52 protein-coding genes, 2 tRNA genes, 1 rRNA gene and 1 pseudogene (1 of these 56 cut by a window edge) are annotated in these 56,896 nt (G+C 68.5%); 13 read left to right on the top strand and 43 right to left on the bottom strand.

Annotation, left to right across the window (positions count from 1 at the left end):
• From QQZ11_RS10050 to QQZ11_RS10025, 6 genes are all read right to left on the bottom strand, one after another.
• Positions 1–141, bottom strand: the 5' portion of a protein-coding gene (locus QQZ11_RS10050; RefSeq protein ID WP_284550283.1) for an alpha-L-rhamnosidase. 2,181 nt of this gene lie to the left of the window's left edge; the window shows 141 of its 2,322 coding nt (coding positions 1–141); its start codon is at positions 139–141; its stop codon lies off the left edge, out of view.
• An 87-nt stretch (positions 142–228) separates the two neighbouring features.
• A tRNA-Glu gene (locus QQZ11_RS10045) sits at positions 229–301 on the bottom strand.
• A gap of 74 nt (positions 302–375) precedes the next feature.
• Positions 376–447, bottom strand: a tRNA-Gln gene (locus QQZ11_RS10040).
• A gap of 69 nt (positions 448–516) precedes the next feature.
• On the bottom strand, positions 517–1,470 hold the full coding sequence (locus QQZ11_RS10035) for a CPBP family intramembrane glutamic endopeptidase (protein WP_284550281.1): 954 nt from the start codon (positions 1,468–1,470) through the stop codon (positions 517–519).
• 4 nt (positions 1,471–1,474) lie between these two features.
• Positions 1,475–2,278 carry a fumarylacetoacetate hydrolase family protein gene (locus QQZ11_RS10030; protein WP_284550279.1) on the bottom strand — a complete coding sequence of 268 codons (804 nt, stop codon included), beginning with the start codon at positions 2,276–2,278 and terminating at the stop codon, positions 1,475–1,477.
• Positions 2,279–2,382: 104 nt separating this feature from the next.
• Positions 2,383–2,757: a VOC family protein gene (locus QQZ11_RS10025; RefSeq protein WP_284550277.1), complete on the bottom strand. Its 375-nt coding sequence runs from the start codon at positions 2,755–2,757 to the stop codon at positions 2,383–2,385.
• A gap of 59 nt (positions 2,758–2,816) precedes the next feature.
• Here QQZ11_RS10025 and QQZ11_RS10020 point away from each other — a divergent pair, with 59 nt between their 5' ends.
• Positions 2,817–4,097, top strand: coding sequence for a thymidine phosphorylase (locus QQZ11_RS10020; protein ID WP_284550276.1), 1,281 nt, complete (start codon positions 2,817–2,819; stop codon positions 4,095–4,097).
• Between the two features lie 214 nt (positions 4,098–4,311).
• Here the strand turns inward: QQZ11_RS10020 and cimA are convergent, their stop codons facing one another.
• Positions 4,312–5,895 (bottom strand): citramalate synthase, encoded by a 1,584-nt coding sequence (gene cimA / locus QQZ11_RS10015; RefSeq protein ID WP_284550274.1) that lies wholly within the window; start codon positions 5,893–5,895, stop codon positions 4,312–4,314.
• A 108-nt stretch (positions 5,896–6,003) separates the two neighbouring features.
• Entirely contained in the window at positions 6,004–7,149 is a 1,146-nt protein-coding gene (gene ilvE, locus QQZ11_RS10010; protein WP_284550273.1) for a branched-chain-amino-acid transaminase, read from the bottom strand.
• Positions 7,150–7,219: 70 nt separating this feature from the next.
• On the opposite strand from ilvE, the gene QQZ11_RS10005 reads away from it, so the two are divergent.
• From QQZ11_RS10005 to QQZ11_RS09985, 5 genes are all read left to right on the top strand, one after another.
• Positions 7,220–8,290 carry a 3-isopropylmalate dehydrogenase gene (locus tag QQZ11_RS10005; RefSeq protein ID WP_026377892.1) on the top strand — a complete coding sequence of 357 codons (1,071 nt, stop codon included), beginning with the start codon at positions 7,220–7,222 and terminating at the stop codon, positions 8,288–8,290.
• Between the two features lie 66 nt (positions 8,291–8,356).
• The gene (locus QQZ11_RS10000) at positions 8,357–8,986 is read left to right on the top strand and encodes a hypothetical protein (protein ID WP_284550271.1); all 630 of its coding nucleotides are present in this window, start codon (positions 8,357–8,359) and stop codon (positions 8,984–8,986) included.
• 134 nt (positions 8,987–9,120) lie between these two features.
• Complete coding sequence (locus tag QQZ11_RS09995; RefSeq protein WP_284550270.1) at positions 9,121–9,681, top strand: hypothetical protein; 561 nt, start codon at positions 9,121–9,123, stop codon at positions 9,679–9,681.
• A 19-nt stretch (positions 9,682–9,700) separates the two neighbouring features.
• Positions 9,701–10,666: an alpha/beta hydrolase gene (locus tag QQZ11_RS09990; RefSeq protein WP_022909968.1), complete on the top strand. Its 966-nt coding sequence runs from the start codon at positions 9,701–9,703 to the stop codon at positions 10,664–10,666.
• Positions 10,667–10,806: 140 nt separating this feature from the next.
• Positions 10,807–12,132, top strand: coding sequence for a S1C family serine protease (locus QQZ11_RS09985; RefSeq protein ID WP_284550269.1), 1,326 nt, complete (start codon positions 10,807–10,809; stop codon positions 12,130–12,132).
• Positions 12,133–12,219: 87 nt separating this feature from the next.
• Here the strand turns inward: QQZ11_RS09985 and QQZ11_RS09980 are convergent, their stop codons facing one another.
• The 6 genes from QQZ11_RS09980 to QQZ11_RS09955 form a co-directional block, all read right to left on the bottom strand.
• Complete coding sequence (locus tag QQZ11_RS09980) at positions 12,220–13,737, bottom strand: flotillin family protein (RefSeq protein ID WP_022909966.1); 1,518 nt, start codon at positions 13,735–13,737, stop codon at positions 12,220–12,222.
• A gap of 81 nt (positions 13,738–13,818) precedes the next feature.
• The gene (locus QQZ11_RS09975; protein ID WP_284550268.1) at positions 13,819–14,349 is read right to left on the bottom strand and encodes an NfeD family protein; all 531 of its coding nucleotides are present in this window, start codon (positions 14,347–14,349) and stop codon (positions 13,819–13,821) included.
• A gap of 44 nt (positions 14,350–14,393) precedes the next feature.
• Positions 14,394–15,230: a serine/threonine-protein kinase gene (locus QQZ11_RS09970; RefSeq protein WP_284550267.1), complete on the bottom strand. Its 837-nt coding sequence runs from the start codon at positions 15,228–15,230 to the stop codon at positions 14,394–14,396.
• A 130-nt stretch (positions 15,231–15,360) separates the two neighbouring features.
• Complete coding sequence (ilvC, locus tag QQZ11_RS09965; RefSeq protein ID WP_026377890.1) at positions 15,361–16,392, bottom strand: ketol-acid reductoisomerase; 1,032 nt, start codon at positions 16,390–16,392, stop codon at positions 15,361–15,363.
• A 168-nt stretch (positions 16,393–16,560) separates the two neighbouring features.
• A complete protein-coding gene (gene ilvN, locus QQZ11_RS09960) occupies positions 16,561–17,097 on the bottom strand; it encodes an acetolactate synthase small subunit (protein WP_284550266.1) in 537 nt (178 codons plus the stop codon).
• Positions 17,094–18,812, bottom strand: a complete 1,719-nt coding sequence (locus tag QQZ11_RS09955; RefSeq protein WP_284550265.1) for an acetolactate synthase large subunit — start codon at positions 18,810–18,812, stop codon at positions 17,094–17,096. The genes ilvN and QQZ11_RS09955 overlap by 4 nt, the downstream gene beginning before the upstream one ends.
• Before the next feature lie 500 nt (positions 18,813–19,312).
• On the opposite strand from QQZ11_RS09955, the gene QQZ11_RS09950 reads away from it, so the two are divergent.
• From QQZ11_RS09950 to QQZ11_RS09940, 3 genes are all read left to right on the top strand, one after another.
• On the top strand, positions 19,313–19,876 hold the full coding sequence (locus tag QQZ11_RS09950; protein ID WP_022909960.1) for a hypothetical protein: 564 nt from the start codon (positions 19,313–19,315) through the stop codon (positions 19,874–19,876).
• Between the two features lie 206 nt (positions 19,877–20,082).
• Positions 20,083–21,927 (top strand): dihydroxy-acid dehydratase, encoded by a 1,845-nt coding sequence (gene ilvD / locus QQZ11_RS09945; protein WP_022909959.1) that lies wholly within the window; start codon positions 20,083–20,085, stop codon positions 21,925–21,927.
• A 354-nt stretch (positions 21,928–22,281) separates the two neighbouring features.
• Positions 22,282–23,346: a TerC/Alx family metal homeostasis membrane protein gene (locus tag QQZ11_RS09940; RefSeq protein ID WP_284550263.1), complete on the top strand. Its 1,065-nt coding sequence runs from the start codon at positions 22,282–22,284 to the stop codon at positions 23,344–23,346.
• A 15-nt stretch (positions 23,347–23,361) separates the two neighbouring features.
• Here the strand turns inward: QQZ11_RS09940 and QQZ11_RS09935 are convergent, their stop codons facing one another.
• Genes QQZ11_RS09935 through hisH form a run of 4 tightly spaced genes read right to left on the bottom strand, consistent with a single transcriptional unit; the run spans position 23,362 to position 26,091 of the window.
• Positions 23,362–23,745 (bottom strand): HIT family protein, encoded by a 384-nt coding sequence (locus QQZ11_RS09935; protein ID WP_284550261.1) that lies wholly within the window; start codon positions 23,743–23,745, stop codon positions 23,362–23,364.
• A complete protein-coding gene (locus tag QQZ11_RS09930; RefSeq protein ID WP_284550259.1) occupies positions 23,742–24,662 on the bottom strand; it encodes a 2-hydroxyacid dehydrogenase in 921 nt (306 codons plus the stop codon). Before QQZ11_RS09930 ends, QQZ11_RS09935 begins: the two co-directional genes overlap by 4 nt.
• On the bottom strand, positions 24,659–25,459 hold the full coding sequence (gene hisF / locus QQZ11_RS09925; RefSeq protein ID WP_284550258.1) for an imidazole glycerol phosphate synthase subunit HisF: 801 nt from the start codon (positions 25,457–25,459) through the stop codon (positions 24,659–24,661). Before hisF ends, QQZ11_RS09930 begins: the two co-directional genes overlap by 4 nt.
• Positions 25,456–26,091, bottom strand: a complete 636-nt coding sequence (gene hisH / locus QQZ11_RS09920) for an imidazole glycerol phosphate synthase subunit HisH (RefSeq protein ID WP_284550256.1) — start codon at positions 26,089–26,091, stop codon at positions 25,456–25,458. Before hisH ends, hisF begins: the two co-directional genes overlap by 4 nt.
• A 134-nt stretch (positions 26,092–26,225) precedes the next feature.
• On the opposite strand from hisH, the gene QQZ11_RS09915 reads away from it, so the two are divergent.
• Both QQZ11_RS09915 and QQZ11_RS09910 read left to right on the top strand, forming a co-directional pair.
• The gene (locus tag QQZ11_RS09915) at positions 26,226–27,725 is read left to right on the top strand and encodes a TldD/PmbA family protein (protein WP_284550254.1); all 1,500 of its coding nucleotides are present in this window, start codon (positions 26,226–26,228) and stop codon (positions 27,723–27,725) included.
• The gene (locus QQZ11_RS09910) at positions 27,725–29,218 is read left to right on the top strand and encodes a metallopeptidase TldD-related protein (RefSeq protein ID WP_284550252.1); all 1,494 of its coding nucleotides are present in this window, start codon (positions 27,725–27,727) and stop codon (positions 29,216–29,218) included. The genes QQZ11_RS09915 and QQZ11_RS09910 overlap by 1 nt, the downstream gene beginning before the upstream one ends.
• A 519-nt stretch (positions 29,219–29,737) precedes the next feature.
• Here the strand turns inward: QQZ11_RS09910 and QQZ11_RS09905 are convergent.
• The 8 genes and pseudogenes from QQZ11_RS09905 to QQZ11_RS09870 form a co-directional block, all read right to left on the bottom strand.
• Positions 29,738–30,424 (bottom strand): annotated as a pseudogene (locus QQZ11_RS09905) (MFS transporter); the annotation flags it as partial.
• Complete coding sequence (locus QQZ11_RS09900; RefSeq protein ID WP_284550250.1) at positions 30,421–31,104, bottom strand: GntR family transcriptional regulator; 684 nt, start codon at positions 31,102–31,104, stop codon at positions 30,421–30,423. The gene QQZ11_RS09900 and the pseudogene QQZ11_RS09905, both read right to left, overlap by 4 nt.
• A gap of 76 nt (positions 31,105–31,180) precedes the next feature.
• Complete coding sequence (locus QQZ11_RS09895; RefSeq protein WP_284550751.1) at positions 31,181–33,946, bottom strand: DEAD/DEAH box helicase; 2,766 nt, start codon at positions 33,944–33,946, stop codon at positions 31,181–31,183.
• 34 nt (positions 33,947–33,980) lie between these two features.
• Positions 33,981–34,973, bottom strand: a complete 993-nt coding sequence (locus tag QQZ11_RS09890) for a diacylglycerol/lipid kinase family protein (protein WP_284550249.1) — start codon at positions 34,971–34,973, stop codon at positions 33,981–33,983.
• Between the two features lie 49 nt (positions 34,974–35,022).
• On the bottom strand, positions 35,023–35,895 hold the full coding sequence (gene tatC, locus QQZ11_RS09885; protein WP_284550247.1) for a twin-arginine translocase subunit TatC: 873 nt from the start codon (positions 35,893–35,895) through the stop codon (positions 35,023–35,025).
• A gap of 45 nt (positions 35,896–35,940) precedes the next feature.
• Positions 35,941–36,225 (bottom strand): Sec-independent protein translocase subunit TatA/TatB, encoded by a 285-nt coding sequence (locus tag QQZ11_RS13665; RefSeq protein ID WP_284550246.1) that lies wholly within the window; start codon positions 36,223–36,225, stop codon positions 35,941–35,943.
• A 151-nt stretch (positions 36,226–36,376) separates the two neighbouring features.
• Positions 36,377–37,321, bottom strand: coding sequence for a helix-turn-helix transcriptional regulator (locus QQZ11_RS09875; RefSeq protein WP_284550245.1), 945 nt, complete (start codon positions 37,319–37,321; stop codon positions 36,377–36,379).
• Complete coding sequence (locus tag QQZ11_RS09870) at positions 37,318–38,304, bottom strand: helix-turn-helix transcriptional regulator (protein WP_284550243.1); 987 nt, start codon at positions 38,302–38,304, stop codon at positions 37,318–37,320. The genes QQZ11_RS09875 and QQZ11_RS09870 overlap by 4 nt, the downstream gene beginning before the upstream one ends.
• 49 nt (positions 38,305–38,353) lie before the next feature.
• On the opposite strand from QQZ11_RS09870, the gene gluQRS reads away from it, so the two are divergent.
• Positions 38,354–39,205, top strand: coding sequence for a tRNA glutamyl-Q(34) synthetase GluQRS (gene gluQRS, locus QQZ11_RS09865; protein WP_284550241.1), 852 nt, complete (start codon positions 38,354–38,356; stop codon positions 39,203–39,205).
• Between the two features lie 3 nt (positions 39,206–39,208).
• Here the strand turns inward: gluQRS and QQZ11_RS09860 are convergent, their stop codons facing one another.
• From QQZ11_RS09860 to QQZ11_RS09815, 10 genes are read right to left on the bottom strand one after another with little or no spacing between them, the layout of a single operon-like run.
• The gene (locus QQZ11_RS09860; RefSeq protein WP_284550239.1) at positions 39,209–40,261 is read right to left on the bottom strand and encodes an FKBP-type peptidyl-prolyl cis-trans isomerase; all 1,053 of its coding nucleotides are present in this window, start codon (positions 40,259–40,261) and stop codon (positions 39,209–39,211) included.
• A gap of 22 nt (positions 40,262–40,283) precedes the next feature.
• The gene (locus tag QQZ11_RS09855) at positions 40,284–41,690 is read right to left on the bottom strand and encodes a proteasome accessory factor PafA2 family protein (protein WP_284550237.1); all 1,407 of its coding nucleotides are present in this window, start codon (positions 41,688–41,690) and stop codon (positions 40,284–40,286) included.
• Between the two features lie 46 nt (positions 41,691–41,736).
• Positions 41,737–42,531, bottom strand: coding sequence for a pseudouridine synthase (locus tag QQZ11_RS09850; RefSeq protein ID WP_284550236.1), 795 nt, complete (start codon positions 42,529–42,531; stop codon positions 41,737–41,739).
• Positions 42,528–43,151 (bottom strand): SMC-Scp complex subunit ScpB, encoded by a 624-nt coding sequence (gene scpB, locus QQZ11_RS09845; RefSeq protein ID WP_284550235.1) that lies wholly within the window; start codon positions 43,149–43,151, stop codon positions 42,528–42,530. The genes QQZ11_RS09850 and scpB overlap by 4 nt, the downstream gene beginning before the upstream one ends.
• Positions 43,148–43,993, bottom strand: a complete 846-nt coding sequence (locus QQZ11_RS09840) for a segregation and condensation protein A (protein ID WP_284550234.1) — start codon at positions 43,991–43,993, stop codon at positions 43,148–43,150. The genes scpB and QQZ11_RS09840 overlap by 4 nt, the downstream gene beginning before the upstream one ends.
• Complete coding sequence (locus tag QQZ11_RS09835) at positions 43,990–44,343, bottom strand: hypothetical protein (RefSeq protein ID WP_284550233.1); 354 nt, start codon at positions 44,341–44,343, stop codon at positions 43,990–43,992. The genes QQZ11_RS09840 and QQZ11_RS09835 overlap by 4 nt, the downstream gene beginning before the upstream one ends.
• Positions 44,328–45,239, bottom strand: a complete 912-nt coding sequence (locus QQZ11_RS09830; protein WP_284550750.1) for a ParA family protein — start codon at positions 45,237–45,239, stop codon at positions 44,328–44,330. Before QQZ11_RS09830 ends, QQZ11_RS09835 begins: the two co-directional genes overlap by 16 nt.
• Positions 45,240–45,284: 45 nt before the next feature.
• On the bottom strand, positions 45,285–46,226 hold the full coding sequence (locus QQZ11_RS09825) for a site-specific tyrosine recombinase XerD (protein WP_284550231.1): 942 nt from the start codon (positions 46,224–46,226) through the stop codon (positions 45,285–45,287).
• Positions 46,213–46,863: an NUDIX domain-containing protein gene (locus QQZ11_RS09820; protein WP_284550230.1), complete on the bottom strand. Its 651-nt coding sequence runs from the start codon at positions 46,861–46,863 to the stop codon at positions 46,213–46,215. The genes QQZ11_RS09825 and QQZ11_RS09820 overlap by 14 nt, the downstream gene beginning before the upstream one ends.
• Positions 46,860–48,554 carry a CTP synthase gene (locus QQZ11_RS09815; protein WP_284550228.1) on the bottom strand — a complete coding sequence of 565 codons (1,695 nt, stop codon included), beginning with the start codon at positions 48,552–48,554 and terminating at the stop codon, positions 46,860–46,862. The genes QQZ11_RS09820 and QQZ11_RS09815 overlap by 4 nt, the downstream gene beginning before the upstream one ends.
• 166 nt (positions 48,555–48,720) lie before the next feature.
• Here QQZ11_RS09815 and QQZ11_RS09810 point away from each other — a divergent pair, with 166 nt between their 5' ends.
• The gene (locus tag QQZ11_RS09810; RefSeq protein ID WP_022909932.1) at positions 48,721–49,782 is read left to right on the top strand and encodes an ATP-dependent DNA ligase; all 1,062 of its coding nucleotides are present in this window, start codon (positions 48,721–48,723) and stop codon (positions 49,780–49,782) included.
• 52 nt (positions 49,783–49,834) lie between these two features.
• On the opposite strand, the gene recN is transcribed toward QQZ11_RS09810, so the two are convergent.
• From recN to rrf, 7 genes are all read right to left on the bottom strand, one after another.
• Positions 49,835–51,520 carry a DNA repair protein RecN gene (gene recN / locus QQZ11_RS09805; RefSeq protein WP_284550226.1) on the bottom strand — a complete coding sequence of 562 codons (1,686 nt, stop codon included), beginning with the start codon at positions 51,518–51,520 and terminating at the stop codon, positions 49,835–49,837.
• Positions 51,520–52,467 carry an NAD kinase gene (locus QQZ11_RS09800; RefSeq protein WP_284550225.1) on the bottom strand — a complete coding sequence of 316 codons (948 nt, stop codon included), beginning with the start codon at positions 52,465–52,467 and terminating at the stop codon, positions 51,520–51,522. The genes recN and QQZ11_RS09800 overlap by 1 nt, the downstream gene beginning before the upstream one ends.
• Entirely contained in the window at positions 52,464–53,243 is a 780-nt protein-coding gene (locus tag QQZ11_RS09795; RefSeq protein WP_284550224.1) for a TlyA family RNA methyltransferase, read from the bottom strand. Before QQZ11_RS09795 ends, QQZ11_RS09800 begins: the two co-directional genes overlap by 4 nt.
• A gap of 11 nt (positions 53,244–53,254) precedes the next feature.
• On the bottom strand, positions 53,255–53,476 hold the full coding sequence (locus tag QQZ11_RS09790) for a hypothetical protein (RefSeq protein ID WP_284550223.1): 222 nt from the start codon (positions 53,474–53,476) through the stop codon (positions 53,255–53,257).
• Positions 53,473–54,462 carry an HAD-IIA family hydrolase gene (locus QQZ11_RS09785; RefSeq protein WP_284550222.1) on the bottom strand — a complete coding sequence of 330 codons (990 nt, stop codon included), beginning with the start codon at positions 54,460–54,462 and terminating at the stop codon, positions 53,473–53,475. Before QQZ11_RS09785 ends, QQZ11_RS09790 begins: the two co-directional genes overlap by 4 nt.
• Positions 54,459–56,543, bottom strand: coding sequence for a hypothetical protein (locus QQZ11_RS09780; RefSeq protein WP_284550220.1), 2,085 nt, complete (start codon positions 56,541–56,543; stop codon positions 54,459–54,461). The genes QQZ11_RS09785 and QQZ11_RS09780 overlap by 4 nt, the downstream gene beginning before the upstream one ends.
• Positions 56,544–56,765: 222 nt before the next feature.
• Positions 56,766–56,882, bottom strand: a 5S ribosomal RNA gene (gene rrf, locus QQZ11_RS09775).
• Between the last annotated feature and the right edge of the window lie 14 nt (positions 56,883–56,896).

Raw genomic sequence — 56,896 nt, 5'->3', positions numbered from 1 at the left:
CCGGACGATCGCGCCGTGCGTGTGGTCGACGGTGAACTCCCGACGGAATCGAGGTGCCGAGTCGCCACCGGTCGAGGCGGCAATGAGGCGTGCCGTCCACTTCGGGCTCGGTTCGGCGAGGGCGGGTGTCGACTGCGGCATGAAACGATTCAAGCACGGGCCGTGGTCCCCAGGCCGAGTGACCGCAAATGCGAGAGGCCCGTCAGTCGCCTGACGGGCCTCGATCTGTACCCCCGACCGGATTTGAACCGGCGCTACCGCCGTGAGAGGGCGGCGTGCTGGGCCGCTACACAACGGGGGCCAGCTGCCGAGTCTGACCTCGGCGCTCGAAGAACTCTACTGGAAACCTTGAGGGCCTGCCAATTCAGTTCTTCGCAGGGGTACTAGGACTCGAACCTAGAATAAAGGAACCAGAAACCTTCGTGTTGCCAATTACACCATACCCCTACGTCGCCGACCGGCTCCTCGGAACCCTCGGCAACGACGACTAACTCTAGAGCACGCCGACCAGATCGCTCAAATCCGTCCCGGGGTGATGGCGGGGGTGGTGTGGGCGACGTTGAGTCGGCGTCCGAACCACCAGCACAGGGCGGCGGTGACCGCGAATCCGGCCACGTCCCAGACCGCAGCGCTCGCGGTGATCTGGGTGACTCCCTTGGCCCGTGCGGCGCCCCCGCTGAAGATGGCGTAGCCGAAGGCGAAGACGTTGTTGGCCACATGCGCGGCGATGCCTGCCTCGATGCCTCCGGTGACGACCACCAGCGCACCTGCCAGCAGGCCGAAGGCGAATCGGTCGATGAACAACCAGATGTTCTGCACACCGTGGAACAGCGCGAAGACCAGCGCCGTCACCACCACGGCGGCCCAGCGGTTGCGGGTGATCCCACCGATGGCCTGCAGCATGTAGCCACGGAAGAAGAACTCCTCCCCCGCCGCTTGCAGGGGCGACAGCACCAGCACGAAGACGACCCAGAGCCAGGCCTGCGCGGGCACCGTCCACTGGGGGAAGTGACCCCAACCCCCCCAGCCGCCCGAGGCCCATTCGCTCACCCACATGACCAGGTTCAAGGCCACCGCAGCGATGGCGAGGCAGCCGAACAGGTAGCGCCACCGCAGCCCCGGCTGCACCGACAGCAGCCAACGGGGGCGCACCCGGTGCCAGCCCCACACGAGCGCGATGCTGAGCGGGATCAGCGTGGCAAGGGCGATGTGGGTCGCGGCCAGGCCCTCGGGCAGGTGGTAGGCCATGGCCCGGCCGTAGTAGGCGGTGAAACCGCCGGTGGGACGTCGCACCAGGTAGCCGAGTCCCAGGACCAGTTGGGCGACCACCGGTACCACCAGCAGGTAGCCCGAGATCCCGATCAACAGGCCGACGACGCAGCGCACCATCACCTGGCGTCCGCCGCCGAGCACGTCGGGGTAGGCGATGGAGGGCTCCGGATCGGCGACCGGTTCGAGCAGTGGCTGCACCGGCTCAGGCCTCGTCCACGACCGGGTTGGTGAGCGTGCCGATGCCGTCGATGGTGACGCTCACCTCCTGACCCGCCTGCATCGACCCGACCCCGGCGGGTGTCCCGGTCAGGATGACGTCGCCGGGGATGAGGGTGGTGAAGCCGGAGATGTAGGTGACCAGTTCGGTGATCGATCGCATCATCAGGTCGGTGTTGCCCCGCTGCCGGGTCTCGCCGTCCAGGGTGGTCTCGAGCGGCAGGTGGCCGGCCTCGTCCACCGAGAGGTGGGTGACGAGCCAGGGCCCGAGCGGGCAGAACGTGTCCCATCCCTTGGCCCGCGCCCACTGGCCCTCGGGTGCCTGCAGGTCCCTGGCGGTCACGTCGTTGGCGATGGTGTACCCGAAGATGACCTCCTGCACGCGTTCGGCGGGTACCTGCTTGGCGATGCGTCCGATCACGACGGCCAGTTCACCCTCGTAGCTCAACTCGTTGACCTCGGCCGGCTTGACGATGGCCTCGCCGGGCCCGATCACCGAGGTGTTGGGCTTGAAGAACAACAACGGGCGTTGGGGCACCTCATTGCCGAGTTCGGCAGCGTGGGCGGCATAGTTGCGGCCCACGCCAATGACCTTGGAGCGGGGGATGACCGGCGAGAGCAGTCGGACGTCGGACAGGTCGTGGCGCTGCCCCGAGTAGTTCACCGGACCGGCCAAGGGATCCCCGGTGATCTGGGAGACGATGTCGGGGTGGTCGCCCCCGTCAGCGGCGAGTTCGACGATGCCGTAGGCGGGGTCCTGACCGGGCAGGGAGTAACGAGCAATGCGCATGCGGTCAGCCTATCGACGCGACCATCCGAAGCTGCGCGGGACGGCCCGGCACCGGAGCGGGCCGGGTTGGGACGGGCCGGGTCGAGGGGGCCGGCGAGCTCTGCTCAGAGGAACAGGCAGAACGGATGGCCTGCCGGGTCGAACATCACCCGTACCGATTCTTGGGGCTGGTGGGGGGCGAGGCGCGCACCGCAGGCCAAGGCGTGGTCGACGGCCGCCGGCAGGTCGTCCACCAAGATGTCCAGGTGTTGACTGGCGAACTGGTGGCCGGGCTCGGCGGGCCACACGGGTGGGGTCCACTGCTCCTCGAACTCGAAGTTCACGGTGAACCGTCCCCCGTCGGACTCGGTGCTCAGCTGAGCCCACCCGGGGTCTGAGGGATTGGGTTCGCCGCCCAGCAGGCGAGCGTAGAAGTTGGCGAGGGCTGCCGCGTCAGGACAGCCGAGGGTGACGGAGGTCAACTGGAGTCGTGGGGCCATTCCCCCACCCTGCCATGGCGGCCGTCGGCACGCTGGGCGCTGCTGACATACTGCGAGGCATGAGTGCTTTCGATGCCGTCGAGTTGATCCGCCGCAAGCGTTCCGGGGCTGAGTTGACCAGTGACCAGATCGACTGGCTGATCCCGGCCTACACCCGAGGTGAGGTGGCCGACGAACAGATGTCGGCGATGGCGATGGCCATCTTCTTCCGCGGCATGGCCGACAGCGAGCTCTCGACCTGGACCACCGCGATGATCAACACCGGCGAGAGGCTCGACTTCTCCGGACTGTCTCGACCCACCGCCGACAAGCACTCCACGGGCGGGGTCGGTGACAAGATCACTCTCCCCCTCGCGCCGTTGGTCGCGGCCTGCGGTGTCGCCGTGCCACAGCTGAGCGGACGAGGCCTCGGCCACACCGGTGGCACCCTGGACAAGCTCGAGTCCATTCCCGGCTGGAGGGCGTCCCTGACGAACGACGAGATGATGCGCCAGTTGGCGGATGTGGGCGCCGTCATCTGCGCTGCCGGTTCGGGGCTGGCTCCGGCAGACAAGAAGCTCTACGCGCTGCGGGACGTCACCGGCACCGTCGAGGCGATCCCGCTGATCGCCAGTTCGATCATGTCGAAGAAGATCGCCGAGGGAACCGACTCGTTGGTGCTCGATGTGAAGGTCGGGGTCGGCGCTTTCATGCAGACCCTCGACCAGGCCCGTGAACTGGCGAGTCGCATGGTGGCCCTCGGCAAGGCAGCGGGCGTCACGACCGTCGCCCTGCTCACCGACATGGACACCCCGCTGGGCCGCGCGGCAGGCAACGCCGTCGAGGTGGCCGAGTCGGTGGAGGTCCTCGCCGGGGGCGGCCCGACCGACGTGGTCGACCTGACGCTGGCCCTGGCGCGCGAGATGGTGCAGTCGGCCGGCGTCGACATCGACCCTGCCGACAAGCTTGCCGACGGCTCTGCGATGGACGTGTGGCGGCGGATGATCCGCGCCCAGGGTGGCGACCCGGAGGCGGCCCTCCCCCAGGCCCGACATCAGGAGGTCGTCCTCGCGGACCAGTCGGGGGTGCTCACCCGGCTCGATGCCATGGCCGTCGGTCTGGCGGCGTGGCGACTCGGTGCGGGGCGCGCCCGCAAGGAGGACCCGGTGCAGACGGGGGCCGGTGTGATGATGCATGCCAAGCCCGGTGACGCCGTCACCGCGGGTCAGCCGCTGTTCACCCTGCTCACCGACACCCCGGAGACGTTCGACCGGGCCAAGCAGGCACTGGAGGGCGGCTGGACGATCGAGGCGTCCGGCTCGTTCGAAGGACGACCGCTGGTGATCGAGCGCATCAGCTGACTGACGCCCCGCCCATGGACGCGACCACGACGGGCGAGCGAAGCGAGACCTCCGGGCGGTGAGCGTCGCAGCTTGCTGCGAGCCGCCCCATGGACACGTGGCGAGCGCCGCAGCTTGCGCACGGGTGTGCCCCACGGACGCAACCACCACGGGCGAGCGAAGCGAGACCTCCGGGCGGCGAGCGTCGCAGCTTGCTGCGAGCCGCCCCAACAGATCAATAGCCCTTGACGAGTCCGTAGAGGTAACCGTCGGCCAAGGCCTCCCAGGAGGCCTCGATCACGTTGGTGCCCACACCCACCGTGGTCCAGGTGTGGTCGGTGGTGCCCATGTCGATCAGCACCCGCACGACCGCGTCGGTTCCGAAGCCGGCCTCGAGGATGCGCACCCGGTAATCGGAGAGCCGGTAGGGCAGCACTTGCTCGAACCCGTGCGCCACCACCTCGCGGAGTGCCGAGTCGAGCGCGTTGACGGGGCCGTTTCCGTCCGAGGTGACGGTCTTGGTCTCACCGTGGAGGGTGAGGGTGACGGTGGCCTGGGAGTCGCCGGGAACGTTCAAGGCCTGGTGCCGGGTGCTGACCTCCCACGCGCCCACCTCGAAAGGCTTGTCGAGGGTGCCGAGCAGGTCACGCATCAGCAGTTCGAAGCTGGCGTCGGAGGCCTCGTAGGAGTAGCCGTTCGCTTCCCGCTCCTTGACCACGTCGGCCACCATTGCGGCGGTGTCGCGGTCTGGGAGTTCGAATCCCAACTGCTCGGCCTTGATCTGGATGTTGGCGCGACCCGACATGTCTGAGATGAGCATGCGCATGTCGTTGCCCACCAGTGCAGGGTCGATGTGCTGGTAGAGATTGGGGTCGACCCTGATGGCTGAGGCGTGAAGTCCTGCCTTGTGTGCGAAGGACGAGTGACCCACGTACGGCTGGCGCGCGTGCGCCGGCTGGTTGGCGATCTCGGCGATCGCGTGGCTGATGTGGGTGAGTGACTCAAGCCCTCGTCCGCCCAGCGGTTCCCACCCGTACTTGAGCTGCAGGTTGGCCACCACCGTGGTGAGGTCGGCATTGCCGGTCCGCTCGCCGTAGCCGTTGATGGTGCCCTGCACGTGCATGGCGCCGGCCTCGACGGCCGCCATCGAGTTGGCGACAGCGCAGCCCGTGTCGTTGTGGCAGTGGATGCCGAGGTCGACCCCGATGGCCGCTGCGGACGAGACCACGTCGCCCATCCAGCTGGGCAGCATGCCGCCGTTGGTGTCGCACAGCACGACCACCTCGGCGCCGGCCTCGGCCGCGGCCCGTACCACCTCGAGGGAGTATGCCTCGTTGCGGCGGAACCCGTCGAAGAAGTGCTCGCAGTCGACGAAGACCCGCTTGCCCTCGTTGACGAGGTGGCTGACGGTGTCGCGCACCATCGCCAGGTTCTCGTCCAGGGTCGTACGCAGGGCCTGTTCCACGTGGCGGTCGTGGGACTTGGCGACCAGGCAGATGTGACTCGTGCCGGCGTCACGCAGGGCAGCCACCAAGGGGTCGTCCGCCGCCTTCCCGCCGGGACGTCGGGTGGATCCGAAGGCGACCAGAGCGGCGTTGCGCAGGGCGAGGCCTTCGGCGGCCGCCTTGAAGAAGGCGGTGTCGTTCGGATTGGCGCCCGGCCAGCCACCCTCGATGTGGGTGACACCCAGTTCGTCCAACAGTCCCGCGATGCGCAGCTTGTCGGAGACGGTGAGCCTCAAGCCCTCCTGCTGGGCGCCGTCACGAAGAGTGGTGTCGTAGACGTGCAGGTACTCGGGCGCGACGGGGGTGAGCGTCACTGGTCAACTCCTGTGCGGTGCATGGCGTGTCCCCCGATCTGGGGGTTCGTACAATCCTGAGGCACGAACCAACCAGTGGGTGCGGGGTTCCAGTGCGTGGTACGCCGCTCAGGCCAACCGGTACAGCCAACCATGGGTGTCCTCGGCGCGTCCGTACTGGATGTCGACCAGTCGCTCGCGGATGCGCAGCGACACCTCGCCGCTGCCGGGCACCACCAGTTCTCCCCCGTTCGACCTGATGGCGCGGATCGGCGTGATGACGGCGGCCGTGCCGCACGCGAAGATCTCGGTGAAACGGCCCGCCTCGACACCGGCGACCACCTCTGCCCAGGCCACCGGGCGTTCGACCGGGGTGAGGCCGAGGTCGCGTCCGACCTGCAGGACCGAGGAACGTGTCACCCCTTCGAGGATCGTGCCCGAGGTCTCGGGGGTGACCAACTCACCGTCGGCGCTCACCAGCACGATGTTCATGCCACCGAGCTCCTCGAGCCAACGGTGCTCGACGGCGTCGAGGAAGAGCACCTGGGAGCAGCCGTGCTCGGCCGCCTTGGCCTGCGCCTGGAGGGAGGCCGCGTAGTTGCCGCCACACTTGGCGGCCCCGGTGCCGCCGGGGGCTGCTCGGGAGAACTCGTCCTCGAGCCAGATGTCGACCGGTTCGACGCCCCCCGGGAAGTAGGGTCCGACCGGCGATGCGATCACGAGGTGGGTGACGCTTCTCGCGGCCCGAACCCCCAGATAGGCCTCGCGCGCGAACATGAAGGGTCGAAGGTACAGACTCTGTTCACCCTGCCCGCCACCGCTGTGGCCCTGCTCGCACCGCCCGTCATCGACCCCCTCGTCGTCGGAACGCCCGTCCAGTACAGCGGGCACCCAGCGCTCGTCGAGTCGGACGAGGGCCTCAATGCTCGCGAGGAAGTCGGCGGCCGGGAGCACGGGCAACTGCAGTCGGGTCGCCGAGCGGGCGTAGCGGGCTGCATTGGCCTCGGGCCTGAAGGTCCACACGGAGCCGTCGCCGTGCCGGTAGGCCTTCATGCCCTCGAAGATCTCCTGGGCGTAGTGGAGCACCGCGGCCGCCGGGTCGAGCTGGATCGGCCCGTAGGGGACGACGGCCGCGTCGTGCCACCCCTGGTCGGCCGTCCACTCCACCCGCGACATGTGATCGGTGAAGTGCACCCCGAAGCCGGGGTTGGCGTGCACCCGCGCGATCGTGGCCGCATCGGAGAACGTGGGGTCGGTGGGCAGGGTGAACTCCATGCCAGCAACCTACCGCCCGGGTGCTGGAACCTGCACCCGGCTTGCGGCGATGCTGGCTACAGTCACGGCCATGAGCAACGACAGCCAACACACCCCGACCATCGCCGTCATCGGCGGCGACTACATCGGGCCGGAGGTGACCGCCGAAGCCGTCAAGGTGCTCAAGGCCACCGTGGGAGAGAACACCTTCAGCTTCGTCGACCACGACCTCGGGGCCGAGGCCTGGAAGCGAACCGGCGAGGTGCTGCCCGACTCGACCCTTGAGGAGCTCAAGCGGGTTGACGCGATCATCCTCGGCGCCGTGGGGGCACACCCCGGGGACCAGCAGATCCCCTCGGGTCTGCTCGAACGTGGTCTGCTGCTCAAGCTGCGCTTCGCCCTCGACCACGCAGTGAACCTTCGCCCCTCGAAGTTGTACCCCGGGGTGCCCTCGCCGCTGTCCGACCAGGTGGTGGCCCAGGGGCCGATCGACTTCGTCGTCGTGCGTGAGGGCACCGAGGGCCTGTACTGCGGCAATGGTGGCGCCGTGCGGGTGGGAACACCCCAGGAGTTGGCCACCGAGGTCAGCATCAACACGGCCTTCGGTGTGGAGCGGGTCGTCCGTGACGCGTTCGAGCGCGCCACCCAGCGCCGCAACCATGTCACCCTGCTGCACAAGCACAACGTGCTCGTGAATGCCGGCAAGCTGTGGAACCGGGTGTTCACCGAGGTCGCCGCCGAGTACCCGCAAGTGTCGACCGACTACCAGCACATCGACGCGGCCATGATCCACCTGACCACCAACCCCTCGCGGTTCGACGTGATCGTCACCGACAACCTGTTCGGCGACATCGTCACCGACCTCGCCGGAGCCGTCACCGGTGGCATCGGCCTCGCCGCCAGCGCCAACATCAACCCCACCCGCCAGTACCCCTCGATGTTCGAGCCGGTGCACGGCTCGGCACCCGACATCGCCGGCACCGGCAAGGCCGACCCGACCGCCGCCATCTCGTCGATGGCCCTGCTGCTCGAGCACCTGGGACGACCCGAGGACGCGGCCCGCATCGTGGCCGCCGTCGAGTCCGACATCGCGGGCCGGGCCGGCAAGCAGCGGATCACCCAGCAGATCGGTGACGACATCGCCGCCCGGGTGGCTGGCTGAAGACCGATCATCACGATTGGGTGACAACACCGCTTGTCACGGCCTGATCGGGCGCAGGATGGACACATGTCCCTCCGGCGCCCGATCTCATGGGGGCCCACACCTGCGCGGTCGGCACGGGCGTGGTTCGCCGCCGCGGTCGCCGGACTCGTACCGCTGCTTGTCGCCGTGCTGCTGTCCACCTGGTCGGCCACCACCGCCTGGGCGTGCTCGTGTGTCGAGGAGGACCTGAACCATCAGGTGACCAGAGCGGACGCGATCTTCCGCGGCGTGGTCGAGCGAGTCCGGGTGCCCACTGGCAATCAGATGGCCGGAAACGTGCTCACTGTCCGTCCCACCCAGGTCTGGAAGGGCGAAGCTCGCGGGCGTCTGGAGGTGATCGATGGGTATGGCCAAGGAGGTGGCGCCTGCGGCCAGGACTTCGCGGTCGGCGCCGACGTGCTCTTCATGGTGCAGCGCACCGGCGAGGGGTGGCAGGGCGGCCTGTGTTCGGGAACCGCGAGCCACTCCGCCTCACGCGCCTCCGACATCACCGAACTGCTGGGCGCGGGAACCGAGATCTCGATCACACCGCTGCCCCCAGCGGCCAGCGAGACGCTCGTCTGGCCCGGGATCGTGGGCGGCGTGCTCGCCTTCGGGTGCGTGACGGTCGTGATCGCCATCGTCCGTCGTCGACACCGACGCGCGGGAGCCTGACCCTTCAGGGCTGGCACGTCAATCAACTGTGCTGGCGACCTCGCCGGCCACCGAGACCCCAGCCGGTGATGGCTGGGACAACGATTCGGTCACGACGTTGCTTGTCAGGCCCACGACGCGCGCATCATGAGGACATGTCAGCCCCACAGTCGCGACCCCGTTGGCGACTCATCACTGCCGTCGACAGCATGCTGGCGGGCCTCGTCCTGATGACCACCTCGGCCACGCCGGCCTGGGCGTGCTCGTACGTCTCCGTGCCCGTGAAGCAGTCCACCGCCGCCAGCACCGTGGTGCTGCGGGGGGTGGTCGAGTGGAAGCAGCCGACCAAGGACGGCCAGCAGCGCTACATCGTGCGGGTCACCCACGTCTGGAAGGGGGACGTCGCCGACAGCATCGAGGTGGTCGACACCCAAGCCAGCAGTACCTGCGCCATGGCGCTGAATGTGTTCACCGACGAGATCTTCATGCTCCAGCGTGAGGGCGACCGCTTCACGATGCAGCTCGGAACGGGCTCGCGTCCCCATGACGACTCATCCGCAGCCGAGGTGAACGCAGAACTGGGCGCCGGGCGAGCCGTCTCGTCGGTGCCGATGGTGGGAGTCGTCAGCCACGGGAGGACGCCGTGGATCCTCGGCGGCGTCGGCGCAGTGGTGATTGCGTTCGTGGTCTGGCGGATCTTGCGCCGTCGAGCCTGAACCCTCCTAGGCTGGCGGCATGCCGCTGGATGAACTGTTCGCCGCCCGCCTCGCCGAGGCCGCCCAACTGGCCCAGGAACAGGGCCTGGACGCCGAGTCGCCGCAGGTGCAGGCAGTGATGGCGCGCCCCTACGGGGCGGCCGAGTCCGACGAGGTGCTGATCCACCACGACACGATCCCCGGCCCGCACGGCGACATACCGGTGCGCGTCTACCGCGACCCCTCGGCTGCACCGCAGGCCCCGGGACTGGTCTGGTGCCACGGAGGAGCCTTCATGTGGGGCGACCTCGACATGCCCGAGGCGGACGAGGTGAGCCGAGGCATCGCGACCCGAACCCAGGGCGTGGTCATCTCGGTCGACTACCGACTGACCGGGGCCCCGAACCCACCCACCGCCATGCCGCTGCCCGAGTCAGTCAGCAACCAGTACCCGATCGCCCACGACGAGGTGACCACCGCCTACCGCTGGGTGCATGAGCACGCCGCCCAGCTCGGCATCGACCCCGACCGGCTGGCCATCGGGGGAGCCTCCGCCGGCGCCAACCTGATCGCGGGCGCGGTCGTCCGGTTGCGGGACGAGGGCGGCCCGCTCCCCCATGTCTGGCTGCCCATCTACCCCGCCGTCCACGCCCACACGCCGGAGATGTCGGACGAGTTGCGTCGCGACCTCGACCAGTTCGGGTCAGGGTTCGACGAGACAGCGCTGACCTTCATCGGCGCCGCCTATGGGGCCACCGTCGATGACCCGTACGGCTATGTCGGTCACCGAACCGACATGGCGGGTCTGCCCCGCTGCCTGATCGTCAACGACCAGTACGACGAGCTTCGTGCCTCCGGCGAGGCCCTGGCCCGGCACCTGGAGGCCAGTGGTGTCGAGGTCGTCTGCCTGACGGCCCACGGCATGAAGCACGGTCACCTGAACCTGGTCGGACACCCGCGCACGAAGCAGACCTTGGACGACATGGCCGCCGCCATCCTGAGCTGAGGTGGCCGGGAGGTGTGGTCGCAGCGGCGTCCGCACTGACAGGGGACGCGTGGGTGGCTCACAGGAAACACCCAGACTCCCGGAGTTGGTTGGTGGTCGAGGACGCACGGAACGCCCACCCCGATCACCCGGAGGCTCCCATGACCAACGATCGATTCGAACACCAGCCGGTCCAGTACCCGCAGGGCCCCACCCAACAGTGGCCCACCCAACAGTGGCCCGACCAACAGTGGCCCACCCAGCAGTGGCCCGACCAACAGCAGCCCACCCAACAGGCTGCCGCTGCGACCAAGCACTCACGCGGTCGCATCTCCTCGGTGCTGGCGGTCGCAGTACTGGCCGCGGGTGTCGGGGGAGGAGCCGGTGTCATCACCGACCGCTACCTTGCGGACCAGCGCCCGGCTGCCGTCGCCTCGGCGAGCGGATCGGGTGCAGCCTCGTCCACGACGGTCACCAAGGTGGTGCAGGGCGACTCGTCCAACCCTGACTGGTCGAGGACGGCCGCCACGGCTTCGAAGTCGGTCGTCTCCATCACCGTCTCCTCGGCCCGGTCGGAGGCGGCCGGTACGGGAGTCATCTGGGACACGGCCGGTCACATCGTCACCAACAACCACGTCGTGTCGGGACTCGGCACGGGAGCGACGATCACGGTGCAGTTCGGGACCAGCAGCCATCCCGCGACCATCGTCGGCACTGATGCCTCGTCCGACCTGGCCGTGATCAAGGTCGCGGGACTCCCGTCGGGCAGCCAGCCGATCACGGTGGCCGACTCCGACAAGGCGTCCGTCGGGCAGGCGGTGATGGCCATCGGCAATCCGCTCGGTCTGAGCGACACGGTCACCACGGGCATCGTCAGTGCTCTCAACCGTCCGGTGGTCACCACGGGCGAGACCACCACCCCCACGACGCAGGCCGACGCCGTCTACACCAACGCGATCCAGACCTCGGCACCCATCAACCCCGGGAACTCCGGAGGCGCCCTGGTCAACGCAGACGCTGAGCTGCTGGGGATCAACTCCTCGATCGCGACGCTGTCGAGTGGCACGGCCAGCCAGAGCGGCAGCATCGGCATCGGGTTCGCGATCCCGTCGAACGAGGTGAGCTACGTGGTCAAGCAGCTGATTGCCGACGGCACGGCGGACCACGCCTACCTCGGCATCGGCACCACCGACGGCACGGCCACCGTCAACGGGGTCACCATCACCGGCGCCCAGGTGCGCTCGGTCTCGGCCGGGACACCCGCAGCGAGGGCTGGACTGCGGGCGGGCGACCTGATCACCTCCGTCAACGGCACCTCGGTGGCCTCGTCGGACTCCTTGGTCGCGCTCGTGCGGTCGGCGGAGGTGAACGAGAAGGTGACACTGGGGGTCGTCCGCAACGGAACGGCCACCACCCTCACCACGACTCTGGTGGCCGCCCCCAGAAGTGCCGGCTCAGGCAGCTCACCCCGCACCGGCGGACGATGACCTCGGGATCAGGAATTCACAGCGTCACGCGAACGGCGTGGGTACCCCGTTGACCGGGGCACCCACGCCGTCGTCGTCTCCCCCGGATCAGGCGGGGTCGCCCTCGGGCACCTTCTGCGTCGCGACGACGGCCTCATCGGAATAGGCCGACATCAGCCTCGAGAGATCGACCCCGGTGGTGTTCTTGATCAACTCCATGGTCTGCACCACCGTGTTGGTCACCTGCTTGGGGACCGCACCGGCTCCGTCGGTCGAGATCACGGTCAGCTTGTCGATACCCGCCATCGGGGCTGCGACCTTCTCGGCCACCTGCGGCAGCACCTCCACCAACATCTGCAGCACAGCGGCCTCGTTGTAGCGTGCGAAGGCATCGGCCCGCTTGTTCATGGCAGCTGCCTCGGCCTCACCCACCGCGAGCACGCTGGAGGCCTTCGCATCGCCCTCAGCGCGCACGGCATCGGCCTCGGCGATACGACGGGCCTTCTCGGCCTCACCCCGCCGGGCACCCTCGATCGCTTCGGCTTCCGCGAGTGCGGCACGTCGGGACTTGTCGCCCTCTCCGGTCAAGCGGGCCGTCTCTGCCTCTGCCTCGGCATTGGCGATGGCGGCGGCCTTCGCGGCGGCAGCCTGCGAGATCGCAGCAGCCCGCCTCGCCTCCGCCTCCGTCTCGACGCGGTAACGCTCGGCGTCGGCTGGCTTGCGAACCTCGGTGTCGAGTTGGCGTTCCTTGAGGGCCGCCTGCCTCACGGCCACCTTCTCCTGCTCGGTCAGGATGGCCTGGTCACGGTCGGCCTGGGCCAAGGGCCCGGACGCCGCGGCTCGAGCGGATGCCGCGTCGGTCTCGGCCTTGATCTCTGACTGCTTCAGGGCCAGTTCGCGCTGGGCGATGGCGATCTGCTGCTCGGCGGCGATCCTGGCCTGTTCCGCCTGCTGTCGGGCGGCCGATTCGGCGATCGCGGCCACCTGCTGCACCTTCGCTGCCTCGGGTCGTCCGAGGTCGGAGAGGTAGGTGCCGTCATCGGTGATGTCCTGGATCTGGAAGGTGTCGAGAACCAGACCCTGCCCCGTCAGGGACGATTCCGACTCGTCGGCCACCCGCTGCGCGAACGCCGCCCGGTCCCTGATGATCTGCTCGACGGTCAACGGGCCGACGATGGAGCGCAGCGAACCAGCGAGGGTCTCCTGGGTGAAGGTCTCGATCTCGTCCTGCTGGGACAGGAAGCGCTGGGCTGCCGCCCGGATGGAGTCTTCGTTCCCGCCCACCTTGACGATGGCGACGCCGTCGAGGTTGAGCTTGATTCCCTGACCCGAGACCGCCCCCTTGATCTGCACCATGATGCGGCGGCTCGAGAGGTCGAGCGTGTGCAGTCGCTGCACGAACGGCCACACGAACACTCCTCCACCCATCACCACCTTCTGGCCCGACAGGTCGGTCGACAGGATCCCGGTCTCGGGATTGCGCACCTCCTTGCCCTTGCGGCCGGTCACGATGAAGGCCTCGTTGGGACCGGCGACGCGGTAACGGCTGACGATCAGCAGGGCGGCGATGACTGCCACCACCACCGCCGCTGCGATGCCGATCGCCAGGGGAGAGATGTCGGGCATGGTGCTCCTGTCCGGTTTGGGTCCCTGGGTGGCGCCGGTGGGCGCGGGACCTCTGGTTGGTGTCTTGCAGGCTGGGTTGGGTCAGTGCGGGGTGTCATTGGTGGGTGCGTCGCCGGGATCGGTCGTGCGGACCTCGACGGCGGTGGCCGACACGACTCCGGCCACCCACACCTGCGTTCCCCGGGGCAGCGGTCCGTCGGCGCGGGCGTTGAGCTTGAGCGGGTGGCCAGCGGCATTCACGCGAACCTCGCCGAACCCCGAGCTCGGGATGTCGGAGATCACCGTGGCGTTCAGGCCGACCAAGGACGAGGTGTTGAGCGATGCAGTGGGGTCGTTGCGGTCGAGGGCGCGGGTCAGTCGTCCGAGCAGCCAACCGACCATCAAACCGGCGACCACGCCGACGGGAATGGCCAGCCAAGTGCTGCCGGTGGCCGAGCGGACGCCCCAGCCGACGAAACCGAACACTCCCAGGAAGGCAGCGATCGCAGCGCTCGAGACGAGGTCGGAGTCGAGCAGACCACCGAGGTGGTCACCGATCTGCAGGAAGTCCCCCAGGACCAACGAGAGCACGAGGATCGCCGCACCGATCCCGCCGACCACCAGGAACACCATCAGAGACTGCCTTCCGCTGACCTGAAGGCTATCGGTCGTGCGGTTCAGCGCTGAGCCCGCCCCCAGGCGTCCAGAAGTTCGTCGACACTGGCGTACCGATCCTCCCGGGAGGTGCTGCGGGCGCGTTCCGCCACCTCGAACTGGCGTGGACTGGCCTCCCAGGCCGTGAACTGCTTGGTGTCACTGTCGCCGAGCAGGGCGTGCGCCAGACAGCCCAGGGTGAAGACTGTGGTGCTCTCGTCCAGGAGGGCGCCGAGTTGGAACTCCTCGGGCGCCATGAACCGCGTCGATCCCCACATGCGCCCCATGGTGTTGGTCAGGGGTGCGCGTTGGTAGAGGTCGATGTCGCAGACCACCGCCCGACCGGCAGCCGGATCGACCATGACCGATCCTTCGTACAGGTCGACCGGAACCCAACCCTTCTCAGCGACATGGGCGTGGAAGGCGATCAATTGGCTGACGAGGTCCACGCGGACTGGTTGCGGGAGCGCCCGCACCTCGTGCACGCGGTCGTACTGCCTGCCCAGGGGGATCGCGTCCGTCCACTCGAAGACGAGCAGATGCCCGGTCGCGTCGCCGAGGTCGAGGTCACGTCGGTCGCGAAGCCGGACGAGGCTCGGGTGCGCCAACTGCTCGAAGGCCTCCCCCGCATGCCGCAGGCGCTCGACCGCGTCCGGGATCGTTCCCTCGTAGCGCGAGGTTGCGGCGCCGGCCATCTTCAGGAAGAGGCGCTCACCATCATGGGCGCGCACGCCCAGGCACAGGTTGCCGGAGTCCTGGTCTGCCAGCACGGTGAAGACCCGACCCCACGGGGCGACCCAGCCCAGGTCGGTGGGAGCCCGCAGCGGTACCGGAAGACCGTCGATCCAGTGGGTGATCACGCTGTCCCCGCCGTCCCTCGAGCCGGTCGCGCCCGACCCAGAGGCCCGAACACACTCTCGGCCAATGTCCAGACGTCACGCTTGTGGGCGTGAAGTCTGACCATTGGCCGAGGGTGTGGTTCGGGGTGGGTCAGCGAGCGGCCGTGCCCTCGGTGTAGTCGGAGTCGGACGACTTGACCCATGACATCAGCTTGCGCAGTTCGCGACCGGTGGCCTCGATGGGGTGGTTCTCCCCCGCCTCACGGAAGGCCTTGAACTCGGGAGCGCCCGCGTCCTGGTCGTCGATGAAGCGCTTGGCGAAGGCACCGTTCTGCACGTCGGTCAGGACGGCCTTCATGTTCTCCTTCACCCGAGCGTCGATGACGCGGGGGCCCGAGACGTAGTCGCCGAACTCGGCGGTGTCGGAGACCGACCAGCGCTGCTTGGCGATGCCGCCCTCGTACATCAGGTCGACGATCAGCTTCAGTTCGTGCAGGCACTCGAAGTAGGCGACCTCGGGCTGGTACCCGGCCTCCACCAAGGTCTCGAAACCGGCCTGGACGAGCGCAGAGGCGCCGCCACAGAGAACGGCCTGCTCACCGAACAGGTCAGTCTCGGTCTCCTCGGTGAAGGTGGTCTGGATGCCACCGGCACGCAGACCACCGATGGCCCGGGCGTACGAGAGGGCGAGGTCGAGGGCATGGCCCGACTCGTCCTTCTCGACGGCGACGAGCACCGGCACGCCACGACCGTCGGCGTACTCGCGACGCACGAGGTGACCGGGGCCCTTCGGGGCAACCATGCACACGTCGACACCCTCGGGGGCCTGGATGTAGCCGAAACGAATGTTGAAACCGTGCGCGAAGAACAGTGCGTCACCCTTGGCCAGGTTCGGCAGGATCTCGTTGGCGTAGACCGTGCGCTGCACCTGGTCGGGAACCAGGATCATGACCAGGTCGGCTTCCTCGACGGCCTCGGCCACGCTGAGCACGCGGAGACCGGCCGCCTCGGCCTTCTCACGGGACTTCGAGCCCTCGGCCAGGCCGACGCGCACGTCGACACCCGAGTCGCGCAGGTTGAGCGCGTGGGCGTGGCCCTGCGATCCGTAGCCGATCACGGCGACGTGACGGTTCTGGATGATCGACAGATCGGCGTCCTGGTCGTAGTACATCTTTGCTGCCATGGGTGGTTCTCCTTGTGGGATCTTGCTTCGGGGTGGTCGTGGGATGGTCGCCCAGTTGGGTGGTCGTCCAGTTCGGTGGTCGTCCAGGGGATTCTTGCGTGCCCGCTGCGGGAGGGGTGAACCCGTCCGCTTCGTGGCACCGGCGTGAGGCGGGAGAGGGCCCGGCGCTCAGCCCTGGCTCTCCTTGTCGCGGCGGATGTCGGATCGGGTGCGGTCGGTCAGGGCTCTCGCGCCACGGCCCAGAGCCACATGGCCCGAGGTCACCAACTCGAGCACACCGAACGGCTCGAGCATCGACACCAGGGCCTGGATCTTCTCGTGCGAGCCGGTCGCCTCGATGGTGATGGACTCGTGGCTGACGTCGACGGCCTTCCCACGGAAGAGGTTGACCGTGTCGACGATCTTGGAGCGGTTGTCGATGTCGGACCGCACCTTGACCAGCACGAGCTGACGCAGCACGGCGGCCTCGTCCAGCTCGAGCACCTTGTGCACCTCGATCAACTTGTTGAGCTGCTTGACGATCTGCTCGAGCACCAGCGGGTCGTCGACCTCGGCCATGACGGTCATGCGCGAGAGTTCGGGCTTCTCCGTCTGGCCGACCGTGAGCGATTCGATGTTGAAGCCACGGCGCGAGAACAGTCCCGCGATGCGCGCGAGCACGCCCGGCTTGTTGTGAACCAGGACCGAGAGCGTGTGGGTGCTCACAGGACCTCCTCCTCCCAATCAGGCGCGAGGTCTCGCGCGATCTTGATCTCGTCGTTGCCGGTGCCGGCGGCCACCATCGGCCACACCATGGCGTCCTTGTTGACCAGGAACTCGACCACGACCGGACGATCGTTGATGGCCATGGCCTGGTTGATCACGTCGTCGACCTGCTCGACCGTCTCGGCCCTCAACCCGACGCAGCCCATCGCCTCCGCCAGCTTGACGAAGTCAGGGATGCGCTGGCTGTGCAATTCGGTGTTGGAGTACCGACTGTCGTAGAACAGGGTCTGCCACTGGCGCACCATGCCGAGCACCTGGTTGTTGATCACGGCGATCTTGACCGGAATGTCATTCAGGGCGCAGGTGACCAATTCCTGGTTGGTCATCTGGAAACAGCCGTCACCGTCGATTCCCCAGACCACTTGGTCGGGGTTGCCCACCTTGGCGCCCATCGCCGCCGGCACGCAGTAGCCCATCGTGCCCGCACCCCCCGAGTTGAGCCACTTGCCGGGCTTCTCGAAGGGCAGGAAGTGGGCCGACCACATCTGGTGCTGGCCAACGCCGGTGGCCCAGATGGTGTCGGGCCCCGAGATCTCGCCCAGCCGCTTGATGACGTACTGGGGGCTGAGTTCACCGTTGGGTGGCAGGTCGTAACCGGTCGGGTAGCGCCGCTTGAGGCCGGTCACGTAGCCCACCCACTCCGAGATGTCGGCGAGGTCGACCTTGGTGATCTGCTGGTTCAGTTCCCGCAGCACGTTCTTGGCGTCACCGACGATCGGCACGTCCGCAACCCGGTTCTTCGAGATCTCGGCCGGGTCGATGTCGGCGTGGATCACCAGGGCGTCGGGAGCGAACGAGTCGAGCCGGCCGGTGACACGATCATCGAAGCGTGCCCCGATGGTGATCAGCAGGTCGGAGCGCTGCAGTGCCCCGACGGCGGCCACGGTGCCGTGCATACCGGGCATGCCCATCGCCAGTTCGTGGCTGTCGGGGAAGACGCCCCGTGCCATCAGCGTGGTCACCACCGGGATGCCGGTGGCGTCGACGAACTCGCGCAGTTCGGCAGAGGCCTCGGCCCGCACGACACCACCACCGATGTAGAGCACCGGGCGGCTCGCCTTGGCGATCAGCTTGACGGCCTGGCGGATCTGCAACACGTGTGGCTTCACCGTGGGGCGATAGCTGGGCATCTTGATCGAGCCCGGCCACACGAAGGGCGCCGACTTCTGCAGTGCATCCTTGGCGATGTCAACCAGAACGGGCCCCGGACGGCCCGACGAGGCGATGTGGAAGGCCTCCTTGAGGGCCTGCGGGATGTCCTCGGTGCGCGTGACCAGGAAGTTGTGCTTGGTGATCGGCATGGTGATCCCGCGGATGTCGGCCTCCTGGAAGGCGTCCGTGCCGATGGACGCCGAGTTCACCTGACCGGTGATGGCCACGATCGGCACCGAGTCCATGTACGCGTCGGCCAAGGGGGTGACCAGGTTCGTCGCGCCGGGCCCGGAGGTGGCCATGCACACCCCGACCCTGCCCGTCGACGAGGCATAGCCCTCGGCCGCGTGGCCGGCGCCCTGCTCGTGGCGGACGAGGATGTGACGGACCTTGGAGTCGTAGAGGGGGTCGTAGGCCGGGAGGATCGCACCTCCCGGGATGCCGAAGATTACGTCGACATCAAGCTTCTCGAGCGAAGCCACCAGCGCCTGTGCGCCGGTCATCTCAGGTGTCTGGTCACCTGCCATGGTGTCTCCCTTTCCTCGGCGCCCCCCGTGGGGCGATGTGTGTACGTGCGCTGTCCCTGACAACAAAAAACCCCCGCTGCCTCCATGGGCATACGAGGGTGCGCTGGACCGACTGCTGGTCGGCTCAGCGCTGGCGGAGTACGAGGTTCGTGCGCACGGCTTCACCATACCCCGGCGACCATCGGGGACCAATGCGGCGGGCGCATCTCTCGCATCGTGGGACGCCCCCGCGTCGCGGGCTGCCCCACTGGCCTTCGCAGCCATGACCCCAGCATTGATGAGCTGCCGTGAGGACCTGCCCGGACGAACACCTGCCGCGCAGCCATTGTGGGTTGCCTGTCCTCAGAGATATATGCCACCCCCACCCAATTCATCGTTCAACCAACGACGTAGCGTTCTTCTTGCTACGACACGGAGTCGTAGGACACCTGCTGGTCCAGACCCAGCCCGTCCGCAGAAGTTCGAAAGGTCCTCCCATGAAGCCCACCAAGATCGTCGGAATCATTTCCTTCGTCGCTGGCCTGGTCATGATCGTCGCCGGAGCTGTCACGTGGGGTGTGGTCACCTCGCAGCTCAAGGACGAGCGCATCACCGTCGCCGCCGACGCCGCCCCCGTGATGGGGATCAAGGTCGCCGGCAAGAACGTCGCCGGCCCGATCACCGCTTTCGGCCAGGCCGAGATCATCAAGCACCACGCCACCACCGGTTCGGACGGCAAGACCTACGCCGAGCTCGGTGCCCTGCAGAACGGGGTCAAGACCAAGGCCAAGGATCTGGGCGTCGAAGACCTCACCAGCACCGACCCTGCCGTCGTCTCGAAGATCGAGGCCGACCCCACCCTGACCGAACTCAAGGGTGAACTCGCCAAGTACACCGCTCAGCGCACCACCCAGATGAACGGTGCCTTCCTGCGCACCTCGCTGTTCAGCTCGGTGATCACCTACGGCGTGTCGGCCTTCGTGATCGGCATGGGCCTGATGAACCTGCTCTACGGCTGGGCCTTCGTGTCGGTCAGCCGCAAGCACACCGTCGCCGAGTGACCTGCCGAGTTGCACGGGCGACCGTGTGACTCACCCCGCAGCTGATCCAGCTGCATGATCCCCCCTGCAGCGGGCGGTCCGGAGAGATCCGGGCCGCCCGTTCGCGTGTGCCGGGCGATCACCGTGTCGGTCCCTCCCACCGCGGACGAACGCACCCCTCCCGCACCGAAGGCCTAGGCTGGAGCGCAGTATTCCCAGGAGGACCGATGCCCGAACTGCGTTCCAAGACCACCACCCACGGCCGCAACATGGCCGGCGCCCGAGCCCTGTGGCGTGCCACGGGCATGGGTGACAACGACTTCGGCAAGCCGATCGTGGCGATCGCGAACTCCTTCACCCAGTTCGTCCCCGGACACGTGCACCTCAAGGACATGGGCCAGTTGGTCGCCGGCGCGGTGGCGGAGGCCGGAGGTGTGGGCAAGGAGTTCAACACCATCGCCGTCGATGACGGCATCGCCATGGGCCACGCCGGCATGCTGTACTCACTGCCCTCGCGAGAGGTGATCGCCGACTCGGTGGAGTACATGGTGAACGCCCATTGCGCCGACGCTCTGGTGTGCATCTCGAACTGCGACAAGATCACTCCCGGCATGCTGCTCGCAGCGCTGCGACTGAACATCCCGGCCGTCTTCGTCTCGGGCGGCCCGATGGAGGCCGGCACCGCCGTGATCGACCCCACCACGTCGACCGCGCAGACCCGCCTCGACCTGATCGACGCCATGGTCAAGGCCGTCGACGAGAGCGTCCCCGACAACCAACTCGACACGATCGAGGCCAACGCCTGCCCCACCTGTGGCTCGTGCTCGGGCATGTTCACCGCCAATTCGATGAACTGCCTCACCGAGGTGCTCGGGCTCTCGCTGCCGGGCAACGGGTCGACCCTGGCCACCGCCGCGCAGCGCAAGGGCCTGTTCGAGAACGCCGGACGACTGGTCGTCGACCTGGCCAAGCGCTACTACGACGAGGACGACGACTCGGTGCTGCCGCGCTCGATCGCCACCAAGGCGGCTTTCGAGAACGCCATGACCGTCGACATCGCGATGGGCGGATCCACCAACACCGTGCTGCACCTGTTGGCAGCAGCCCACGAAGCCGGGGTGGACTTCACCCAGCCCGACATCGACCGGCTGTCGCGGCACACGCCGTGTGTGTGCAAGGTCGCCCCGAACACCCACAACTACTACATGGAGGACGTGCACCGCGCCGGCGGCATCCCCGCCATCATGGGTGAGCTGTTCCGCGGGGGACTGCTCGACACCGGCGTCCACGCGGTCCACTCCCCCAGCCTCCAGTCCTGGATGGACACCTGGGACCTGCGCGGCGGCAAGGCCACCGACGAGGCCATGGACCTGTGGTACGCAGCCCCGGGCGGGGTGCGGACCACCCAGGCGTTCTCGTCCACCAACCGGTGGGCCAGCCTCGACACCGACGCGGAGTCGGGCTGCATCCGCTCCGTCGAGCACGCCTACACCACCGACGGCGGACTGGCCGTGCTCTACGGCAACCTCGCCGAGGACGGCTGCATCGTCAAGACCGCAGGGGTGCCCGAGGACCAGTGGGTCTTCCGCGGCACAGCCAAGGTCTCCGAGTCCCAGGACGAGGCGGTCGAGCAGATCCTCGGCGGTCTGATCAAGCCGGGCGACGTGGTCGTCGTCCGCTACGAGGGACCCAAGGGTGGCCCGGGCATGCAGGAGATGCTGTACCCGACGTCGTACCTCAAGGGGGTGGGGCTGGGCCCCAAGTGCGCCCTGATCACCGACGGACGATTCTCGGGTGGTTCCTCGGGCCTGTCGATCGGCCACGTCTCACCTGAAGCTGCTTCCGGGGGCACCATCGGTCTGGTCGAGGACGGGGACATCATCGAGATCTCCATCCCCGACCGGCGCATCCACCTCGACGTGCCCGACGAGGTGCTGGCCGAGCGCCGCGCCCATGCCGACGCCCACGGATGGAAGCCCGCCACCCGGCAACGCGAGGTCTCACCGGCGCTGAAGATCTTCGCGAAGTTCGCGCAGTCCGCCGACAAGGGTGCGGCTCGGGTCGTCGACTGATCGCCTGGCCACAACCGGCCTCGTGGCTGACTGGCCTCTCGTGACTGGTTGAGCAGGAGTCAATCGGTCCAATCGTGCGGATGATGCGCCCTGGTGCCCCATGGTGCGGCTGGGGCGCAACAATCCCGCTCAGGCGACACGATCCGCACGATTGGCCGACCGCACGATTTCCTCGACGTTGTCATTTCGGGTTCAACCACTGGCTGGGTTACGCTGGACATCGAGGGGAGTACTTCACAAGTCTTCGCCGGTCACTACGGATGGTCATCCATCCTCGGCGTGAGCGCCCACGGGTCCAGTCGGATCCGGAGGTGAAGGAGACCTCAGACCATCCTTGAGAGATCTGAGCCCTCCATGACCCCTGCGTCCGTCGTTCCCTTGTTGCCCCTCGAGGGCTCCCTGTCGACCATCGGTTCCCCAGCCCTGTGGGGCTGGACGATCGCCGGCGTGATCGCCCTGTTCGTGATCGACTTCCTGATCACCCGTAAGCCGCACGAGGTCTCCATGAAGGAGGCCGTCGGCTGGTCGATCTTCTACGTCGCGCTGCCGCTGCTGTTCGGCGTGTTCGTCGTCCTGCGGTTCGGCGGTGGGACCGGGATGGAGTACTACACCGGTTACCTGGTGGAGAAGTCCCTCTCGGTCGACAACCTGTTCGTCTTCATGATGTTGCTGGCCGGCTTCGCCGTTCCCCGAGCCCTGCAGCAGCGAGTCCTGCTGATCGGCGTGGCCGGGGCGCTCGTGCTGCGCGCCGGGTTCATTGCCCTGGGCGCAACGCTGATCGAATCGTTCGCCATCACCTTTTTGTTCTTCGGGCTGATCCTGGTCGCCACCGCCGTCAAGGTCTGGCGTGACGCTGCGGTCGGCCACTCCGACGAGGACGTGTCGAAGCTGCCGGTGGTCCGACTCGTCAACAAGGTGTGGCCGGTGGCCCCCGCCTATCACGGCACCAGGATGACGGTCGTCCAGTCGGGCGGACGGGCCCTCACCCCTCTCGCGGTCGTGACCCTGGCCATCCTGGGAACCGACCTGCTCTTCGCCATCGACTCGGTGCCTGCCGTCTACGGCATCACCGGCGACCCGTACCTGGTGTTCGCGACCAACGCGTTCGCCCTGCTCGGCCTGAGGGCGCTCTACTTCGTGCTCGAAGGAGTGCTGTCGAAGCTCGTGCACCTCAGTTACGGCCTGGCGATCATCCTCGCCTTCATCGGGGTGAAGCTGGTGCTGCACTGGGCGCACGGGGTGTGGGACTGGGTGCCCACCGTCCCCACCCTCGCCTCCTTGGTGGTCATCGTCGGGGTGCTCGCCCTGACCACCGTGACCAGCCTGCTGGCATCGGGCCGCGCGTCAGCGCTTCGCCCTGACGAAGCTGACGCCCCCGTCGGCCTCCCAAGTGAGCGGGTCGACGCGTCCGGGTCCTGATCCCGAACGGCGGAGTCACGACCCGAGGAGCTGGGTCAACATCTCGTCGGGGCCTCCCCGGGGCGACTGCCCCGGCTGGTAGCGGGGTATGAGGTGGACGTGCAGGTGGAAGACCTCCTGCCCCGCGGCCGCGCCCGAGTTGATCTGTGCCGTGACCCCGCTGGCACCGAGACGGTCGGTGATCGTCCGGGCGACCGTCGTGACCGCATCGGCCATCAGCGCCAGCCCCGCCGGTTCACTCGTGAGGTTCTCGGTGTGGGTGGTGGGAACGACCAGGGTGTGCCCCGGTGACTTGGGCGACAGGTCGAGGAAGGCGACTGCCGTGTCATCGCGGAAGACCTCCCGGGCGGGGACGTCACCCTTGACGATGCGGCAGAAGATGCAACCCTCCATGCTCATTCGCCCCCACGCACGACATTGGCCACCGGCTCGCCGGCGACCCAGTGGGCGATCTGCTCGCGCAGCATCCGGTCGCGGCGTGGGTCGAACGCGTTGGTGTACCCGCCGACGTGGGGGCTGATCAACACATTGGGCTGCGACCACAGGGGATGGTCGGCCGGGAGCGGCTCGGGGTCGGTCACGTCCAGAGCGGCATGGAGTCGTCCCGACGTCACCTCGGCGAGCAGGGCGCCGGTGTCGACGATGGGGCCTCGACCGACGTTGACCAGCAGCGCACCGTCGGGGAGGTTCGCGAGCATGGCCGCGTCGAAGAGACCGCGGGTGTCGTCGGTGAGCGGCAGGATGATGATCGCCACGTCCGTCTCACGCAGCACCTCGGGAAGATTCTCGATCGGCTCCACACCGTCCCGGGCCGTGCGGGCCACCCGCCGGATGACCGTCGGCTCGAACGGTTCCACGCGCGCCTCGATGGCCTTGCCGATGTGCCCGTAGCCGATGATCGTGACCCGGCGATAGGCCAGACCGGTGCCCCACTCCCCCTGCCATGTGCCGGTGGTCTGGTTGCGGGCGAAGTCGTCCAGGTGGCGTGCGTGGGCCAACGTGAGGGCCACCGCGAGTTCGGCGGTGGCCGAGTCGTGCACCCCGGCGGCGTTGCACAGCCTGACTCCGGCCGGCAGTTCGGGCACGTTGTCATAGCCCGCGCTCTGCATCTGCACCACCTCGAGCCCCGTGAGTTCGTCCGGACGATGGATCACTCCCCCCGACGACATGTAGGGCACCACCAGGAAGTTCACCTCCGACAGCGGCCCGGGAGCGGTGTCCGCGTCGGTGTAGGAGCGGTAGGTGAGGCCATCGTGCTCACCGAGGATGCGGATGGCGTCCTCCTGCGAGTAGGGGACCCAGGCAATACGGCTCATGCGGAGTGTTCTCCTTCGAGATGGGGACGACGGACCTCGACACCTGCCTCGGCCAAGGAGTCCTTGAGGGTGGGGATGGGCACCTGCCCGGAGTGGAACACAGAGGCGGCCAGGGCCGCGTCGACATCGGACTCGCGGAAGACATCGACGAAGTGCTCGATCGCGCCGGCGCCACCGGAGGCGACCAGGGGCACGTGGCAGACAGCCCGGACGGCCGACAACTGCTCGAGGTCGTAGCCGGCCCTCACCCCGTCGGAGCCCATGCAGTTCAGCACGATCTCGCCGGCACCCAGCTCCTGCACCCGGGCAACCCAGTCGAGGGTGGTGGTCTCGAGGGCACGGGTGGCATCCGGATTGCCGGTGAACTGGCGGATGCGCCACTGCCCGTCGGGGTCGCGCAGCGAGTCGATGCCGACCACCACGCACTGCACCCCGAAGGCCTCAGCCAGTTCGCTGATCAGTTCCGGGCGTTGGGTGGCCGGGGTGTTGATCGAGATCTTGTCGGCGCCGGCGTGCAGCACGGCCCTGGCCTGCTCGACGGACGAGATGCCGCCGGCGACGCAGAAGGGAATGTCGATGGCCCGGGCCACGCGACGCACCCAGTCGATGTCGACGGCGCGACCCTGGGGGGATGCGGTGATGTCGTAGAACACCAACTCGTCGGCACCCTCAAGGCGGTAGCGGTCGGCCAGTTCGACGATGTCGCCCATGTCGACGTGGTCACGGAACTGGGTGCCCTTGACGACGCGTCCGTCGCGCACGTCGAGACACGGGATGATGCGGCGGGCGACGCTCATGCGGTGACCCCCTCAGAGATCGCTGGCGACAGGAAGTTGGCGAGCAGACGAGACCCGACGGCGGCGGACTTCTCCGGGTGGAACTGGCAGCCCCAGATGTGGGCGGTCTCAGCCGTTCGACCCCGGACGACGGCCGCGAACCGGGTGCCGTGCTCGCAGGCCGCCAGCGTCGTACCGGTGACCGGGGCGGCGTAGGAGTGGACGAAGTAGCCGCGCTCCCCCGTGGAGATGCCGGCCAGGATCGGGTCGTCGGCGAGCAGTTCGAGGGTGTTCCATCCCATGTGGGGGATGCGGATGTGCTCGTCCCCGGGCAGCCGCGTGACACGGCCGGGCAGGTAGCCCAACAGGTCGACGCCGCCGTCCTCCTCGGAGTGTTCGAACAGCAGTTGGGACCCCACGCAGACCCCGAGCATCGGCACCCGGACGTCGCGGAGAACCGCGATCAGGTCGAGTTCGTTGAGCCGTGCCATGGCGGCACCCGCGGCTCCAACGCCGGGCAGGATGACGCGGTCGGCAAGGAGGATCTCGGCGGGGTCGGCGGTCAGGCGGGCGGTACCGCCGAGCCGTTCGACGGCGTCGGCGACCGAACCAATGTTCGTGCCGCCTGAGTCCACGAGAGCCACTTGCACCATGAGCCCAGCCTAGGTGCTGGGCCGCAGGGTCCGCCCACCCGGACAGTGGTTGGGCGCCGAGCCCCCGTCGGCGAGGCTCGCAGCCGCGAGAACTCCCCGGTGCCAGGGCCGCCGCTCCGGCTAGGTTGGTGCCCATGAACGAGCTTGACCCGAGCTTCACCTCCCTGCCCCTGGATGCCTTGGCCGATGCCGCACTCGCCCGCGCCAAGCAGCTGGGCGCCAGCCACGCCGACGTCCGCATCGAGCGTCACCGCACCGCCCAGACCCGTCTGCGCGACGGCAAGCTCGCCGGTGCCAGCGACTCCACGGACCTGGGCATCAGCATCCGGGTCGTCCACCACGGGTCGTGGGGCTTCGCGGCAGGAATCACGCTGACGGCGGAAGCCGCACGCACGCTGGCCGATCAGGCCGTCGCCATCGCCCAAGTGAGCGCCCCGCTGAACCCTCGAGCCGTCGAACTCGCCGAAGAACCCGTGCACACGGGTACGTGGGTGTCGAGCTACGAGGTCAACCCGTTCCACGTGCCCGACCGCGACCGGGTGGCCCGGCTGGTCGAGTTGTCGCAGTCGCTGGCCTCCCAGGCGGGGGTGAGCCACACGCAGGCGAGCCTGATGGCGGTGCAGGAGAACACCTTCTTCGCCAACCTCGCCGGCACCCGCACCACCCAGCAGCGGGTGCGGGTCCATCCGGAGTTCACGGCCACCAACGTCTCCGACTCGGGCTTCTCGTCGATGCGCACGATCGCACCGCCAGCCGGGCGCGGGTGGGAGTACCTGACGGGCACCGGCTGGGACTTCGACGCCGAGATCGCAGGCATGGGTGACCACCTGGCAGCCAATGTGCGAGCCGCCTCGGTGACGGCGGGGCCCACCGACCTGGTGATCGACCCGTCCAACCTGTTCCTGACCATCCACGAGTCGGTCGCCCACGGCACCGAACTCGACCGGGCCCTGGGCTACGAGGCTGCCTACGCCGGCACCTCGTTCGCCACCTTCGACCAACTCGGCACCCTGCGGTACGGCTCCGAGGTCATGAACGTCACCGGTGACCGGGTCACCGAGCACGGACTGGCCACCGTCGGCTGGGATGACGAGGGAGTCGCCGCGCAGACGTTCGACATCATCCGCGACGGCACGCTGGTCGGCTACCAACTCAACCGCCAGATGGCCCACGAGAAGGGTCTCGGCCGGTCCAACGGGTGCGCCTTCGCCGATTCCGCCGGTCACATTCCCCTGCAGCGCATGCCAAACGTGTCGCTGCAACCCGGAACTGACAACCTCAGCCTCGACGACCTGATCGGACGCGTCGAGAACGGTCTCTACGTCGTCGGCGACAAGTCGTGGTCCATCGACATGCAGCGGTTCAACTTCCAGTTCACCGGCCAACGGTTCCTGGTGATCAAGGACGGCCGGCTCACCGGCGAACAGGTCTGCGACGCCGCCTACCAGGGCACGACCACCGACTTCTGGGGGTCGATGGAGGCCGTGGGCGGCCCCGACACCTACCTGCTCGCCGGGGCCTTCAACTGCGGCAAGGGCCAACCCGGCCAGGTCGCCGCCGTCTCCCACGGAGCCCCCGCCTGCCTCTTCCGGGGCGTCAACGTGCTCAACACTGTCGAGGAAGGACAGGCCTGATGTCTCAGACCACCCCAGACCCCAGCAACCCGGAGCCCACCACCGTTTCCGTCCCTGACCAGCCGGTGCCCTCCGCCTGGATCGAGGACGCTCTCGCCGCGGCCGTTGACCTGCCCGGGGCCGATGCCGGCTGCATTGTGATCATCCGCGACGCGACCAGCGCCAACCTCCGCTGGGCCAACAACGCGCTCACCACCAACGGGCAGATGCACACCCGCACCGCCCAGGTGGTGGCCCTGGCCACCGTGGACGGCGGGGTCGCCTCGGGCTGCCTCGACGCGCCCGTCACCTCCTCGGACGAGGTGGTCGCACTCGTCCGCCGGGCCGCCGACCTGGCTGCCTCGGGCACACCGGACGAGGACGCAACACCGCTCGTGAACGGAGGTGTCGACCCCGACATGGCCGACCCCGCCGCATCGGCCGGCATCGAGGCCTTCACCAGCCTGGCCCAGGGCCTGGGGAGGTCGTTCACCGAGGCCGGCGACCACCATCTGTTCTTCGGATTCGCCGAACTGGCCGTCACCACCATCTGGTTGGGCACCTCCGCCGGCACTCGCCGCCGAGCCGTCGAGCGGATGGGGCGTCTGGAACTGAACGCCAAGCATCCCGACCTGATCGGTTCGGCCTGGGTGGGTCGATCGACCCCGGACTTCGCCGACATCGACATCGCCGCGCTCACCGCCGAGGTGCTCGAGCGGCTGCGCTGGTGCGAGAACCGGGTGGAATTACCGGCCGGACGCTACGAGACCATCCTCCCCGGGGGAGCACTCGCAGACCTGCTCATCTACGCCTACTGGACGATGGCGGGGCGCGACGCCCGCGAGGGCAGCACCGTCTTCTCCGGGCCGGGCGGCAGCACCCGGGTCGGCGAGCAACTCGCGACACTGCCGATCACCATGTGGTCGGATCCGCGGGCACCGCGCCTGGAGCGCGCCCCCTTCGCCGTCACCGGAACCTCCCTGGCCGGGCTGGCCTCGGTGCACGACAACGGAGTGCCGGTCGGCCGTCAGACGTGGCTGGACGAGGGTCGCCTGGCCACCCTGGTGGAGACCAGGGCGGAGTTGGCAGCGATGGGATCCCCGGACGGTGCCGACGACCGTGGCGGCGAGCAGAATCGTCCGTTGCCCTGGCCGACCGAGAACCTGCTCGTCGACGCCGGCGGCACCGCCACGCTCGAGGAGATGGTGCGCTCGACCAAGCGCGGGCTGCTGCTGACCTGCCTGTGGTACATCCGCGAGGTCGACCCCGAGACCCTCCTCCTGACCGGGCTCACCCGCGACGGCGTCTACCTGGTCGAGGACGGCAAGGTGACCGGCATGGTCAACAACTTCCGCTGGAACGAGTCCCCGGTCGACCTACTGAAGCGCATCACTGAGGTCGGACGATCCGAGCAGGTGCTGTGCCGGGAGTGGAACGACTGGTTCACGCTCACCCAGATGCCCCCGGTGAGGGTGCCGGAGTTCAACATGTCGACCGTCTCGAAGGCCTACTGAGTTACGTCGGCGGAGGTTGCGGGCCGCAATCGCCCAGCACGAGGCACAGGCCACAGCCACGACGAGCAGTGACCACTGGTACCTCGCCACGGGTAGCAGGCCGGCCAGCACCGCCGGCAGCAGGAATCCGGCGTAGGCGATGGCGTAGTAGACCCCCGTCAGGCCGGCCAGTTCAGTGGGGTGGGCGATCCGCTGCACCTGCACCAGTCCGGCCACGACGGTGATGCCGTAGGCCACCCCGAGCAGCACCGCGACGACGAGCCCCAGCACGGGGTTGGCCTCGAGGGCAGCGATGACGGCGGTCACCATGCCGGCGGTCATCAGAGCCATCCCGACCAGGAGGGCGCGGCCACGCGTGATCCGCTCGATGGTTCCCACCGCCCCCTGCACGGCGGCCCCGGCACCCAGCGTCGCCACGGTGAGCACGGTGGCGTAGAGGGTGCCCCACTCCCCCAGGCTCGGCGCCTCCATGGCCGGCACGATGGCGTAGGCCACCCCGGCGGCGGCGAAGATCCACGGTGCCACCGGCACGATGACCGAGGTGAAGTGACGGTGGCCCGCGGCGGGCACACGCAGGTCATGCCACCAGGCGCCCCCCGCGGGCGTCGACGCGCGGGCGACGAGGGTCTCGGGGGCCCTCATCAACCAGCCGAATGCCACGAGCCCGAGAATGCCGTGCAGCAGGAAGGGCAGCCGGGTGGGCATCGCCGCCCACTGGGCCAACGCCCCGGTCACACCTGCGCCGAGCCCGAAGCCCAGGGTCAGGGTCAGCGCTGGACGACGAGCGCCCGCCGACGGCGTCGCCGCGGCGTCAAACGGTGGCGACGACAACTCCGTGATCCAACTGGTGCCCACCGCCATCGCGACGCCCACCCCGGCGCCTGCCAGGGCGCGCCCGAGGCAGAGCAGCGGGAAGGACTGCAGGGAGACCGCGAGCACGAGGTTCCCGACCACGCTGACCACGAGGCCACCCAGGAGCACCCGGCGACGCCCGTGACGGTCTGAGATCGCCGCGGCAACCAGCAGTCCGGGAACGAGCCCGAGCACGTAGGTGCCGAGCAGCAGGTTCGCCTGCCACGGTTGGTAGTGACCGACCTGCTCGTAGAGATGCAGCAACGGCGTGAAGTGATTGCCGCCCCACGCCATCACGAAGACGGCAGGAGCGACCAGGCGCCACGGGTGTCCCCCGGAACCGGGTCGGCTCATCGGGCGAGTCCGAACTCGCCGGGGGCGACATGCCCGGCCGCGATGTGGGTGCCCAGGAGCTCGACGTAACCGGACGAATCGCCGTCCGCGAGCAGCTCGGCCATCCGGGAGTGTTCCTGGCAGAAGACGGTGGCCGCTTCCGGGTTGTCCGACACGGCGAGGTGGATGAGCCTGGCCAGTCGGGGAGCCAGTGAGGCCATCACCTCGTCCACCACCTTGTTCTCGGTTGCGGCGATGACCGCCAGATGGAACGCCACATCCTGGCCGGCGAACGCCTGCAGGTCATCGTCTGCCAGCGCCCGACGTTGGGCCGCCACCGCGTCCCGCAAGTGCTTCACCACGGATTCGCGGCGGGCCCGGTCATCGGCCAGCAGCTGGGCCGCCCTGGACTCGAACATGAGGCGGACCTCGAGCAGGTCACGCCGGTCGGCGGTCGAGACCGTCGTCACCACGGCACCCTTCTTCGGCACGAGACGGACGAGCCCCCACCGCGAGAGCTGCACCATGGCCTCGCGGGCCGGGGTGCGGCTGGCGCCGAGTGGCTCGGCGATTCCGGCCTCCGTGATCAGCGCACCGGCCGGTGTGGATCCGGTCACGATGGCGTCCGCAGCATCGGCTGCGATCCGCAGCGCGACGGGTGCCGTCGGGGGGAGGTCCTGCCAAGGGGGCGAAGTGCTCACGAAGAGACGCTAACAGATGCATGCATCAACGCATGCATCCGACGGCGAGGTCGGTATGTTGGGTGGCCGGTCGGCGTCAGTCCTCGTCGGGGTCGTACTGGATGACGCCTCGCCGCATCAGCTCGACGATCTGCCGCGCCCTGCGGCGCACGTCCCCCGGGCCGGCGGCGTCCGCCACCTGCCCAGCCATGTCGATCACCTGTCGCACCCAGCGGACGAAGTCACCAGCCGGCAGTCCCGTCACCTCGAGCACGTCGGCCAACTCGGCACCCGTTGCCCAGGCGTGCGCGGCCTCGGCGAAACCGATGTCGGGCTCCTTGGCAGGGTCGAGCCGCTGGTCGCGTTCCACCAGACTGACCCGACGCCAGACCTGGCGCACCTCGTGTTGGGCGGACTCGGAGGCGCGATCGGGCATCCGCGCCACGCGCGACGCCTCACGTCTGGACTCGTACACCAGCGACGACAGCACGGCGGCCAACTGGGGGGCCTCCAACCCGTCGAATACACCCTCCCTGAGGCACTCCGCCGCCACCAGGTCGAGTTCTGAGTAGATGCGGCTGAGCCGTTTGCCGTCGGCCGTGACCAGGTCGGGATCGTCCGCGTCGAGGTAGCCCAGCGAGGTCAGCACCGTGCAGATCCGGTCGAACTTGGCGGCGATGGTCGCCGTGCGGCGGGCCATCCGGGCCTCGGACTTCACGAGGTCGCGTTCCATCCGCAGCGCCTGCTCCGCGTGCCGGGCGTGGAGTTCGCGGTCGGGGCACCCGTGGCAAGGATGGGCCCGCAGCCGGAGCCTCAAGTCGGCCACCTCGGTGGCTATCTCCTCGTCACGCTCAGGCTTGAAGAACTGCGGCGGCACCGGCTTCTGCGCCCTCACCCGGTCGAGCAGCGCGGCCACCAGGGCCTTGCGGGAGTGGGCCACGCGCGGGTCGAACTTCTTGGGGATGCGCACCTTGCCCACCGCGACAGTCGGCTGGGGGAAGTCCTTCAGCGAGAGGCGGGTCAGCTCTCGTCCCTCGGTCATCACCATCGGGGTGGGTTCGCTGCTCCGCGACCGCCCGGGGTCGACCACGACGGCCCAGCCTGCGTGCTTGCCCCCCGACACCCAGATCAGGTCGCCGGCCTCGAGGTGGAACAACGATTCCATCGCCTCGGCGCGCAGGTCGGACTTCCGGCCCCTGGCCGCCTCGGCCTCGAGTTGGCTGACCTGGTCACGCATCCGGGCGTACTCGACGAAGTCCCCTCGATCACACTGCGCCGCCTTGAGGTGCTCGGCCACCAGCTGTTCGGTCCGCTCCGCCTCGCGGGCGATGCCGACGACGTTCCGGTCCGTCTGGAACTGGGCGAAGCTCTGCTCGAGCAGCACCCGGGCCTTCGACCGGCCGACGCGCCCGACCATGTTGACGGCCATGTTGTAAGTCGGTGAGAACGACGACCGCAGCGGATAGGTGCGCCGCGAGGCCAATCCGGCGACAGCGCGGGGGTCGAGGCCCGGTTGCCACAACACCAAGGCGTGGCCCTCGACGTCGATGCCGCGGCGGCCGGCTCGTCCGGTCAACTGGGTGTACTCCCCCGGCGTGATGTCGACATGAGCCTGCCCGTTGTACTTGACCAGCTTCTCGAGGACGACGGTGCGCGCCGGCATGTTGATGCCCAGCGCCAGGGTCTCGGTGGCGAAGACCACCTTGATCAGACCGGCTGCAAAGCCCTCCTCGACGACGGCCTTGAAGGCGGGCAGGATCCCGGCGTGGTGGGCAGCGATCCCCCGCGCGAGGGCCTCGACGAACACGTCGAACTCGAGGGCGCGCAGGTCGTCGGCCGGCATGCCACCGACATGGCGGTCGCAGATCTCACGCAGCTCACGGGCCTCCCTGGCCGTGGTCAGCCTGACGTTCGAGTGCAGCAACTGGCGCACCGCCGCGTCGCAACCCTGCCGGGAGAAGATGAAGCAGATGGCGGGCAGTAGCTCCGCCGCAGCCAGCAGTTCGACCATGCCGTCCCGACGAGGGGTGAGGCGGCGCTGGGAGTCCTGGGTCTGGCTCCCGTGGGCCGCGCCGCCGTACGAGCCGGAGCCGTACCCGGCTTTCCGCTTGCCCCGACCCGAGCGGCTGCGCGGGTTGCGGGAGTCGTCGCGCACCGCCCGCGCCTCCTGCTTCGAGATCGACAGCAGTTCGGGATTGACCTCGGAGGCACGCCGGCCAGGCAGGGCCAGCACAGTGGGGGCGTCACCGTCGAAGAGGTCGTGCAGGCGCCGGCCGACCATCACGTGCTGGAACAACGGCACGGGACGACGCTCCGACAACACGACGTCGACGCGTCCGCGTACCTCGTCGAGCCAGTCACCGAACTCCTCGGCGTTGCTGACGGTGGCCGACAGGCTCACCACCTGCACGTCTCGCGCCAGTCCGAGGATGACCTCTTCCCAGACGGCACCGCGGAATCGGTCGGCGAGATAGTGCACCTCGTCCATCACGACGTAGCCGAGGTTGGCCAGGGTGGGTGACTCGGCGTAGATCATGTTGCGCAGCACCTCGGTGGTCATCACCACCACCTGCGCCTCACCGTTGATGGTGGTGTCACCGGTCAGCAGTCCGACCACTTCGCTGCCGTAGCGCTCCTCGAGGTCGTGGAACTTCTGGTTCGAGAGTGCCTTGATGGGTGTGGTGTAGAAGCACTTGGTGCCCCGTTCCACCGCGCAGAAGACCGCGAACTCACCGACCACGGTCTTCCCCGCACCGGTGGGGGCGGCGACCAGCACGCCGGCACCGTCCTCGACCTTCGCGCAGGCCTCGAGCTGGTAGTCGTCCAGGGCGAACGAGTACCGGGTGACGAATTCGCGCAGCATCGGGCCCCACTGCTGGGGCTGGGTCGAGCGCGTCTCAACGGGTTCGGTCACGGTTCACCTCTCGGACGGGGGTGCGGGTCGCCGGTACCACCAGTCGCAGCGCTCCTCGGGCGGCTCGGACGTCGACCGGGGTGTGTCCCAGCAGTTCCCCGTCACCGTCGGCAATGGTCGAGGGGTGGGTGCGCACCCGCACGTGCTTGGCACGGACGAGTTCCACCGCTGGGTGCTTGGTGAAGCTGCCGTCGTACATCCGGGGAAGGAGTCGCAGCAGAAGGCTGCGCGGCACGGGGTGGACGATGGTGAGGTCGAGTTCCCCGTCGGTCAGGTCTGCGTGGGGTGCGACCTTCATGCCACCGCCGAAGTAGGCGCCGTTGCAGACGGTCGCGAACATGGCGTCGAGTCGACGGCTCTCACCGTCGATCTCGAGCTCATAGCTGACCGGTGAGAATCGTGCCAGCTCCCGCAATGCGGTGATGCCGTAGGTGAGGCCGCCGAGCTGGATCGGGCTGCGGGACGCCCCCTGGCTGACGACGGCCTCGTACCCGGTGCACACCGAGCAGCCGACCCAACGGCGCTCGGCCCCGTCGATGAGGTCACCGGTCACCTCGTTGAGGTCGATCGAGACCACGGTGCGCGACACGATGGTCTGCACCGCCCCGCGCAGGGTGACGGGTAGACCGGCCGAACGGCAGAAGTCGTTGCCGGTGCCCGCCGGGATGACTCCCAGGGGTACGTCGGTGGACGCGCACGCGTTGATGCCCAGGTGGGCCATTCCGTCGCCTCCCATCACCACGAGGGTGTCGAGGGAGGGCTCACCGTCGGTGCCCGGTCGGGCCGCGTCGACGGCCTGGATGGTGCGCAGCCGGGCGTCGTCGTAGCTGGTGGCCCGATGCACACGAAGATGGACGTCGGGCAGGGCCGCCAGCAGTGAGGAGCAGACCTTGGGCAGCACCCGGCCTGCACGACCACGTCCGGCCTTGGGATTCACCACCAGGGTGATGGTGGGCCCGTCAAAGCGGTTGAGCACGTCAGCGATTGTTGCAGGTATCGGTCATCGATCAGCGACCGCGCCCGTGTCAGTCGACGTTGATCTTCGACTCGTCGAGCACCACGTCATCGTTGGCGGACTGCTCGGCCCGGCGACGGTCATTGACCGAACAGATCGCCAGGCTGATGAAGAACATGGCCACCATCGGGAACGACAGGGCCAACATCGAGAAGGGGTCGACCGAGGGCGTTGCCACCGCACCGAAGACGAAGCAGCCGAAGATCGACAGGTTCCGGTAGCGGTTCAGCTGGGCAGCCTTCAGCACTCCCAGCATGTTGAGCGCCACGATCACGACGGGCAACAGGAAGCTCAACCCGAACACCAGCAACATGCGCATCAGGAACCCGAGGAACTCGCTCAGCTCGTTGAGGTTCTGGACGCCGGCGGGGTTGAAGCTCATCAGCACGGCGAAACCCTTGGGGCTGATCCAGTAACCCAGGGCCACACCCGCCAGGAACAGCGGGATGGCCGAACCGAGGAACCGGACCGCGTACTTCTTCTCCTGGGCCAACAGGCCCGGGACGATGAACGACCACAGCTGGTACAGCCAGATCGGGCAGCTGAGGATGACCCCGGCCACCCCGCCGATCTTCAGCATCAGCATGAACCCGCCGGTGATGCCATTGACCGTGAACGACACGTTGGCGGCGTTCTCGGGATGCGCGGCCTTGTAGAGGTGCTCGGCCTCGAAGGCCGGCTGCAGCATGAAGGCAAACAGGTACTTGTAGAAGATCATCGACAGCGCCATCATCAGCACCAGGCCGATGGCCGAGATGATGACGCGGTAGCGGAACTCCTTGAGGTGGTCGACCAACGCCATGGTCCCGTCGTCCGTCTTCGGAGGCGGGGTCAACCAACCCAGGTTCAGCTTGTGCTTCCTCGGCTCAGTGGTCGTTGTCATGGCGCGGTCGACGTCTCGTCAGCTCGTCCCGGGAGGCCCCGACGATCAATTCTGCTTGGGCTGCTCGACGGTCTGGGCGTCGGCCACGACGGGCGTGGTCGGTGCCTGGACGACGGGCGCCTGGGGTGAGGCGGGCCTGGGGTCGAGCTCGGCGTTGGTCGAGGCGGCCTTGTTCTTGTCGGCCTCACGCAGACCCTGGGTCTCTTCCTTGAACTCGCGAATCGCGCGGCCCGTTCCCTTGCCGATGCCTGCCAGACGGCTCCCGCCGAACAGCAGGATTGCCACCACGAGGATGATCAGCAGCTCGGGCCATCCCAGTCCAAAGGGCATGTCAGTCTCTCTTCTGTCGGTGCAGCGGAGTCTCCACCGCACTGTGCGTTCATGCTACGACGATGGAGCAACCACTGCCCACCTCGGCACGCCTGCACGTTACACCGGGCGACCCAAGCCGCCTTCGCCCCCGCGAGCTGTGGGCAGCGACTCAGCCGATGCTGGAGTACAACTGCAGGCCGGCCCGAGCGGCATCCCGGGCGGGATCGGCTGCCTGGCGGGGTTCCACGGCCTCGACACCGTTACCCAACTGCAACAGTCGCAGCACCAGCCACTCCTCGTCGACCACCTGGAAGGTCGCGCGGAGGCGCCCGTCGTCGAGGTGGTCCACATCGCTGACCGGGTCGTACTCGGTGACCCAGGCGGCCCTGGGTGACAGTGTCAGGGTCACCAGGTGCCCCGCCTCCTCGCCGAACCAGGTCTCTCCCAGGTCGGGAAGGGCACCGTGGTCGGCAGCGCGTTCACCCGTGTCGACCACGTCGATCACCCGATCGAGACGGTAGGTGCGCCACGACTGCCGCTCGAGGCTCCACCCGCGAAGGTAGGCGTAGCCATCGCGGACGATGAGTTCGGCCGGGTCGACCATGGGGGTGCTCGTGGACCCCCTGGTCAGTCCGTCGTAGCTGAGCTGCACCCGGTGCCGGGCCTCGATGGCCCGCGCGAGGGTGTCACGGGTCTGGTCGGATCCCGAGGCCAACTGCACGGCGACCCCGCCAGCGGGTCCCGAGACGGCGCTGATCTTGGCCAGCGTGCTCCTGACCACTGCTCGCTGGGCCGCCGGTACGACCGGTTCGAGCGCGGCCAGGGCCACCTTGAGGGCCAGCGCCTCGGTCATCTGGAACCGATGGGGACGACGGACGGCCTCGCCGTTGGTCACCTCGATCGGGCCGCCGGCCTCGATGGTGTCCATGTTGAAGTCGAACTGTTGCCCCGGCAGGTTGTTGGGCCCGCAGTACCACAGCACGTTCAGGTCCTTGATGATCTGCGAGGTCGTGGTGCCGTAGTGGTCGGCCACCTCCGCCGCGGTCAACCCCGGGTTGGCCTGCAGATAGGGCACCAGGGTCAGCAGTCGTCCCAACTGGTCGGTCGACTTCACTGCTGCTCCTGGGACTCGTGGGCGCCGGCGGCCTCGACCGGGTCGACCATGGTGCGCAGGTGGGCCACCACGGCCTCGCGCAGGTCTGTGGGTTGCAGCACCACGGCGTCACGAGCCATCGAGGCAGCCTCGCCCACCATGTCGTTGTGCCGGTTGTAGGGCACCGACCAGCAGTCGAAACCGGCGGGCAGCGGTACCGGCGACTCGACCAGGTGACCGCGACGGGTGAAGCGGGGGGCATGGCCGCTGCGCACGGCCACCAGGGCCACATCGGTGTTCTCTGCGGGTGCGAGGTCGGCCAGCGACCGTTCGGGGTCATGGTCGGCGGGGATCACGTAGGCACCGTCCTTGCCGACGGCCCTCGGCGGCGTCGAGATGCGGGCGAGCTTGAAGCAGCGCGGCGCTGCCCGTGACTGGTCGTACCCGATCAGGTACCAGGAACCATTGCGGTACGGCAGTGACCAGGGCTCCACCCGACGGACCTCACCGCCGCGATACGTGAACTCGACGACCCGCTTGGCCGAGACGGCATCGAACAGCACCTCGAAACTGGGTTCCCTCGCTCCCAGCACGGGGCGGACGCCGACGGTACCCGCATCGATCCGGGCGCCGGCGGCCCTCAACTTGGCGACCGCCATCGTGGTCTGCGCAGCCGCCCCCGACTCGTCCCAGACGTGGGCAGCCACCCCCAGGACGGCGGCCTCCTCCTCGGTCAGTTCGACCGGTGGCAGCTCGAACTCCGAGCGTTCGACGACATAGGTGTCGGCTGCCCCCCACTCGTCGGAGGCCTTGCGGGTGTGGATCTCGATGCCCTGGGCCCGCAGGTCGTCCTTGTCGCGTTCGAAGGTGCGTTCCTGACCACTGGGGGTCAGCTCGCGGTACCCGTCGATCCCGTTGAAGATCTCACGCTTGGTCAGGGGGCGTCCGCTCGACAGCAGCAGGTACGCCAGGTTCACCAGTCGCTCGGACTTCTTCGCCGACATGCTTCCCTGCCTCCGTACACGCGCTCGACCTGCACGAGACACTACCGGGGTGAGCGGTCGATTCGCCCCCAGCCCCACGTCCGAGCTGCACCTGGGCAATGTGCGCACCGCGATCCTGTCGCAGCGGTTCGCGGACGAGGCAGGCATCGGGCACCTGGTGCGGGTGGAGGACCTCGACCAGCAGCGCGTCGCCGCCGCCCCCGGCATCGCCGAGCGGCAACTGGCCGACCTGCGAGCCTTCGGCGTGAGGTCCGATGTGCCGGTGGTGCGCCAGTCCGAACGTCTGCAGCTCTACCGCGACGCGGCGCAGTCCCTGGAGCTCTACCCGTGCTTCTGCAGCAGGCGTGACATCGCCCTGGCCTCCCAGGCCCCCCATGGTGGGATGCGACCCTACCCGGGCACGTGTGCCCGGCTGACTCACGGGGAGCAGCAGGAGCGAGCGCTGGCTCGACCCCCCGCGTGGCGGGTGCGCTCCGGGGGCGCCACCCAGACCGTGACCGACCGCTTCGCGGGAGAAGTGACCGCGGTGGTCGACGACTTCGTGGTCGTGCGCAATGACGGCACCCCTGCCTACAACCTTGCGGTGGTGGTGGACGACGGACTGCAGGGGGTCAGCCAGGTGACCAGGGGACGTGACCTGCTCGAGTCTGCGCCTCGCCAGGCCTGGCTCGCCGCGAGGCTGGGTTTCACGACGCCCGAGTACGTCCACGTGGGTCTCGCCGTCACCACGACGGGGCGGCGCCTGGCCAAGCGCGACGGGGCCGTGACGTTGACCCAACTGGTCGACTCAGGACGAGCGCGGGATCGCGCGTCCGCCGTCGAACTGGTGTGGCAGCTCGTGTCGCCGACGCTTGACGACCCGGCAGCGGACTGGGTCATCGACCCCACGCCGCCGGGTTGAGGGTCACTGGGCGGCGGAGGCGAACAGCAGGTCGACCACGTAGACGAGGGTGGCGCCGGCAGCCACGGAAGGGGTGGCATTCCCCTTGGGGTAGGCGTCGGCCGGGGTGGCGACGATCAGCACCCGTGAGCCGACCGTCTTGCCCACCAGCTGGCTCTGCCACGCCGGGATCAGTGACGAGAGGGCTCCCGAGGCTGCTCCGGTCGACCAGGTCTCGGCCACGACGTCGCCGGTGTCCCAGTTGACGCAGGTGTACTGAACCTGAACCGAGTCGGTGGCCGCGACGGCGCGGCCGGCGCCCTTGATCAGCACCGCGCTGGTCGTCTTGGTGGGCTTGGTGGCCGACCCGATCGTGATCGTGGGCGCCTGGTTGCCGTTGTCCTTCACGGTGGGCATGCCGGCGGGGGGTGCGACGGCGTCACCGGTCACCCGGTCGAGGGAGGCCCCCTCGATGTCGACCACGAACACGAGGCCGTCGCCCTTCTCGATCCCGGCATTGGTGTTGCCGTCGGCGTAACCGTCCTTCGACGGCATCAGGATCAGGACGCGGTCACCCACCTTCTTGCCCTGCAGTCCCTTGGCGAACCCGGCGACGACCTGGTCGAGCTGGAACGAGGCGGTCTTGCCCGCCGAGAAGGACTGGTCGAAGGACTTGCCGGTGCGGGCGTTGATGCCGATGTAGTTGACCTCGACGATCGCCGTCCTGGACACGGTGGTCCCCTTGCCCGCCACCAGCACCTTGGACTGGGTCTCTGCGGTGGTGAGGGGCCACGGCCCGGTCACCACGGGCAGTTTGCCGACTGCGCCGGCCACCTTGATCTGGTCGAGGTTGGCCAGCACGGTGGGCTTCGCGGTCGGGGTCGCGGCGGCACTGCCCGGGGCGGAGGCGCTGGCCGAGGTCGAGGCGCTGGTCGATGACGACGGGTTGATCGCCGACGCGCCCGAGGGGGCGGGGTCACTGCTCGGCTTGGAACATCCCGCCAGCACCACCGCCGCCGCTCCGAGCGAGGAAAGTCCGAGGGTTCGGCGAGAGATCAGTTCGGGTCGTCGATTCACCCGGCCAGCGTAGCGGTCGGCCTCAACCGATCGTGAACGCGGTCGACCTGCCGACACGTGGCTCGGTGGCCATGCGTTCGACGAGGCGATCGGCTCGAGGATCGTCCGCCGCGAGCGGGTCGGGGCAGATCAGGTTGCCCTGGTCGAGGTCGCGGCAGTTGAAGGTCATCCAGTCGACCGTGTAGGAGCGCTCGTGCCGCTGGGCTGCGGCGATCAGCCGTCCGCGGATCGCGGCCCGCGTGGTGGTCGGCGGGTCGTCGACGGCCCGGACGACGGCTGACTCGTCGACGATCCGGTTGACCTGGCCGGCGTCGCGGAGCGTGCCGAACAGGCCCTGACCCGGACGGACGTCGTGGTAGGCGAGGTCGAGTTGCGCCATCCGGGCCGGGTCAAGGGTGCCTCGACGGTCGGCGTCGCCGTACAGCAGGCGCAACTTCACGGCCCAGTCGATGTCGTGGTGGATCAGGTCGAGGCGGTGATCGACGACAGCCGTCAGCACCCGCTGCCACAGTTCGACGGCGCGCTCGAGCCACGACTCGCCGGCCGTGAACGGACGAACCTGCTCCAAGCAGTCCGTCAGCACGGCGAGGGCTGAGGTCTCTCCCCCGGCGGCCAGGGCCACCGGGGATCGTCCGGTGCGGTCGCGGGCCACGTCCCGGATCGCCTGACCGGGATCGGCCAACTGCCATCGCTCGAAGCGCACCCCTGCTTCGATGGCGCGCAGCATCAGCTCGGTGGCGCCGATCCGCACAGCGAGGGTGGGTTCGGCCAGGGTCGAGTCACCGACGATCACGTGCAGCCGACGGTGGAGCTGCGGATCGGCGTGCGGTTCGTCGCGGGTGTTGATCATCGGCCGGGAGCGGGTGGTGGTGGATGACAGGGGGTCCCACATGTGCGCGGCCCGCTGGCTGAGCCAGAACTCCTGGCTCGACCTGACCCAGGTGCCAGCCCCGCACAGAAGTTGGCGCATCACGAGGAAGGGGGTGAGGGCCGACGCGAATGAGCGCAGCGTGGTGTCGCGCCGCACCTGGTAGTTCTCGTGGCTGCCGTAGGAGTTCCCGTGTGAGTCGAGGTTGTTCTTGAACAGTCTCACCCGGGCGGTGGTGCCCTCGTCGGACATCACCTGGATGGCGCGATCCGCCAACCGGTTGAGCACGGCGTCGCCGGCACGGTCGTGGGCGACGAGGTCGTCGAGGGTGTCGCACTCAGGGGTGGCGTACTCGGGGTGTGAACCCACGTCGAGGTACATCCGCCCCCCGTTGCGCAGGAAGACATTGGTGGTGGCGCTCACCGTCGTCACGGGACGGAACAGTTGCCTGGCGCCTTCGTCGGCTCCCAACCGTCGCCAGCCACCGGGGCCCCGCACCTCGACCTGCAGTCCGTACTCGGTCTCCAGTCCACGCACCCGTCGAGACATGAACCCCGTCACTGCGCCCCCCTCATTGGCCGGTTCTCCCGACACCGGTCACCCGAACTCACATCTTGACGAGGTCGAGCAGCGCCCCCAGCTCCTCGCGGGTCAGCTCCCTCAGCTCACCCTGCTTGAGGTTGCCCAGGCGCACGGGGCCGATCGACTGGCGTGACAGCTTGATCACCGGATGGGCCACGGCGTCCATCATGCGGCGCACGATGCGGTTACGGCCCTCGTGCAGGGTGATGGACACCAGCGACCGTGACTCCCCCCGGCTGACGAGCTTGATCCGGTCGGGACGGACCGGACCGTCGTCCAGGGTGACGCCCTTCTCGAGGCGACGCAGGATCTTGTTGTCGAGCAATCCCTCCACCTCGGCCAGGTAGGTCTTGGGCACGTGGTAGCTCGGGTGGGCCATGCGGTGGGCGAACTCACCGTCATTGGTCAGCAGGATCAGCCCCTCGGTGTCGGTGTCGAGCCTGCCCACGTGGAACAGCCTCTCCTTGCGACGCCCGAGGTAGTCGGTGAGGGTGGGACGGCCCTCCGGGTCGTCCATGGTCGAGACCACCCCGCGCGGCTTGTTGAAGACGAGGTACTGGTGGCGCCGTGGCGGTGGGATACGGGAGCCGTCGACCCGGATCGTGTCCCGGTCGGGGTTGACGCGGGTACCCAGCTCCGAGACCACCCGGCCGTTCACCTCGACGCGACCCTTGGCGATCAGGTCCTCCGAGGCTCTGCGGGAGGCGATCCCGGCCTGGGCCAGCACCTTCTGCAGTCGGATCTCGTCGGGTGCCTCCTGGACGACGGCGTCGTCGGGCTCCCGGTCACGGTTCGGGGTTGCGTTGTCTGTCTCAGTCATCGCTGGTCTCCTTCTGGGCCTGTCTCCTGGTGGGATGACGCCCTGTCCGTTCCAGTGTCCTCGGGGTGGACGACTCGCGCCAACTCCTCCTCCAGTGCGCTGGCGTCGGGCAGATGGGGGGCCAACGGTGGCAGGTCGCCCAGGGACTCCAGGCCCATCCGTTCCGCGAAGTGGTCGGTGGTGGTCAGCAGTCCCGCCCCGCGGGAGCCGTCCGCCGGTTCGTTCTCGGCCACCAGGCCGCGGGCGAGCAGGGTGCGGACCACTCCGTCGACGTTCACGCCACGCACCGCCGACACACGGGAACGGGCGATCGGCTGCAGGTACGCAATCACCGCCAAGGTCTCGAGCGCGGCCTGCGACAGTCGCGAGTGCTGACCCTCGAGCACCCAGGCGCTGATCAGGTCGGCGTGGTCCGCGCGGGTCCAGAACCTCCACCCCCCGGCGAGGTGACGCACCTCGATGCCACGCTGGTGGTCGTCGTAGAAGCGCACGATCTCGGCGAGCGCCTGCTCCACCTCGTCGACCGGGGACTGGGTGGCCTCGGCCAGTTCGATCGCGGTCATCGACTCGGTTGCCATCAGCAGCAGTGCCTCGATGGCACCGCTGAGCGGGGTGGTCATGGTGTCTCCTCGGGCTGAGGGGGTGGGGCGTCGAACTCGTCGGAGATCTGCAGGTCGGACTCCTCGTCGCCGGTCCAGCGGATCGTCAGTTCGCCGAGCGCGGTCAGTTGTTCGAAGGCGATCACCTGTTCGCGGAACAGTTCGAGCAATGACAGGAACCGTGCCACCGTGGTGATCCGGTCGGCGTCGGCGACCAACTCCCGGAACGTGAGCACCCGCTTCGCGCGGAGCCTGGCCACGACCAGCCGGGCCTGCTCCTGCACACTGACGGTGCTCTGGTGCAGGTGTTCCAGCCCGACCAGGGCGGCAGGCTGGGGCGAGAGCGCTCGCGCCGCCGCCTGTGCCAGGGCCTCGGGGCTGGGCAGGTTCACCTCGGGCATGAGCGCGGCGAACCGGGGTTCGAGACCACCGGGACGAGCGAACCGTTTCGCCTGCTCCCCCAGTCGGTCGGCCAACAAGGCCGAGACGATCTTGAATGCCCGGTACTGCAACAGCCGGGCGAACAACAGGTCGCGCGCCTCGAGCAGGGCCAGGTCGTCCTCGTCCTCCACCTCTCCCTGTGGCAGCAGCCGGGCGGCCTTCAGGTCGAGCAGGGTCGCGGCGACCAGCAGGAAGGAACTGGTCTGGTCGAGGTCCCAGACCTCGCCGCCGGCCTTGACGAAGGCGATGAACTCATCGGTCACCCGCGACAGGGACACCTCGGTGACATCGAGTTTGTGCTTGCTGATCAGGTGCAGCAACAGGTCGAACGGCCCCTCGAAGTTGTCCAGGTGCAGGGTGAAGCCGGGCCGACCCTCCGACGACGGGAGCGCGGTCTCGTCGGTGGCGGCCGCCGTGGTCATGGCTGGGTCAGCTGCCTGACCAGGTCGGACTGCTCACCGTTCTCGGCGAGTCCCGCCAGGGCCATCGCGATGGCGGTGCGCACGATCTTGCCTCGGTCGGCCACCACACCCTGCTGACGCAGCGTGAGCCGTGCCTGTTCGAGCGCGATCAGTTCGTCGGATGAGACGTAGACCGTGATCTTCTCGTCGTGGCGCACCCGGCCCGTGGCCGCGGGGCCGGCAGGGCCGTCGTCCGGCTCGCTGTCGGGCCGGACGCCCGGTTGGCCCGGCCGTGCTGCCTGACCTGCCCTGGGCGACTGCGTGGGGCGGAAGAGTTCGCTGGCGCCGGGTAGGTTCACACGCCTGGGCATCGGGCGAGCACCTCCCGTGCCAGCGAGCGATAGGCGGTCGCACCGGGCGAGGACGTCGCGTAGGTGGTGATCGGCTCCCCCGCGACGGTGGTCTCGGGGAACTTGACGGTGCGCCGGATGACGGTGTGGAAGACGGTCTCGCCGAAGGCGTCGACCACCCGCTCCAGCACCTCGCGGCTGTGCAGCGTACGGGCGTCGTACATGGTGCCGAGGATCCCCAGGATCTCCAGGTGCGGATTGAGGCGGTCCTGCACCTTCGCGATGGTGTCGGTGAGCAGGGCCACCCCGCGCAGCGCGAAGAACTCGCACTCCAGAGGGATCAGGGCACGGTCAGCGGCAGTGAGGGCGTTGACGGTCAACAGCCCCAGCGAGGGAGCGCAGTCGATCAGGATGATGTGGTACTCCGACTTGACCTTCTCGAGCACCCGGAGCAGGGTCTGCTCGCGGGCCACCTCGCTGACCAACTGCACCTCGGCTGCCGACAGGTCGATGTTGGAGGGCAGGATGTCGAGGTTGTCGACGGAGGTCGGCTGGATGACGTCGTGGATGTCGGTGCGCCGTGACATCAGCAGGTTGTAGATGCTGGTGTCGAGGGTGTGCGGGTTGACCCCCAGCCCGACCGACAGTGACCCCTGCGGGTCGAAGTCCACCAGCAGCACCCGGCGGCCCGTCTCGGCGAGGGCCGCACCCAGGTTGATGGTGGTGGTCGTCTTGCCGACCCCACCCTTCTGGTTGGTCATGGCGATGATCAGCGCATCCCGGGGACCCGGTTGCGGTGGGGTGGGTTCGGGCAGGTCGGGCAGGGGGCGTCCGGTGGGACCGAGGTTGTCGGCCTCGACCTGTTCGGTCACCGGGCCCGGCTCGTCGTGCACGGTGAACAGCGCGTCGTCGCTCAACCTCGTCACCTTCCTGTTTGTCGATCTGTCTCCACGAGACTAGCCTCACCGGGCCCGGGGGTGCGCGGCCCGGTGCACCTCTCGCAGATGCTCGACCGTCACCATCGTGTAGATCTGGGTGGTGGTGACCGAGGCGTGGCCCAGCAACTCCTGGACCACTCGCACGTCGGCTCCCCCGTCGAGCATGTGGGTGGCGAAGGAGTGGCGCAGTGAATGAGGACTGACCTCGGCACTCAGGCCGGACCGTTCGGCGTGGGTCTGCACCACAGCCCAGGCGCTCTGGCGCGAGAGCCTCGCTCCGCGGGTGTTCAGCAGCAGGGCTGGGGTGGCTGTCCTGGCTCGCGCCGACCACTGCGGGCGACCCCGCACCAGCCACGCCTCGACGGCCCGACGGGCATAGTCGCCCAGCGGCACCAGACGTTCCTTGCTCCCCTTGCCGAACAACCTCAACCCGTGGTCGGGATCGGCCAGGGTGCGGCGCACCTCGTCGACGTCGAGTCCGCAGACCTCGGAGATGCGCGCGCCGGTGCCGTAGAGCAGCTCCAGCAGGGCCGCGTCCCTCAACCCGTCGACCTCGTCGGTGTCGGGCGAGTCCAGCAGTCGTCCGACCTGGTCGACCGTCAGCGCCTTCGGCAGCCGGGTGCCCAGCCGGGGCGGTGAGACGTCACGGGCGGGGTTCTCGGGGGTGAGGCCGTCGGCCAGTCCGAAGGCGTGCAGGTTGCGAACCGCCACCACCGCTCGGCCCACCGAGGCGGGGGCCAGCGGTGCTCGACCCGAGGTCGGCGCGGCGAGGTCGCGGGCGAACTCGCTGACGTCGGTGACGGTGACCTGGCTGGGCTCGGAGATCCCGCGGGACGCGAGGAACTCGAGATAGCGGTCGAGGTCGCGCCGGTAGCTCACCAAGGTGTTGGACGCCAGCCCCCGCTCCACCCGCAGGTGGTCGAGGTAGCCCCGCACGAAACGGGTGAGCGGCTCAGGCGCGCTCACGCTGCTGCTCGGCGTGGACCCCACGCACGGGCCATGGCGCGTCCGCCGGCCGCAGGTCGCGTCCGGTCGCGCGGGCGGTCGCCAACGCCATCACCCCGGCCACCAGCAGCGGTGACTGCAGCCGTCCGTCGAGGATGCCGTCGACCAGATCGGGGAACGGTTCCCAGCCCACCAGCATGTGCGCCTCTTCGTGTTCCAGCACGAATCCATCGGGACGGTCGGTCTGGGCGAGCCCCGTGGCGAGGTACACCCGCGCCGACTCCTCCGACCCGCCCGGGCTGGTGGCGACGTCCACCAGCACCGACCAGTGGTCGGCCCTCAGACTGGCCTCCTCGGCCAGTTCCCGCTGCGCGGCGTCCAACGGATCCTCGTCCACCCCGTCGAGCAGGCCGGCGGGGGGTTCCACCAGCTCCATGCCAACCGGGTGGCGGTACTGACGGACGACGGCGACGCGGTCCCGGTCGTCGACGGCGATGATGCCGACCGCTCCCGGATGGGTGATGTACTGCCGATGGAAGGGCTGACCGCCGGTGGGTCCCGTGATCTCGTCCTCGACGAAGAGGGACACACGGCCACGACCGAGCACGGTGTGTCCGGTGACCGGCCAGGCCAGCGGGAGGTCGCTGAGCGAACTCATGCCTCGTCCTCGTCGGCAGCCCCGTCGCCGACGGTGGCAGCAGCGGCGACGAGCTCGACCGGCAGACGCTGCTCACCCTTGCGCTTCAGCGCGGCCTCGATCAGCCCCTGGAACAGGGGGTGGGGACGGGTCGGGCGGGACTTGAGTTCGGGGTGGGCCTGGGTGGCCACGTAGAACGGGTGCAGCGAGGTGGGCAACTCCACGAACTCCACCAGGTTGCGGTCGGGCGACAGTCCCGAGAAGACCAGACCGGCCGCCTCCAACTGGGAGCGGTAGGCGTTGTTGACCTCGTAGCGGTGGCGGTGGCGTTCCTCGACCCGGTTGCGACCGTAGAGCCGCGAGACCACCGATCCACGCTTGAGGTCTGCGGGGTACGAACCCAACCTCATCGACCCTCCCAGGTCTCCGACTCCGTCGACGATCGCCTGCTGTTCGGCCATGGTGGCGATCACTGGGTGCTCACTGCCCGGATCGAACTCACTCGATGCGGCATCACTGATGCCGGCAACGTTGCGTGCTGCCTCGATGACCATGCACTGCAGGCCCAGACAGAGCCCGAGGGTGGGGATCTTGTTCTCCCGCGCGAAGCGCAGCGCGCCCAACTTCCCCTCGACACCACGGATGCCGAAGCCACCCGGCACGCAGACCCCGTCCACATCACCGAGATTGGTCTCGGCACCCTCAGGGGTCTCGCAGGTGTCGGAGGCCACCCAGCGCACGTTGACCTTCGCCCAGTTGGCGAACCCCCCTGCGCGCAGCGCCTCGGTCACCGACAGGTAGGCGTCGGGCAGGTCGATGTACTTGCCGACCAGGGCGATGGTGACCTCTTCCTTGGGGTGGTGCACGCGGTCGAGAAGGTCGTCCCAACGCTTCCAGTTGACGTCGCGGAAACTCAGGTCGAGCCGGCGAACGAGGTAGGCATCCAGACCCTCCTCGTGCAGCACACGAGGGATGTTGTAGATGGAGGGGGCGTCGATGCACGACACCACGGCCTCCTCGTCGACGTCGCAGCTCATCGCGATCTTGCGCTTGATGCCGTCGCCCAGTTCACGGTTGGCGCGGCAGACGATGGCGTCGGGCTGGATGCCGACCTGCCGAAGGGCGGCCACGGAGTGCTGGGTGGGCTTGGTCTTCATCTCACCGGACGGCCCGATGTAGGGCACCAGCGAGACGTGCAGGTAGAAGACGTTATCGCGACCGATCTCGTGCCGCACGACCCTGGCGGCCTCGAGGAACGGCAGCGATTCGATGTCGCCGACCGTCCCACCGATCTCGTGGATGACGACGTCGACACCCGGCCCACCCATGGCGAGCATCGAATCCTTGATCTCGTTCGTGATGTGCGGGATCACCTGGACGGTGTCGCCGAGATAATCACCACGCCTCTCCTTGGCGATCACCGAGGAGTAGACCTTGCCCGTGGTGATGTTGGCGTCCGCGGTGAGGTTCACGTCGAGGAAACGCTCGTAGTGGCCGATGTCCAGGTCGGTCTCGGCACCGTCCTCGGTGACGAACACCTCGCCGTGCTGGAAGGGGTTCATCGTGCCCGGATCGACGTTCAGGTACGGGTCGAGTTTCTGCATGGTGACCCTGAGACCACGAGCGACGAGCAGGCTGCCCAAGCTCGAGGCTGTCAATCCCTTGCCGAGTGAGGAGACGACCCCACCGGTCACGAACACATGCTTGGTCATTTTCGCGCTGCCCACGGACTCCCATCATAGGTGCTCCCGGGGGGTGGCTGGGCCATCGACGAGGTGACCAGCGGTTTCGTGCGCCTGGTGTGTCATTCGTCACACCCACCCGGCCCCGGCCCGGGGCCGCGACACGAGGGGTGTGGATCCCTGCCATGATGGTCACATGCGACTCGCCATCGATCTGCCGATCGCGCCGATGCTGGCGCGGCTGATCGATGACATCCCCGCAGCCGACGCCGTGCCCGGCGGGTACGCCTACGAGCCCAAGTGGGACGGGTTCCGCTGCATCATCCTGCGTGACGGCGACCAGGTCGAACTGATCAGCCGCATGAACAAGCAGTTGACCCGCTACTTCCCCGAGGTCGTGGAGCGGGTGCGGGCGGCCCTGCCCGACAGATGCGTGGTCGACGCCGAGATCATTGTTCGCACGGGTCGGCCCGGCAACCAGAAGTTGGACTGGGATGCGCTGTCGGCCCGGGTGCACCCAGCGCTCAAGCGCATCCACCGGCTCAGCGTGCAGACTCCTGCCGAACTGGTCTGCTTCGACCTGCTGGCGCTCGACGACTCCAGCCTGCTCAACCTGCCCTACGACACCCGTCGGGAATTGCTCGAGGGATTGTTCGCCGGTGTCGCCCCCGAGTCGGGGGTTCACCTCACGGTCGTCACGCACGACGCCGAACTGGCCCGGGAGTGGTTCCACTCCTTCGAGGGCGCCGGCCTCGACGGGGTGATGGTGAAGGAGCGCCGGGGCTGCTACGAGCCCGGACGACGCAGCATGCTCAAGGTCAAGCACACCCGCACCGCCGAGGCGGTGGTGGTGGGCTATCGCAAGCACGCCCGCGGCCACGGCGTGGGTTCCCTGCTGTTGGGCATGTACGACGAGGGTGGCGAACTGGTCAACGTGGGCGGTATCGGCGCCCTCAGCGATCGGATGCGCGAGGCGCTCGCTGACGAACTGGAGCCGCTGCGGGCACCGGAGGGCGAAGGGTTGATCCTGCCGCCCACCAATGCCCGCAACCGGCTCGGTCCCTGGGACCAGGGCGCCTACATCCCACTTCGACCCGAACTGGTCGTCGAGGTGTCGTTCGACCAACTGGAGGGACGACGGTTCCGCCACGCCGTGACGCTGGTGCGCTTCCGTCCCGATCGGGAGCCGCGCTCGTGCACCCTGGACCAGGTCGACGTGGCCTCGGCCTACGACCTGGGGCGCCTGCTCGACAGCTGATTCCGTTCGGTGGCCCGGAGTCGGGGACGACCGCCCAGGGCTGCGCGGGACCTCAGCGTTCGGTCTCGGCCAGCAGGTCGCGCGCATGCGCGAGAGCCGAGTCCGCTTCGTCCAGACCGCCCATCATGCGCGCCAATTCCCGCAGTCTGGCCTCGCCGGCCACGGGTGCCACGTCCGAGCTGGTGACCTGACCGTCCGAGGCCTTGCGTACCACCAGGTGGTGGTCGGCGAAGGCGGCCACCTGGGCCAGGTGGGTCACGACCACCACCTGCGAACCACGAGCCAGCCTGGCCAGGCGCCGTCCGATCTCCAGACCGACGGCCCCGCCGACGCCGGCATCGACCTCGTCGAAGACGAACGTGTGCCCGGCGTCCTGGTCGGCGAGCACCACCTCCAGGGCCAACCGCACCCTGGACAGCTCGCCACCGGACGCCGTCCGCGCCAGTGGGGCAGGCAGCGACCCGGGGTTGGCGGAGAACAGCAGCTGCACGTGGTCTCGTCCGTGTGTGGTCAGCTCGGCGGTGGTGCTCACCTCGAAGACGAGTCGGGCGTGGGGCATCGCCAGAGCTGCGAGTTCGTCCTGGACCCGCCCTGCCAGGTCGGTCGCCAGCCGGCGCCGTTCCCGGCCGAGCACGGCAGCCCTGTCCTCGAGTTCGGCGGTCAGCACCTGCACCCTGGCAGCGAGCTCGCCCACCCGGCCGTCGGAGTCCTCGAGCTCGAGCAGTCGAGTGGCCTGCTCGGACGACCACGCGATCACCTCGTCCACTGTCGTGCCGTACTTGCGGGTGAGACGTGCCAGGTCAGCCTGACGGGAGACCACCCGTTCGAGCCCGGCGGGGTCGGACTCGAGGTCGGCCAAGTAACCAGAGGTGTCGGCGGCAAGATCGGCGAGCGCCGAGCTGATCTCGACGGCTCGTTCGTGCAGTGGTCGGGCCGAGGGGTCGAGGTCAGCCAGGTGGTCCAGCCCCTTGCGTGCCTCCCCCAGCAGCCCGACGGCGTCTGCGGTGTCGTCGGCGTACTCGTCGCCCGAGAGGGTGACGCTGACCCGATGTGCCAGGGCCCTGAGATCGTCGAGCGCCTGCAGCCGGGTGAACTGCGAGGCCAGGGCCAGGTCCTCCCCGGGTTGGGGGGCGACCCGCTCGATCTCGTCCAGACCGAACCTCAGCAGGTCCGCCTCGCGGACGCGTTGCTGGGCATGTGAGGTCAATTCGTCCAGCTCGGCCTGCAGCCGACGCCGTTCGGCGAACAGTCGCTGGTAGTCGGTGAGGCGCGACAGATGGTCGGGTCCGCAGGCTCGGTCGAGCACGTCACGCTGTCGCTCACTGGTGCCCAGTCTGGCCTGCTCGGACTGGCCGTGGATCGTCGCCAACTCGCCGGTGACCTCAGCCAGCGCCGTGACGGTGGTCTGGGCTCCCCCGACGAAGGCCCGCGATCGTCCCTGGTCGGTGACGTGGCGGGCGACGAGCAGCTCGTCCCCGTCCAGCTCGGCGCCCACCTCGTCGAGACGTGAGGCGGCCAGGGAGGGTTCGGCGGTGAACCGACCCTCGACCAGGGCGCGCCGCTGGCCGTGCCGCACCAGTCCGGCATCAGCCCTCGCGCCGAGCAGGAGGCCCAGTCCGGTGGTGACCATCGTCTTGCCGGCGCCGGTCTCACCCGTGAGCGCCGTCAGTCCCGGCGCGAGTTCGAGGGTGGCGTCGTCGATCACCCCCAAGGCGTGCAGGTGCAGGTCCCGCAGCATCAGTGGTGTCCCGCGGAGAGCTCACCCACACCGTCGGTGGGCGCCTCCCTCATGTTGCGCCACCCCTCGACCCGGAGCCCGAACTTGCGCACGAGGCGGTCAGCGAAGGGTTGTTCCGACAGCCGGGCGATGAGCAGGTCGTCGGGGCCGCGGACCACCTCCACCCGCTGCCCCGGAGCGACGTCGAAGGAACGTCGACCGTCACACCACACCACCGCCGAGGAGTTGAGTTGGGGCATCACGGTCAGGTCGACATGGGCACGGGGGCTGATCACCAGGGCCCGCGCGAACAACGCATGCGCCGACAACGGGACGACGATCAAAGCCTCGACATCGGGCCACATCACAGGACCCCCCGCCGAGAAGGCATAGGCCGTGGAACCGGTGGGGGTGCTCACCAGCACACCGTCGCACCCCCATTGCGACAACCGGCGGCCGTCGATGGTGGCGAGCACCTCGACCATCCGCTCGCGGGCGGCCTTCTCGAGGGAGACCTCGTTGACCGCGAAGGACCGCCACAGAGCCCGGTCGTCGGCATCGTGCACCGTCACCTGCAGGGTCAGCCGTTCCTCGACCTCGTAGTGGCGTTCCACCACCAGCCTGACCAGCAACGGAACGCCCGAGGGTTCCAGTTCGGCGAGGAATCCGACGTGGCCTAGGTTGATCCCCAGCAGCGGCACATGTCGGGGCAAGGCCCACTCGCCCGCCCTGAGGATGGTGCCATCGCCGCCGAAGACGACCACGACCTCGGCGTCGGTGAGTTGGGACTGGTCGACCAGTCGCGACCGGGCCGAGTCGGGCACGAGCGACAACAGGGTGGGCAAGTGGTCAGCGGGCACGCCGACCACGATTCCGTGGGCCTGGACTGCCTCGATGAAGGCAGCCGCCATGACGGGGGCGTCGGGATGGGTCGGGTGCACCATCACCGCCAACGACCGCTGCGTCACGTGACCTCCTCAGTGGTCTGCTGGTAACACCTTAGCCAGAACTCCTGGTTGCCAGTCTCGCCGGTGATCGGGCTGGGGAATGGGTCCGACACCGCCCAGCCGAGCTCCCGCACCCGATCGGCCACCCTGACGACGGCGTGCTCGGCCTCGGTCGGGTCCCTGACCACTCCGCGGGCGTCGAGGCCGGCTCGTCCGACCTCGAACTGGGGCTTCACCAGGAGCAATGCCTGACCCCCCTGGCCCACGACGCTGAGCAGTGGTTCGACCAGCAGGCCCAGACCGATGAAGCTGACGTCGGTGACCACCAGGTCGACGGGCTCGCCGAGGGTCTCGGGGCGCAGGTCACGCAGGTTGAAGCCCTCGAGAACGACGACCCTGGGGTCGTGTCGGACCAAGGGGGAGAGTTGGCCGTGGCCGACGTCGACGGCGTGCACCCTCCCCGCACCTCGTGTCAGGCAGACCTGGGTGAAGCCCCCGGTCGAGGCACCGGCGTCGAGCACGACCGGGGCGACGCGGCGGTCCCCGGGGTGTCGTCCCGTCCTGAGCCCAGGGCCCGACCCGTCGGCGGTCAGGACTCCGAAATGGTCGAGTGCCCCGATCAGTTTGTGAGCCGCGCGGCTGACCCAAGGGTCCGTCTCGACCTCAAGTTGGTTGGTGTCGGCAGCGACCTCGACGCCCGGGCGGGTGACCACCTGCCCGGCAACGCGGACCCGCCCGGCGCGAACCAACTGTTGGGCCGCCGAGCGGCTGCGTGCGAGCCCCCGCTCGGTGATCAACTGGTCGAGTCTCACGGGTTCGGACGAAGCCCCGGAATCGGTGCCTGCGCTCCCCCACGTGACTGCTCCAGCACCGATGCCAGCACCTCGTGCACCTGGGCCAATCGGTCGTGGTGCTCGGCCGGCGGATGGTCGTCCAAGCTGCCGAACTCGGCGAGGGCGGCGTCGATCAGCCGGTTGCCGGTCTGGGGCCTCTCGCCCTGGGGGTTCTCGGACTGTTGGTTCTGGGTCATGGAACCAGGTCCAGCGCTGTCAGGGCTTCGGTGCCGTCGGCGCCCTCCCACACCAGCGCGAGCACGGCCCAGAGGGCATCCAGTTGCTCGTCGGTGGTGGTGCCCGGCTCATCCAGATGGACGCGACCGTTGGTCACCCGCGCGATGCTGTGCCCGCAGGTCGCCGAGCCGGATCCCTTGGTCAAGGTTCGGGCCGGGGCAAGGAGGGCGCGCAGGTCGTGGCCGATGTGGGTGGGCCGGTGATGGACGTCCGCTTCGGCGAGGTCGGCCTTGCCGTGGGCTCCGGTGAAGACGAAAAGGGAGTCCATGTCGACCCCGTTGGCGCCCTCGATGTCGGTGTCGAGGCGGTCGCCCACGAAGACGGGACGGCCAGCACCGAGCCGGGTCACCGTCTCGTGCATCAACGGGGCACACGGTTTTCCCGCCACCACGGGGTCGATCTCGACGGCCACCCGTACGGAGGCGACCTGTGAACCGGCGCCCGGCACCAGCCCCTGGTCGGTCGGTCGGGTGGCGTCGGTGTTGCTCGCGTACCATCGCGCGCCGCGCTGGATCGCGAAACACGCTCCGTCGAGGCGGGCCTGGGTCATGTCCGGGTCGTAGCCCTGCACGACGGCGACCGGTTCGTCCCGCCAGTTCTGGGTCGTGGTCAGTCCGACGGCAGTGAGCTCGGCCGCCAGGGCTGCCGTGCCGGTGACCAGCACCAGCGACCCCTCGGGCAATTCGTCGGCCATCAGCCGCGCCACCGCCTGCGCGCTGGTGACGACGTCAGCCACGTCGGCCGGGATCCCGAGCTGGACCAGATGATCGACCACGTGCTGAGGGGTCCGGGCGGCGTTGTTGGTCACGAATCCGACGTGGACCCCACGTTCACGGAGGGCAGCGATCCCCTCGGAGGCGCCCTCGACGGGCTCTGGTCCAAGGTAGACCACCCCGTCGAGGTCGAACAGCGCAGCGTCGTAGTCGTCGATCAGGGGGGACGTCACTGTGCCTCGTCCGCCTTCTGATCGTCCTGATCCGCGTCGTCCGCGGAGTCGCCGTCGGCCGAATCCCGGTCGGTCACGTCCTCGTCCGACTGACTGGTCTCGGAGTCGCCGTCGAGGTCGTCGGCATCCTGCGACTCGTCCTCGTCTGGCTGAGCATCGTCGGACTCATCCTCCTCGGGGTCGTCCTCGGGGTCGTCCTCGAAGTCCTCGTCCTCGGAGTCGTCGTCCTCGTCATCTCCGGACTCATGGCTCCGCGACTCGTCGTCCTGGACGTCGTCCTCGCTGTCGTCGAACGCAATCACGTCGATACCGTCGGCGAGGTGGGCACTGGTGCCGCCCAGGGCAAGCAACCGATCGCCGGCATCAAGCTCGTTGGCAGGATCCAGTTTCTCAACCTGGCCGAAGAGATCGATGGCCTGGTCGTTGTCGCCTTCCTTGATCAGCAACTCGGCCAATGCGAACCGGAGTCGCGCCTGGCTGAGGCGTGCACCCCGGCGCGTGGCGATGGCCTGCCGGAGCACCCTGATTCCCTCGGCGCGTTGACCGAGGTCGTCGCGCGCCCCCGCCTCGACCATCACCATCTCGAGCCAGCTGTCGGCATCCAGTCCTGCGGTCGCCGCCTTGCGGGCCAAGGTCAGTGCCTCGCGGGGTCGTCCCAGGGCTCGTTCGCAGTCGGCCAGGACCGGCAGGTACTCATCCGACCCGGTCATACGGTGCAGGGCGCGATACTCGGTCAACGCCGTCGACCAGTCGCCGGCGGCGTAGGCCGCCTCGGCTGTCGCCTCACGCACGATCGGCAGGCGAGCGGCTCGTCGTCGAGCGGCATGTGCATGGGCCAGCGCCAACTGGGGATCGGTGTCGATCAGCTCACCAGCAGCCTGCAGATGTGCCCCCACGATGTTCGCAAGGTCGTGCGGAAGGCCGCGCAGTTCGGCACGCACCTGACGCGGCAGCAGCTTGGCGTCGAAGTGCTCCGGGAGTGGAGGCTCGTTCTCCTTGCGCTCAAGGCCGGGCCGGATCGCCCGCTCCTGCTCGCGAACCTGCTCACGCGTGAGCTCGTCCTCGCGGCGGCCCCGGCGTTGATTGGGGTTGAACTCGCCTCGAGCACTGGTGAAACGCGGCCGTCCGGCACCCGCGTCGCCGCGGTCGTTGCTGCGGTAGGGACGACGCTCACGGGACTGGGGGCCACGGTCATCACTGCGGTAGGGACGACGTTCTCCCGACTGCGGGCCACGGTCATCACTGCGGTACGGACGACGCTCACCCGACTGCGGGCCACGGTCGTCACGGTCATTGCTGCGGTAGGGACGACGCTCACCCGACTGCGGGCCACGGTCATCACTGCGGTAGGGACGACGCTCACCCGACTGCGGGCCACGGTCGTCACGGTCATTGCTGCGGTACGGGCGACGCTCACCCGACTGGGGACCACGGTCATCACTGCGGTAGGGACGACGCTCGCCCGACTGCGGGCCACGGTCGTCGCGGTCATTGCTGCGGTAGGGACGACGCTCACCCGACTGGGGACCACGGTCATCACTGCGGTAGGGACGACGCTCGCCCGACTGCGGACCACGGTCATCACTGCGGTACGGACGACGCTCGCCCGACTGGGGGCGGCCGCCACGCTCGTCGCGGTCATTGCTGCGGTACGGGCGACGCTCACCCGCCTGGAGGCGGCCGCCACGGTCATCACGGTCATTGCTGCGGTACGGGCGACGCTCACCCGACTGCGGGCCACGGTCGTCACGGTCATTGCTGCGGTATTGGCGACGCTCACCCGACTGCGGACCTCGGTCGTCACTGCGATACGGACGACGGTCACCGGACTGCGGACGGCCACGGTCGCCGCGGTCGTTGCTGCGGTAGGGACGACGGTCACCGGAAGAGCCGCCACTTGGACGCGATGTGCCCCCTTGGCTGTAACCGCCGCTCGAACCCCTCCCGGATCCACCCGAGCCAGCGCCTCGCGGGCTGTCGCCCCTGCCATCCCCGCCTCGTCCGCCGGAGGAACGGCCACTCTGGCCGCCCCCGAACGGACGACGACCCTCACGCGGCTGATCCGCCTGCCATGCATTCATGAACACCATCTTCTCTCAGTGGCCCGATCCCGGGCAAAGAACGTCCCGACGAGCCCAGGTGGCTCGCCGTATCGGCACGGCGCGCGGGACTGCGGGCGGGAGACCCAATCGGTCCCGCTGCGGCCGGCGAGCGCCAGCACTTCACCGACAGGGCACCGTGGAGGCCACTTTCGGCACAAATGGAAACACCCCCTTGATCCGAAGATCAAGGGGGTGTTGTAAGTCCGGCGGCGTCCTACTCTCCCACAGGGTCCCCCCTGCAGTACCATCGGCGCTGAAAGGCTTAACTTCCGGGTTCGGAATGGAACCGGGTGTTTCCCTTTCGCCATGGCCACCGAAACACTATGGAGATG

The sequence above is a fragment of the Aestuariimicrobium sp. T2.26MG-19.2B genome (assembly GCF_950101875.1).
In the GTDB taxonomy this organism is placed as follows: domain Bacteria; phylum Actinomycetota; class Actinomycetes; order Propionibacteriales; family Propionibacteriaceae; genus Aestuariimicrobium; species Aestuariimicrobium kwangyangense.
Note: the sequence above shows the minus strand (reverse complement) of the source record. Positions and strands in the feature narration are given on the sequence as shown.

Excerpts from the sequence above, each read along its gene's own strand:
- QQZ11_RS10030 (WP_284550279.1), bottom strand. The coding sequence starts at position 2,278 with ATGCGCATTGCTCGTTACTCCCTGCCCGGTCAGGACCCCGCCTACGGC.
- QQZ11_RS10025 (WP_284550277.1), bottom strand. The coding sequence starts at position 2,757 with ATGGCCCCACGACTCCAGTTGACCTCCGTCACCCTCGGCTGTCCTGAC.
- QQZ11_RS10020 (WP_284550276.1), top strand. The coding sequence starts at position 2,817 with ATGAGTGCTTTCGATGCCGTCGAGTTGATCCGCCGCAAGCGTTCCGGG.
- ilvE (WP_284550273.1), bottom strand. The coding sequence starts at position 7,149 with ATGGAGTTCACCCTGCCCACCGACCCCACGTTCTCCGATGCGGCCACG.
- QQZ11_RS10005 (WP_026377892.1), top strand. The coding sequence starts at position 7,220 with ATGAGCAACGACAGCCAACACACCCCGACCATCGCCGTCATCGGCGGC.
- QQZ11_RS10000 (WP_284550271.1), top strand. The coding sequence starts at position 8,357 with ATGTCCCTCCGGCGCCCGATCTCATGGGGGCCCACACCTGCGCGGTCG.
- QQZ11_RS09995 (WP_284550270.1), top strand. The coding sequence starts at position 9,121 with ATGTCAGCCCCACAGTCGCGACCCCGTTGGCGACTCATCACTGCCGTC.
- QQZ11_RS09990 (WP_022909968.1), top strand. The coding sequence starts at position 9,701 with ATGCCGCTGGATGAACTGTTCGCCGCCCGCCTCGCCGAGGCCGCCCAA.
- QQZ11_RS09985 (WP_284550269.1), top strand. The coding sequence starts at position 10,807 with ATGACCAACGATCGATTCGAACACCAGCCGGTCCAGTACCCGCAGGGC.
- QQZ11_RS09980 (WP_022909966.1), bottom strand. The coding sequence starts at position 13,737 with ATGCCCGACATCTCTCCCCTGGCGATCGGCATCGCAGCGGCGGTGGTG.
- QQZ11_RS09975 (WP_284550268.1), bottom strand. The coding sequence starts at position 14,349 with ATGGTGTTCCTGGTGGTCGGCGGGATCGGTGCGGCGATCCTCGTGCTC.
- ilvC (WP_026377890.1), bottom strand. The coding sequence starts at position 16,392 with ATGGCAGCAAAGATGTACTACGACCAGGACGCCGATCTGTCGATCATC.
- QQZ11_RS09955 (WP_284550265.1), bottom strand. The coding sequence starts at position 18,812 with ATGACCGGCGCACAGGCGCTGGTGGCTTCGCTCGAGAAGCTTGATGTC.
- QQZ11_RS09950 (WP_022909960.1), top strand. The coding sequence starts at position 19,313 with ATGAAGCCCACCAAGATCGTCGGAATCATTTCCTTCGTCGCTGGCCTG.
- ilvD (WP_022909959.1), top strand. The coding sequence starts at position 20,083 with ATGCCCGAACTGCGTTCCAAGACCACCACCCACGGCCGCAACATGGCC.
- QQZ11_RS09940 (WP_284550263.1), top strand. The coding sequence starts at position 22,282 with ATGACCCCTGCGTCCGTCGTTCCCTTGTTGCCCCTCGAGGGCTCCCTG.
- QQZ11_RS09935 (WP_284550261.1), bottom strand. The coding sequence starts at position 23,745 with ATGAGCATGGAGGGTTGCATCTTCTGCCGCATCGTCAAGGGTGACGTC.
- QQZ11_RS09930 (WP_284550259.1), bottom strand. The coding sequence starts at position 24,662 with ATGAGCCGTATTGCCTGGGTCCCCTACTCGCAGGAGGACGCCATCCGC.
- hisF (WP_284550258.1), bottom strand. The coding sequence starts at position 25,459 with ATGAGCGTCGCCCGCCGCATCATCCCGTGTCTCGACGTGCGCGACGGA.
- hisH (WP_284550256.1), bottom strand. The coding sequence starts at position 26,091 with ATGGTGCAAGTGGCTCTCGTGGACTCAGGCGGCACGAACATTGGTTCG.
- QQZ11_RS09915 (WP_284550254.1), top strand. The coding sequence starts at position 26,226 with ATGAACGAGCTTGACCCGAGCTTCACCTCCCTGCCCCTGGATGCCTTG.
- QQZ11_RS09910 (WP_284550252.1), top strand. The coding sequence starts at position 27,725 with ATGTCTCAGACCACCCCAGACCCCAGCAACCCGGAGCCCACCACCGTT.
- QQZ11_RS09895 (WP_284550751.1), bottom strand. The coding sequence starts at position 33,946 with ATGCTGCGCGAATTCGTCACCCGGTACTCGTTCGCCCTGGACGACTAC.
- tatC (WP_284550247.1), bottom strand. The coding sequence starts at position 35,895 with ATGACAACGACCACTGAGCCGAGGAAGCACAAGCTGAACCTGGGTTGG.
- QQZ11_RS13665 (WP_284550246.1), bottom strand. The coding sequence starts at position 36,225 with ATGCCCTTTGGACTGGGATGGCCCGAGCTGCTGATCATCCTCGTGGTG.
- QQZ11_RS09870 (WP_284550243.1), bottom strand. The coding sequence starts at position 38,304 with ATGTCGGCGAAGAAGTCCGAGCGACTGGTGAACCTGGCGTACCTGCTG.
- QQZ11_RS09850 (WP_284550236.1), bottom strand. The coding sequence starts at position 42,531 with ATGACTGAGACAGACAACGCAACCCCGAACCGTGACCGGGAGCCCGAC.
- scpB (WP_284550235.1), bottom strand. The coding sequence starts at position 43,151 with ATGACCACCCCGCTCAGCGGTGCCATCGAGGCACTGCTGCTGATGGCA.
- QQZ11_RS09840 (WP_284550234.1), bottom strand. The coding sequence starts at position 43,993 with ATGACCACGGCGGCCGCCACCGACGAGACCGCGCTCCCGTCGTCGGAG.
- QQZ11_RS09835 (WP_284550233.1), bottom strand. The coding sequence starts at position 44,343 with ATGCCCAGGCGTGTGAACCTACCCGGCGCCAGCGAACTCTTCCGCCCC.
- QQZ11_RS09820 (WP_284550230.1), bottom strand. The coding sequence starts at position 46,863 with ATGAGTTCGCTCAGCGACCTCCCGCTGGCCTGGCCGGTCACCGGACAC.
- QQZ11_RS09815 (WP_284550228.1), bottom strand. The coding sequence starts at position 48,554 with ATGACCAAGCATGTGTTCGTGACCGGTGGGGTCGTCTCCTCACTCGGC.
- QQZ11_RS09810 (WP_022909932.1), top strand. The coding sequence starts at position 48,721 with ATGCGACTCGCCATCGATCTGCCGATCGCGCCGATGCTGGCGCGGCTG.
- recN (WP_284550226.1), bottom strand. The coding sequence starts at position 51,520 with ATGCTGCGGGACCTGCACCTGCACGCCTTGGGGGTGATCGACGACGCC.
- QQZ11_RS09790 (WP_284550223.1), bottom strand. The coding sequence starts at position 53,476 with ATGACCCAGAACCAACAGTCCGAGAACCCCCAGGGCGAGAGGCCCCAG.
- QQZ11_RS09780 (WP_284550220.1), bottom strand. The coding sequence starts at position 56,543 with ATGAATGCATGGCAGGCGGATCAGCCGCGTGAGGGTCGTCGTCCGTTC.